The following is a 44,357-nucleotide window of genomic DNA, read 5'->3' as shown; positions in this document are numbered from 1 at the left end:
CTCGACGAACCGACCAACCACCTGGACATCAACACCATCCGCTGGCTGGAAAATATCCTGACCCAGCGTTCCAGCCTGATGATCATCATCTCCCACGACCGTCACTTCCTGAACAGCGTGTGCACCCACATGGCTGACCTGGATTACGGCGAACTGCGTCTGTTCCCGGGCAACTACGATGAGTACATGACCGTGGCGACCCAGTCCCGCGAGCAGCTGCTGTCGGATAACGCCAAGAAGAAAGCGCAGATTTCCGAACTGCAATCGTTCGTCAGCCGCTTCTCGGCCAACGCCTCGAAAGCCAAGCAGGCCACCTCCCGCGCCAAGGCGATCGACAAGATCCAGCTGGCCGAGGTCAAGCCTTCGAGTCGTGTGAGCCCGTTCATCCGCTTCGAACAAACCAAGAAGCTGCACCGTCAGGCGGTCATCGTCGAGCGCATGGCCAAAGGCTTTGACGGCAAGACGTTGTTCAAGGATTTCAGCTTCCAGGTTGAAGCTGGCGAGCGCGTGGCGATCATCGGTCCGAACGGTATCGGTAAAACCACCCTGCTGCGTACCCTGGTCAACGAACTGACTCCGGATGCCGGTACCGTCAAGTGGACCGACGCTGCGGAACTGGGTTATTACGCCCAAGACCACGCGCACGATTTCGAAGACGACTGCAACCTGTTCGACTGGATGGGCCAGTGGACCCAGGGTGGCGAACAAATCGTTCGCGGCACCTTGGGCCGCATGCTGTTCTCCAACGACGAGATTCTCAAATCGGTCAAGGTCATTTCCGGTGGTGAACAGGGTCGCATGCTGTTCGGCAAGCTGATCCTGCAAAAGCCGAACGTGCTGATCATGGACGAACCGACCAACCACCTGGACATGGAATCCATCGAAGCGCTGAACCTGGCGCTGGAAAACTACCCGGGCACGCTGATCTTCGTCAGCCACGACCGTGAATTCGTATCGTCCCTGGCCACCCGCATCATCGAGCTGAGCCCAAGCGGCGTGATTGACTTCAGCGGTACGTATGACGATTACCTGCGTAGCCAAGGGGTGGTGTTTTAAGGGCAGCGGTTAGTTTCAGGCTGCAAGCTGCAAGTTAAAGCCCTGTCGTGTGACGGGGCTTTTTATTGGCTGAAGATCAAGAGATCGCAGCCTTCGGCAGCTCCTGTAGGGTTACGCATTCCAGCGTAGGCGCTGCCGAAGGCTGCGATCTTTTGATTCTGATCGTTCCTACACTCTGCGTGGGGGCGATCTGTCTAACGGCTCACTCGGAGAAAGTAGTTAGGCTGCTTTCCTTTATCTCACACCCCAGCCATGATGCCGGTCTCCCACCGCCGCCCGCGAAAGAGCTCTCATGTCCGTGCAGCAACTGCCCCCGCAAAGCTCCATGGCGATCACTCTGCAGATCGTCTCCATCGTTTTCTACACCTTTATTGCCTTCATCTGCATCGGACTGCCGATTGCGGTATTGCCGGGCTATGTCCATGAACAACTGGGCTTCAGTGCAGTCGTTGCCGGATTGACCATTGGCTCGCAATACCTGGCCACCCTGTTGAGTCGGCCGATGGCCGGGCGTGTCTCGGACAGCATCGGCACCAAGCGAGCAATTGTTTACGGGTTGTCGGGAATTGTTCTGAGTGGCGTCTTGACCCTGGTGTCGGTGTTGTTGCAAAGCTTCCCGTTGCCGAGCCTGATGATTCTGATTGCCGGTCGATTGTTGCTGGGCGTCGCGCAAGGTTTGATCGGGGTCGGCACCATCAGTTGGTGCATGGGCCAGGTCGGCGTCGAACACACGGCGCGGTCGATTTCGTGGAACGGCATTGCCGCTTACGGTGCGATCGCCATCGGAGCGCCGCTGGGGGTACTGATGGTCGGGGAACTGGGGTTCATGAGCCTGGGGATTGCGCTATCACTGTTGGCCTTGCTCGCGCTGCTGCTGATCCGCAAGAAACCCTCGGTGCCGGTGGTCCGCGGCGAGCGGCTGCCCTTTTGGGCGGTGTTCGGGCGTATTGCTCCGTTTGGCGCGGGGTTGAGCCTGGCTTCGATCGGTTATGGCACGCTGACCACGTTTATTACTTTGTATTACGTCAGTCGCGGCTGGACAGGGGCAGCTTACTGCCTGACGGTGTTCGGCATCTGTTTCATTCTGGCGCGACTGCTGTTCATCTCGAGCATCAGCCGGTTCGGCGGCTTCACCACAGCGATTGCCTGCATGAGTATCGAAACGGTCGGCCTGCTGCTGCTGTGGCTGGCGCCGTCGACGGGTTTTGCGCTGATCGGCGCAGGCCTCGCCGGTTTTGGTTTATCGTTGGTGTACCCGGCGCTGGGGGTCGAGGCGATCAAGCAAGTGCCCACGTCCAGCCGAGGTGCGGGGCTGAGCGCCTACGCCGTTTTTTTTGATCTGGCGTTAGCGATTGCCGGGCCATTAATGGGTGCGATCGCCCTGAACATGGGATATTCGTGGATCTTCTTGAGCGCGGCATTATTGTCCACTACCGGACTTGGTCTGACGTTATTACTGTTATGGCAGGCAAAACGCACAATTTATTAAACTATATTTTTTCAATTATGTAACAAGACCGAACAATTCAAATTATAACAACCGCGCAATATTCCGAATTGATTGATCCAGCGTACAACCGTTGTTTTATTTTTTAACTTCGGCACTATGCGGTGCGCTGCACTTATATAAATCGAAACAGGAAGAAAACAAAAATGCGCATGTTATCGTTATCCCTTCTGTCCCCGATCCTGGCCTTTGGTCTTTACTCCACGGCGCAGGCGGAAACTACGGTTCAAGACCAGCTATGTCATAATGGCGTGTGTTGGGACATTGGCGGCCCGGGCGACATTGGCAATGAGTGTTGCCCATTCAGTGACGAGCAACTGAAAACCAATGTCCAGCGCCTGGAAAATCCAACTGAAAATCTTTTGAAGCTGCAGGGTGTTACTTTCAATTGGAAAAAGAATGACCGGTCGGATATAGGCCTGATCGCGCAGGAAGTACAGAAGGTTTACCCACAACTAGTGCGCACTGAAGGTGAGCTTCTGCAAGTGGATTATCAAAAACTGGTCGCGCCTCTTATTGAATCGGTTCGCGAGTTGAATACCAGAGTTCAAACACTGGAGGCTGCTCTGGCTAATAAGTAACTGACTGGAAAAACCGCCGACCATTCATTGATCGGCGGTTTGCAGACCGGCTCGGTCGTGATTGGCGAGTGCGTGGGCGAAGAACCGCCCGGCCTCAGTGATCATCGTCCGATGAATGTCTTTTCGATCAACGCCATCCGCGTCAGTGCACAACGCCGGCATCGCAACGATCTGCTCTTCATTGCACGGCGCCATAAACACGAAGTGCCCTGCCCCCGCCAGTAATTTGAAATCCGGAGCGATCGGCAGTTTGCGCGCCAGTGCTGCGGCGTTCTTGTCGAAGGCGACCAGCTTGTCGCCGTCGCCACTGTAAAGCAACACCGGCACGTGCACATCGGCCAAGGTATGCCGGCCGAACTTGAGGCTCAGTGGCGCCATTAGCAGCAAAGCCCTGACACGCGGATCTGCTACCGGCTGCAAATCATCGCGATCGGCAATCAGCTCGCCGTGGGTGTTGCAGGCATCGTGATCGTCCGGACGCTCCTGACAATACCGGCGCAAACGCTCCAGGTCGGGCGTCGCCCCAGACAGAATCAGGGCCGTCTCGCCGCCCGCCGAATAACCGATGACACCGACCTGGTCGGCATTTACAAATGGCGCCAGCAGGGTGTCGCCCAACGTTGCGGTGATCGCTTCAGAAATCTGCACAGGTCGCCCATACAGATTGCTTAGAGTGCCGAGTCGACTATGGTCCATGGAGTTGTCGCCCGGATGAATCACATCAACCACGACAAAACCCTTGCGCGCCAGCGAGGTAGCCAGGTCATGCAGCGCCAGGGGTGTTCCAGTGTTGCCATGGGACAGCATCAGCAGAGGAAAACGGCCGATGGCGACACGGGCGTCTTCGCCCGCCTCCACTTCGTATCCCTCAAGCGTGCTGACGTGTTTGCGGGCGCTGGACGGATAGAACGCGATGGCACGCATCGGTTGCAGATCCAGCGGATCGCGCATACTCATCTGGTGAAAACCGACGCTCCAGTGATGCCCGGCGGGTGCGGCGTGCACCGATTCAACGCTGCCGAGCAGGCACAAAAGCAGAACCGCACCAAGACGCACCATCGATGCAACACCCCGCTACCCGACTGAAGACCTTGGCTCCCGAGTGCACACTCCGAGCCAGGACCAGCAATAGCCAGAAACAAAAAACTCCGTATCTGCCACTTGCGTGATCAGAATACAGAGTTTTTTGGGTGTCGCTGGGTGTTTCAATGCCAGGCTCAGGCCTTAGGCAGCGGCGAACAGTTGCTCGCTGATTTGCGCCTGCGCATCGCTCATCGCCTTGCTGCGAACTTCGTCGCCATAAGCCAGGCCGTGAGCACGGACGAACTCGATGTCGGTAATACCCAGGAAGCCGAACATCACTTTCAGGTATTCCTCATGTGCCACGCCAGTCGCCTGACCGTGATGCAAACCACCAGAAGTCGAAACGATCACAACTTTCTTGTTGCCGCACAGGCCTTCAGGCCCGGCTTCGGAGTAGCGGAAGGTTTGACCGGCCACCGCGATGCGGTCGATCCACGCTTTGAGTTGGGTGGGAATGGTGAAGTTGTACATCGGCGCGGCGATCACTACAGCGTCGGCGGCGAGGAATTCAGCCAGGGTCGAAGCGCTGAGGTCCGCTTCATGCTGCTGGGCAGCGTCGCGCAATTCTGCAGCAGTGCCAGCGGCGACCAGTGTGTTAGCGGAGAAATGGCTGATGGCATCGGCGGCCAGATCGCGGTAAGTCACTGCAACGGCGGACTCAGCAGCCTGCCAGGCACTGACCACTTCGCGGCTCAAAAGACGGGAGGCCGAGTTGTCGCCAAGGATGCTCGAATCGATATGCAGCAGTTTCATGTGGGATCTCCAGGTGAGGACCGCCCGGGGCGATCTGATGAACTCATGCTACAGATGAAATCAATAACTGATTAGCCGGCAATAATGCGATAGTTTGTCCTACTGATAGAACAGTTGAGCCTCAGGATGCAAGATCTCAATGACCTGTATTACTTTGCGAAAGTGGTTGAAGCCGGGGGGTTCGCGGCGGCCGGGCGACTGATCGGCGTTCCCAAATCACGCTTGTCGCGCCGCATTGCCGAGCTGGAAGAACGCCTGGGCGCACGCCTGCTGCAACGCACCACTCGCCAACTCAAACTCACCGCCGTGGGTGAGCGCTATTTGCGGCACTGCCAGGCGATGCTGTTGGAAGCAGAGATGGCTGACGAAACGGTGGCCAGCATGTCCAGTGAACCGCGCGGACGCTTGCGGGTGTCTTGTCCAGTCGGCCTGGCGCACGAAATTTTGCCGCAGATCATCGCGCAATTTTTGCACAAATATCCGCTGGTACAACTGGAGGTGATGCTGTTGAATCGCCGCGTCGATCTGGTGACCGAAGGCGTCGACGTCGCCCTGCGGGTGCGCGAGCCTGGTGATGAGGACCCGTTGCTGGTGACCCGCCGCTTGCGTCAGGCGCAGATGCTCTTGATCGCCAGCCCGGCGCTTTTGCACGGGCAAGTGATCAATCATCCCGATGAGCTGAAAAAACTGCCAGTGCTCGGCGCCCTGGAAGCAGACCGCATGGTGCACATTCGCATGTTTGATCAGCACAACAAACGAGTCGACCTGAGCCTCGAAGCGCGGCTGGGTATTGATGATTTCATCGTTCGCAAGGCCTGCACGCTTGCCGGCCAAGGCTTTACGATGCTGCCGATGATGTATTGCGAAGAAGAATTGAAGGACGGCACGCTGCTGCAATTGTTGCCGGAATGGTCGTTGCCGGGTGGCTGGCTGCAAGCGGTTTACCCTCATCGGCGCGGGGTGATGCCGGCCGTGCGAGCGTGGATCGACCATATGGTGGAATCATTCGATGCCTGCGGGGAGCGATTGCTATGAAGGCGGGACGCATGAACGAAGCGGATGTTGCCGATTTCTGCCTGTCGTTGCCCGGTGCACGGGAGGATTACAAATGGGGTGGCGTGCGGGTGTTTTCGATTGCGGGGAACAAGATGTTCGCCTTGCAGAACCTGCGCGGTGATTCTCTCGCGTTCAAAGTCGACAAGGATGTGTTTGCGGGCCATTGCGACCGTCCGGGCATTCACCCAGCACCTTATCTGGCGCGGGCACAGTGGATCATCATGCAGACGCCCTACCCGCTCGCTGGCGCAGAGCTGAAAGACTTGCTGCAACGCTCGCATCAATTGGTGGTGAGCAGGTTGCCCAAGCGCACTCAGGTCAGTCTGCTGCTTTAGAACAATGCGAGCAGATTGGCACCGAGAAACAGTTGATCTATCCAGAACACCTGATGCAGCAGCACGATGGCCCAGAACAGTATCTGGAACGAAACCTTGCGGGTTTTGTGCCGAAATATTTGCTGAGCCAGCAACGCACCTGGCCAACCTCCGGCAAACTCGACAGCGTGCAAAACGTTTTCCGGGGTGCGCCAGCGGTCCGTGCGCGCCTTGCGCTTGTCGCTTCCATACAGAACAAACGCCAGCAGGCTGACGACGCCGTAGGCCACCAGGGGAACCAGCGAGATACCCCGCAGCCATAGCGTCACCGACCCCAACAACGGCAGCGCGCACACGATCGCAAACACCAGCAGCTTCAGGCGCAGACTCTGGATACCGGCCCTGGAGGGAGTACGCGCGCTGGCGTTATTCATGGCTGAGCGGCGCTCCAGTCGACCCAACCGAACTGCCACGTGGCCAGAATGACCAGACCGAATGCAATCCGGTACCAGGCAAATGCTGCATAACTATGGCTGGCGATAAACTTGAGCAAGCCACGCACGGCGATCATCGCGAAGATGAACGCGGTGACAAATCCGATGGCGAACACCGGGAAATCAGCCGGCACGAACAGATCGCGGTACTTGTAGCCCGAATACACCGCAGCGGCGACCATGGTCGGCATCGCCAGAAAGAACGAGAACTCAGTGGCGGTCTTGCGCGACAGGCCGAACAGCAGGCCACCAATGATCGTCGAGCCAGAGCGCGAGGTGCCTGGAATCATTGCCAGGCACTGGGCGAAGCCGACTTTCAGCGCGTCTTTCCAGGTAATCTCATCGACGGTTTCGGCATGCACTTCGTGCTGTCGCTGCTCAGCCCAGAGCATGATCACACCGCCCACCACCAACGCCGCCGCAACCGTAATCGGGTTGAACAGGTATTCGTGAATCAGATCGGAGAACAGCACGCCCAACACTACGGCGGGCATGAACGCGATCAACAGGTTCGCGGTGAAGCGTCGCGCCCCCGGTTGCGTTGGCAGGCCGGTGACCACATCAAGTATCTTGCGGCGAAACTCCCAGACCACCGCCAGGATGGCGCCGAGCTGAATGATGATGTTGAACGCAATGGCGCGCTCTCCGCCGAAGTTGAGCAAGTCGGCGACAATAATCTGGTGCCCGGTACTGGAAATCGGCAAAAACTCCGTCAGCCCTTCTACAACCCCAAGTATCAATGCCTGCACGGCGGTCCAAAGGTCCATCAATCCCCCAGGAGGCAATGCGCTGCGGCATGCCCCAATAATAATTTTCAAACGTTCACTGCAATCAACGCGCTCTGCCCCGCACTTCTTCCCTGGACGACAGCGAAAAGCATCGGCTGAAATATCGTTCGGTATTCAGGTTTTCCGGCGCGGGGCCGAAATCCTATCAGACAAGCCTGATTAACGCTGCCACGTTATAAGACTTGCGTCGGACACGTCCGGTGAGCAAAGCGTGCAGGGATGCTGGCGACCATTTATGACAAGAACAAGAAACAGGAGTGACAGCGGTATGAACAGCTTGCGAACCATGTCGATCAGCCGCCGTTTGTGGCTTATTCTGATCGTGGCGGTGGTGATGCTTTTAGCCTTGGGCGTGTTGATGCTCAAGCAGATCCATGAGGATCTGTATCACGCCAAAGTGCAGAAAACCCAACACGTGGTGCAGACGGCCAGCGGCATTCTGACCTATTTCCATGGCCTGGAAACCGCCGGCACCCTCACTCGCGACGCTGCGCAAAAACAAGCGCTGACTGCCGTTCGCGGCCTGCGCTATGACCAGAACGATTACTTCTGGATCAACGACCTGACCCCAGTCATGGTCATGCACCCCGCCAATCCTAAACTCGACGGGCAGAACCTCGCGGCAATCCGTGATCCCGACGGTTTTGCGGTCTTCAACGAAATGGTCGCGGTGGCCAAAAGCAAAGGTGCCGGCATCGTCGATTACCGCTGGCCAAAGCCGGGTGCCGAGGCGCCGGTGGAAAAAACCTCCTACGTGAAACTGTTCGAGCCCTGGGGCTGGATCATTGGCTCAGGCGTGTACATCGATGACATGCAGGCCGAATTCGCTGGCCAGGTCTGGAAGGCTACGTTCATTGGGCTGGTGATTGCCGCGATCATGGCGCTGCTGGTGATTCTGATTGCCCGCAGCATTGTTCGCCCGCTGCAGGAAACCGTGAACGCGATGGCCAACATCGCCAGTGGGGAAAGCGACCTGACGCGCAGCCTCGATACCCATGGCCACGATGAAGTCACGCAACTGGCGCAGCACTTCAATGCGTTCACCGCCAAGCTGCGGCTGGTGATTGGCGAGCTGCAAATTTCCGCCGGCGCACTGGGCCAGTCTTCCAGCGAGCTGGGCAACGATGCGGCTCAGGCACAACAACGCAGTCAACAGCAATCTGAGCAAATGGAGCTGGTGGCCACCGCGATCAACGAGGTGACTTACGGCGTGCAGGACGTGGCGAAAAACGCCGAGCATGCGGCGAGTGAAATGCGCGATGCCGAATCGCAGGCGCAGCAGGGCCAGGTAAACATTGACGGCAGCCTGCAGCAAATCGACAAGTTGTCTTCGACGATTGATCAGGCCGTGGAAGTGATTCGCACCCTCGCAGCCGAAAGCACGCAAATTGGCAGCGTATTGGAAGTGATCCGCTCCATCGCCGAACAGACCAACCTGCTGGCGCTCAACGCCGCGATCGAAGCTGCCCGGGCCGGCGAGCAAGGACGCGGATTTGCCGTGGTGGCCGACGAAGTCCGTTTGCTGGCGCAGCGCACGCAGAAGTCGACGGCCGAAATTCAATCGATGATCGAGCGTCTGCAAAATCATTCGGAAGCGGCGGTGAAGGTGATCGGCGACAGCAGCCGCGCCTCGCAACTGACCATCGAACAGGCTGGCCTGGCCGGCGCGAGCCTGAGTGCGATCGGCCAGGCATTGCGCAATCTCAACGGCTTGAACGCGTCCATTGCCAGCGCGACTCTGCAACAGGCTCAGGTGGTCGAGGACATCAACCAGAACGTCACCCAGGCGGCCGGTTTATCCCACAGCACCGCCTTGGCCGCTGAGCAATCGAGCGTGGCCAGCGTGCGGCTCAAGGACTTGAGTGAACAGCTGAACGGATTACTCAGGCAATTTCGCGTGTAACCGCCACGACGCACTCTTGTAGCAGCTGCCGAGCCTGCGAGGCTGCGTCGCTAAGTCGCTTTTGTAGCAGCTGCCGAGCCTGCGAGGCTGCGTCGCTAAGTCGCTTTTGTAGCAGCTGCCGAGCCTGCGAGGCTGCGTCGCCTTTGTACCAGCTGCCGAGCCTGCGAGGCTGCGTTCGGCTCGGGCCGCGATCGGCCGCAGCAATCGTAACCCCGCAATACACGGCTTTCCTGATGCACCGCACTGGCTGATTTTACGACTGCTACGCAGCCGGACGCAGCCTCGCAAGCTCGACAGCTGCTACAGCATCGCGTCGGTCTTGCAAGCTCGGCAGCTGCTATGGGTCGGGTTGGCTTTGGAGGTTCTCCTTGTCCCTTTCGTAGCAGCTGCCGAGCCTGCGAGGCTGCGTCGCTTTCGTAGCAGCTGCCGAGCCTGCGAGGCTGCGTTCGGCTCGGGCCGCGATCGGGCGCAGCAATCGTAACCCCGCAATACGCGGCGTTCCTGATGCACCGCACTGGCTGATTTTACGACTGCTACGCAGCCGGACGCAGCCTCGCAAGCTCGACAGCTGCTACAGCATCGCGTCGGTCTTGCAAGCCCGGCAGCTGCTATGGATCGGGTTGGCTTTGGAGGTTGTCCTTGTCCCTTTCGTAGCAGCTGCCGAGCCTGCGAGGCTGCGTCGCCTTTGTACCAGCTGCCGAGCCTGCGAGGCTGCGTTGCTTTTGTAGCAGCTGCCGAGCCTGCGAGGCTGCGTTCGGCTCGGGCCGCGATCGGGCGCAGCAATCGTAACCCCGCAATACACGGCTTTCCTGATGCACCGCACTGGCTGATTTTACGACTGCTACGCGGCCGGACGCAGCCTCGCAAGCTCGACAGCTGCTACAGCATCGCGTCGGTCTTGCAAGCTCGGCAGCTGCTATGGATCGGGTTGGCTTTGGATGTTCTCCTTGTCCTTTTTGTAGCAGCTGCCGAGCCTGCGAGGCTGCGTCGCTTTTGTAGCAGCTGCCGAGCCTGCGAGGCTGCGTTGCTTTTGTAGCAGCTGCCGAGCCTGCGAGGCTGCGTTCGGCTCGGGCCGCGATCGGGCGCAGCAATCGTAACCCCGCAATACGCGGCTTTCCTGATGCACCGCACTGGCTGATTTTACGACTGCTACGCAGCCGGACGCAGCCTCGCAAGCTCGGCAGCTGCTACAGCATCGCGTCGGTCTTGCAAGCTCGGCAGCTGCTACAGCATCGCGTTGGCCTCGCAAGCTCGGCAGCTGCTACAGCATCGCGTTGGCCTCGCAAGCTCGGCAGCTGCTACAGCATCGCGTTGGCCTCGCAAGCTCGGCAGCTGCTAAGGGATCGGGTTGGCTTTGGAGGTTCTCCTTTGCCTGCGCCTGCCGTTACAATCGCCACCCTTTGCGACTTCCCCAAGGAAACTCCATGTCCGGCCTCGAACTGTTTGCCGCCGCCCTCGGCGTGATTGCCGTCTGGCTGACGGTCAAACAGAATCCTTGGTGCTGGCCCATCGGGCTGGTCATGGTGCTGCTCTACAGCTGGATTTTTTTCGAAGTAAAACTCTATTCGGACATGTTGCTGCAAGTGATCTACGCCGCGTTGCAGGTCTACGGCTGGTGGCAGTGGACCCGCTCGGGCGACGCGCATCAAGGTCGGCAGGTCAGTCGTCTTGGTCAGCAAGCCGTGGTGTTCAGCCTGGCCATCGGGGCCGTCGGCAGCTTGCTGCTCGGCGCCGCGATGGCCCACTGGACGGACGCAGCGCAGCCGTGGCTGGATGCCGCGCTGACCGGTTTCAGCCTGGTGGCGCAACTATGGATGGCCCAAAAACGCGTGCAGTGCTGGCCACTGTGGATTGTCGTCGATGTGATTTTCGTCGGCCTGTTCATCTATAAAGGCCTGTACCTGACGGCGGCACTGTACGGGCTGTTTACACTGCTGGCAGTGCAGGGCTGGCGCGAATGGCGGGCCGATCTGGCCTTGCGCACATGAAAGTACTGGTACTCACCGGGCCCGAATCCAGCGGCAAAAGCTGGCTGGCCGCGCAATTGCAGGCGCAGTTCGGCGGCCTGTTGGTCGATGAATACGTGCGATGGTTCATCGAGCAAAATCCGCGAGACACGACGCTGGCAGATATACCCACCATCGCTCGCGGGCAATTGCAATGGGAAGACGCCGCTCGAGCACTGCAGCCGCCTTTGCTTATCCTTGATACGCACCTGCTCAGCAATATCCTCTGGAGCCAGACCCTGTTTGGCGACTGTCCGGCGTGGATCGAACCGGCCCTGCTCTCGCGCCAATACGATCTGCACCTGCTGCTGTCTCCCGAACAGGTCGAATGGACTGACGACGGTCAGCGCTGCCAACCTGAGCTCAGCGTACGTCAGGCATTTTTCGAACAGACCCTGGCCTGGCTGTTGGGCCACCAACAACCTGTCCAGGTATTACGCGGCGATTGGGCTGAACGCAGGCGCATGGCATTGGCAGCCGTTGCCCAACTGCTAGGCCTGTAACCCGGCATGTGGGGATTTGCCCTGGCGATTTCCCCGGGATCGGGGCAAATGTGTCCGTCCCTGAAACACTTCTCCCCCTCTGGACAGGCCGTTTCAACGCTCCCGTGCCGTTCCCCTGCCGACTGTCACACAGGCGATACAGACCACTGCAAAGCCCCATTCCAGAGCGATACGATGCTGGCGTGGGCTCGCAGGCATTGTCGCCCGTCTCATGGATGAAACAGTCCTGACCGGCCTCCCTTCCATTCGACGCCAACCTATTGAAATCACGCGCAATTGCAAATCGGGCACAGCTTTCGCTGACTCCGTCTCAACGCTGACCCGAGCCAGCGCACAGAGAAGGAATTGCCGCCGTGGGGATCTTCAAAAAAGGTATATCACTGCTGATTGGATGTGCTGCCGGCGCGGTGCTGAGTCTGCCGGCTCAGGCGCAAGGCAACGGTGTCATCGTCCTTGATCGCGATGTTCAGCCGCACCACTTTGGCCGCGATGGTGGCAAAGACCCCTACCCCACCACCGTCAACGCCAACCCTTCGGAGCGCGTCAACAACGAACTGAGCGATGGCGATTTCGCCAGCGTCGCCAGCGGCACTGCGTTTCGTGGCAATGCCAACCCGACCATGGGCGGCATGCAGGGCCTCAACGTCGTCACCAATCCCAACGGAATGCCAGGCATGAGCGCCGGACACCAGGGCGGCAGCGGCGGCGCGATTTCCGGCACGGTCAATCGCGCCATGAGCTCCGGCCTCGCGCCACTGAGCAGACTGGCAGGAGGCCAATGAGATGAATCGCTTGCTGCTATTCATTGCCCTTTTCGTCACCGCCAGCGCCATGGCCGAGTCGAGCGTCAGCGCGATCAGCTCCGCCCAACTACGAGACTCCGGCATGCAATACAAAGGTAACTTCAACGTCAATCAGGCGGCCGGCGACCAACAGCAACAAACCAATGTGCGGGCCATCTCCATCGGCACCGACGCCGGCGCGACCACACGCATAAATCAACGCATCACCACGCCCGCCGACCCGTCGATCAACGCGACGAGCACTATCGGCGGCAGAGCATTCAGCAATGGCAACGGTGTGCTGGGCGTCAACCAGAGCGCCGGGGCCAACAACCAGATGGCCAACGTTGTGCGGATCGACATCAGTGCCGGCCCGCAAAGCGTTGACGACAGCGCCCTTTCTCAACAGAACGTGGCGTTTTTACCAGGCTCGGGAGCAACTGGCACCCCAATCGGCAGTCGCCAGGTCGTCACCAGCGACCAGGCCTTCACCGGCAGCCGGGGCGTGATTCAGGTGAACCAGAGTGCCGGGGTGGGGAACCGCATGGCTAACACCCTGAGCATCCGGGTCGCTGACTGACCCGTACGCAGTGCGATTGGAACGTATCAACACTTAACCGACTAATAAGCACGGAGAGACACCATGAAACCTACAACGGCCTTGAAACCACTGGTTTTCGCTCTCGCAGCAGTGATGGCAATCGCAGCACAAGCCGCCGACCGTGGCAACGGTCATGGCAATGGCCACGGCAACGGTCATGGCAACAACGGTCCACAGGGCCCAACCCTTGATCAGATTCTGTCCATCTCTGCCGGTGCCGGGGCCACCGTCATGGATGTTCAGAACAACTCGGGCAATGCTGTGCTCAATCAGGGCACGCAGAATGGCGCCGCCATCGACAGTTCGCTGAACAACTCCAACGGCAACATGGGCGCGAACGTTGCAGCCGGCGATGGCAACCAGCAAGACAACGCCGCTGCACTGGCCACCGCCGATGAAGCCTTTATTTTCGGCAACGCCATCGCCGCGTCCAGCGCTACTCAGAACAATACCGGCAACACCGTCGCCAACTACTCCAATACCAATGCTTCTTCACTCAACAACGCAGGCAACAATGGTTCCGGCAACATCGGCATCAACGTGACGTCCGGCAACTTCAACCAACAGAAAAACAACCTGGCCATCGCCGTATCCGGCGGGCGCGTCGCTCAGGCGGCTGCCTCGGCCAACCAAAGCTCCTCTGGCTTGACGGTCACCAACAATGCCGACCAGGCCTACACCACGGAAACCATGACCGGCACTTTCAGCGGCGCAGGCGGATTTGTCGCTGCAGGCACTGCCACCACCGAAGGCAACAACAACGGCGGTTGGGGCAATAGGGGCGGCCACGGCGGTGGCAACGGCGACACCACGTCGGACTTCGTGGCGGTCGGCGTATTCGGCCTGGCAGGTGTGACCACTCAACAAGTGATGACACCCAACGGCTGGAAAAACCCTGTGACCAATGTGTCCACCATGACCAACTCGATGAACAGCTTCTCCGGCAACGGCGGCGCCAACGTATCGTCGGGTGTGGGCAACCAGCAAAGCAACTCGCTATCCATCGCTGCCGGCTGCAGAGCCTGCCTGTAATCGCGATCGCAATCAAAGCCCCGGCGACGGGGCTTTTCCACAGCACGTCAAGGCGTATTGACCATGCGAAAGACTGCCTTCCTCGCCCTGCTCTGCCTGTCTGGTCTGACACAGGCTGGACAGATGCCCGTCGCGGCCTTGCCCGGCGGCATGCTTGTCTACAAGGAAGTACAGAGTCTGCGTGAGCGCAAGTTCAGCGACATCGTCGAACAGAAAACCGATTTCAGTTGCGGCGCTGCTGCACTGGCAACGGTGTTACGCCAAGCTTACTGGCTCGACGTCGATGAGGAGCACATCATCAAAGGCATGCTGGTCAATGCTGACCATGACCTTGTCCGTACGCAAGGTTTCTCCATGCTGGACATGAAGCGCTACATAGAAAGCATCGGCATGCGCGCCCGGGGCTACAAGATCCCGCCGGAAAAGCTCGACGCGGTGACGATTCCGGTGGTGGTGCTGATGGACATTCGCGGCTACAAGCATTTCGTGGTGTTGCAGCGCTCCGACAAGAACTGGGTCTACATCGGCGACCCGGTGCTGGGGCACAAACGCTACTCCCACGATGACTTTGTGAAAGGCTGGAACGGCATTGTCTTCGCTATCGTCGGGCCCGGTTATGACAAAACCAATGCGTTACGCAGCCCACCGGAACCGCTCACGGCGAAGAACAAGCTCGATGGCTTCAACCCGGTCAAAGATGCTGAATTGATGGATTTCGGATTCATACAGAGCGACTTCTTTTAATCGCCAGGATGGTTTGTGGGGCAGGATGCCCCCGGGAGCAGCAAATGAAAACCTCATACTGGCTGGCCGCCGCCTGCCTGGCGGCGAGCGCGTCAGGTTATGCCAACGGATTCAAACCTGTCGAAATCAAGGACCAGGAGCTCGCCGAGCTGCGCGGTCGATATGTCATGCCGGGGCGGATCATCAGCTTTGGTGTGGTGATGAGTACCACCTGGCGCAATGCCAGCGGCGACATGATCGGGGCCAGCGGTTCGATGCAGATCCAGGCCGCCACGGTCAAACCGCAATTCTACGTCTCGACTTACACTCAGTCCGGCAACAGTCAAGCCAACAGCAACGCCGCCGTGCCGAGTCAGGGCACCGGCACCATTGTCGGCGGCGCGGGGCTCGCGACGGCGCAAGGCATTACGCAAAGTGTGCGCGCCGCAGGGGATGGCAACACCGCCGCCAACAATGTTTCCATCGACGTCAGCGAAAGCGCCGTGGCGCCGCCGGTTACCGCAGTGCCGCAAGGCCAGGTATTGGCGAGCGGGCAGACCATCACTGGCAGCAACTCTGCCGGCAGCATTGCCGTGTCGTCATCCGGCGGCGGCGTGCAGATGGCGATCGCCGCAAACAACAATCAGGGCACTGCGCTACAGCAGGTAGCCGCCGGCGGACTGCTGCAAAACACGCGTCTGCTAGGCAACAGCAACCTCGTCAGCAACCTCACGCAACTCAATGTTGTACTTAACAATAATGGACCGAGTGCCGGTGCGTTGGACTGCAATCTGTCCCAACTGACCGCACTACGCAGTGTGGGATATTGAACTACGCTGACTCTCGATCATTAGGCTAAAAGGGACGGCTTATTTCATGTATCGATCAGTATCACTGCGCGCAGTCGTCTGTTTGAGCACCCTGTTCCCGGCGGCTTTGCTGCAAGCAGCACCCGATGCGGACATTGAGGCGCTCAAGCAGGAGCTGCTGGAGCTGAAGCAACGATACGAAGTACAACAAAAAGCCCTGGCGGTACTGGAACAACGGGTTCGTCAAGTCGAAGATCAACCGGCAACCCCACAACCCAAGCGTTTGGCCAAATCGCCATCGGACATGAAAGGCAATCGCGTCGCCACCGGTACTGGCGCCGCAGCGGCATCGGGCGGTGCGGCCGGCGGCGGCAGTTCTTACGGACAATCGCTGGCGGACGACTCGCAACCGGCACAAAGCGTTTCCAACCTGTATGACGAGGCCAGCGGATTTTTCGGTGGCGGCAAGTTCAGCGTCGAAACCGGGATCACCTATTCGCGATACGACACACGTCAGTTGATCCTCAACGGCTTTCTCGCGCTGGACTCGATATTCCTCGGCAACATTAATCTCGACCGGATCAAGGCCGACACCTGGACGCTGGACCTTACCGGTCGTTACAACTTCGACAATCGCTGGCAGTTCGACCTCAACGTGCCGGTGCTCTACCGCGAATCGACCTATCAGTCCGGCGGCGGTAACCAAGGCTCTGCCGGCGTCACCACGGAAGACAGTGTCACCCGCGATCCGGACATCGGCGACGTCAACTTCGGCATTGCCTACAAGTTCATGGACGAATCGGTCAGTTCACCGGATGCCGTGCTTACTCTGCGGGTCAAGGCGCCAACCGGCAAGGACCCGTTCGGCATCAAGCTGCGCCAGACCGATGCCAATACCAACCTGTTCGTCCCCGATACCTTGCCCACCGGGAATGGCGTCTGGTCGATCAGCCCCGGTATCTCGCTGGTCAAGACGTTCGACCCGGCGGTGCTGTTCGGCAGCCTGTCTTATACGCACAACCTCGAAGAATCCTTCGACGACATCAGCTCCACGGTCAACCAGAAAACCCCGGGCAAAGTACGCATCGGGGACAGCTTCCAGATCGGCGCCGGCGTCGCGTTTGCGCTGAACGAGAAGATGAGTATGTCGTTCTCGGTGTCCGATCTGGTGCAACGCAAAAGCAAGATCAAGGAAGATGGCGGCGACTGGCAATCAGTCACCTCCAGCGACGCCAACGCCGGCTACTTCAACATCGGCATGACGGTCGCCGCGAGCGACAACCTGACCATCGTGCCCAACCTGTCGATCGGCCTGACCGATGACGCCCCGGACTTCACCTTCAGCCTGAAATTCCCGTACTACTTCTGACCGACATGGAAAAGGCCCGCTGCGATCCTCATCGCAGCGGGCCTTTTCGTTTCACCCGCCCTAGCGGATCTGGTGCTTGTGCAGCAAGCGGTAAAACGTAGGCCGCGACACGCCCAGCACGCGGGCAGCGACGCTGAGGTTGTCGCTGTGACGATTCAACACATCGCACAACGCCTGGCGTTCGGCGCGGGTCTTGTAATCCTCAAGGGTGCCCATCGGCGCAGCGATGGCGTGCTGACTGATCAAACCAAGGTCGCGTGCTTCGATCTGCCGTCCTTCTGCAAGCACCAAACCACGGCGCACGCGGTTGGCCAGTTCGCGAACGTTGCCCGGCCAGTCGTGTTTGCCCATGGCGATCAGCGCGTCTTCGCTGAAACTGCGTGGCCGACGTCCGGTTTCATGGCTGTAGAAGTGTGAAAAGTGGTTGGCCAGCATCGCCAGGTCGCCATGCCGCTCACGCAACGGTGCGGTGACAACCTGCAGCACATTGAGGCGGTAATACAGATCTTCGCGAAAGCGCTTCTTTTCGATGGCCGCTTCGAGGTCGACGTTTGTCGCCGCCAAAACCCGCACATCCACCGGAATCGGCTGACTGCCGCCTACACGCTCGATGTGTTTTTCCTGCAGGAAACGCAGCAGATTCGCTTGCAGTTCCAGAGGCAAGTCACCGATCTCATCGAGAAACAACGTGCCGCCGTTGGCCGCTTCGATGCGCCCGACCTTGCGTTGATGCGCACCGGTGAAAGCGCCCTTCTCGTGGCCAAACAATTCGGACTGGATCAAGTGCTCGGGGATGGCGCCGCAATTGATCGCAACGAAGGGTTTGCTGTGCCGTTGCGATTGCCGGTGCAACGTACGCGCGACCAGCTCCTTGCCGGTGCCGCTTTCGCCACGGATCAATACCGGGGACTCGGTCGGCGCCAGTTTGCTCAGCAGCTTGCGCAGTTCGCGAATCGGTTTGCTGTCGCCCAGCAGTTCGTGCTCGGGCTGATTGATGTGGACCGTGCCTTGCCCGCGCAGGCGTGCCATGCCGAAGGCACGGCCCAGGGTTACCTGAACCCGCGACACGTCGAACGGCAAGGTATGAAAATCAAAAAACCATTCACAGACAAAATCACCGACATTCTGTAGTCGCAGAACTTCCTGATTAAGCACGGCGATCCATTCCGTGCCACTGCGGCTGATCAGCTCCTTGACGGCATCCGGGCGTTCCAGATGAAAAGGTTGCAGGCGCAGCAGCCCGACATCGCAAGCGCGGTCGACAGCATCGTCGAGGGTGCAGCTATCGACGTCCCATCCGACTGAGCGCAAGCCTGGGAGAAGACGATGGCAATCATCACAGGGGTCCACCACTAACAATCGTCGTAGAGCAGGCGCTTCGGTCATGACTGTTCCTTGGCGCCAAAATATGGGAAATATTATTAAAAACAGTCGTTTGGCGGGCCTGGCTGTAACATTAGCAAGAAATTGACGGCGCCTTGTACCGATTGACTATAAGAACACTGAAAAAGCAGTTATAAGCTGAACACGTTGTTAGCTCCCTAACAAAGTTGCCCCTTTTATTATTCTTTCGTTATCTGGGCAAGCAATGATCAAACGAAAGAAAGTTGAAATTTGTTTGGTTCAAGTGTGACCCGAAGCTGGGGTACGGACATCAGTACAAGTAACCAGCCGCACGGTCAGCCCAACCGACGGCACATCACCTGACTGGGCATAAAGAGAGAATCCCATGACCGCCCCGCTCCGTATCAACGAAGCTCTTTTGATCGCCGACCGCGCTTTTAAACCTTTCCAATGTGTGGCCTGGGCCCTGCAGGATGGTAACGGTGAGCTCAACCTGACCGTTATTGACCGCACTAATACCCGCATCGGGAGCAAGCAAATACCCAGCAGCGCCTACACCGATCCAGCACAACTTGAGCATCTACTGGAACAAGCTCGTGAAGAACTGAGCCGTGAAGGTTATGCGCTGCAATCGTGGTCGATGCCACACTGATATCGGCGCGGATTACTGCACAGTAATCCGCGCTTTTCTGGCAATGCAGCTTTGTCCGGAGAGTTTTTAAAACGCGCGAATGGAAGTGCGGTTACTTGTCAGGCTTTGAAGTGAGTCGAAAGGCCAGTGTTCTGGCACACAACGACCCTTCATCTGGTTCTTCTGACAGTTGTGCACCGGGGTGTTCAGCGGTTGAATACCTATCCCATCCAGGTCGCCTGCCAATTTTGGCTAGAGACGACTCGCAAGGAGATGCGTGCATGTCCGTCCAGAACCTCTCCTCGCTGGCTCCGCGGCTTGATGACGCTGGAACACTCGACAAGACTTTCGCTGCCGCTGGCAAGACCCACGTCTACTTCCCGGGCAGCGTTTCAAGCATGACCAACGGCGTTGCTGTCGACGGGCAAGGCCGATTGTTGGTCGCGGCCAAGGTCGGCACCCCGGGCGGTAGCCGTTTTGGTCTGGCGCGACTGCTCGCAGATGGTTCGGCCGACCTGATGTTCGCTTATCAAGGCAGCGTGGTCAGCCAGTTCCAGCATGGTTTTGAGGCCATGGCCGAAGAGGTTCTTGTCCTGCCTGATGGCAATATCCTGGTCGCAGGCCTGCATTACGAAAACGCTCATTGCACCCTGCCCGCGCTCGCGCTCTTCGATGAGGATGGCAATGCCGTACGAGGGTTTGGCGACAACGGTCGCTGTGTCGTGCGTCTACCGGGCAATCTTTCTCTGGGCGTCCGCAATACGTGGCTGCCGGCCGGTGTTCCCGACGTCGAGGCTTGCGCAATCGCTGTGCAGGACGACGGCCGAATTGTGCTGGTGGCCAATCATCACTTCGAGATGGCGGACCAGGCTGCGATGCTGATTCGCCTCAACAGCGACGGATCGCTCGACGAATCCTTCAATGGCCGTGGCTTTGTTGTAGTTCGGCATCTGCTGATGAATTCCAGGCTCGGCAGTCTTCTGGTGCAGCGCGATGGCCGAATTATGGTCGGCGGGTCGATGAATTTCCCTGAACAAGGCTTGCTTGCGCGCTATCTTCCCGATGGTCGGCTGGACGAGTGTTTCGCCGTCGACGGGTTTATGAGCGTCAATGCCAAAGAGCGCAGCGTTCAGGTCTGTCAGCTAGTCCAACTAACCGACGCCGATGTGTTGTGCTTTGGCAGCAGCCGCGACCCGATGCATTGCATCGCGTTGAAGATTCACAGCAACGGTCGTCCGGACCAACATTGCAACGCAGGCCACGCACAATTGCTGGAGATCGGCGAGTACGGTTGTCATTGGACTGCCGCGCAGACGCAGGCGGATGGCAGTGTGGTGTGCGCGGGCGCTACGATGGGCGGTGTTGAAGCTGACTTTATTCTCGCCCGTTATCGGCCTGATGGTCAGCTTGATGATCGCTTCGGTCACGGCGCAGGCTGGGTTCGCACCCGCTTGGGACGCAGCCTGGATTGCGCCACGTCGTTGGTGGTGCAGGACGATGGCAAATTAATCGTCGGTGGTTACTCAATGGACGGCAAATGCCGGGCGGTCGTCGCACGCTACTTGGGATAGCCCTGCCAGGGCCCCTCAAAAAACCGGGGCGTACGCCAAAGTACGCCCCCGTCCGGCCCGCCAAATGGCCGAACCGCTGAAATCATTTCGCCGCCATCAGCCGATTGACTTCACTGCGCACCATGTTGGCGAACTCTGGCGGCGACATCCCGTCGAGCTCGGACCGGACCCACTCGGACCATTTACCCTTGCGCTTGGCACGCTCGGCGAACAACCGTGCGGCCTCGCCTTTGGCTTTGCCCAGGTTGCTTTGCCACAAATCGAACAGGCGGGATTTTTCATCTTCGAGGGCCGCACGTTCAGCATGGGATTTGTCGGCCAGGTTAAAGCTCATGGATGTTCTCCTGCTGCGTAAATAGGTGACATCTTACACCGTAGGGGGAAATGTCCGGCGCCGGATTTGTTCCAGGGTCAGCCGAATACGTTCACCCCGTGCAACTTTTCAGGCATCGGGGGACTCCATTGTTCACTGCTCATTTAATGCAAGGAGAAACCTCAATGGCTCGGAAAACTGCCGAACAAACCGCCGAAGAACAGATCAAGGATCAGGCTTTCAGCGAACTTCAGGCGCTGATCGAGGAATCGGAAAAGCTGCTTAAGAGCAGCGCTTCGCTGGTAGGCGAAGAAGCGGAAACCCTGCGTGGTCAGATCGCCCAGAAGCTCCAGCAGGCGCGGGATTCGGTCGGCAACGTGCGCGACCGTACAATGCCGGCAGTGCAGGCCACAGAAACCTACATTGGTGGGCATCCATGGCAAACCGTGGCGATTTCTGCCGGTTTTGGCCTGGTGGTCGGACTGCTGCTCGGTCGCCGCTAAACGCAAGTCATTGAGTAACGACCGACGAGAGTGAGCTCTCGTCGGTTAACCAGCACCGAACCTACGCTTCAAGCCCCGCCAGTACCCGCAAGTTCTCCAGCGTTGCCTTGTCCAGTCTGATCCCATCCTGCGCGGATTTCGCCCGTTGAGAATGACGCCGATCGCCCGGCAAGCGCTTCAGCCCTACCCCATGCATCTGCCGCACCAGTTCCTGGCTACGCTCTGCAAAGCCTTGCCCCGCTGCCTTGCCCGGATCAATCACAATCAGTAACTGACCGGTCCATGGTGTCTTCGCACCCGGGTGATCCGACCAGTTAAACTCGAACGAGAAATTGCCCCCCGTCAGTGCCGCAGCCAACAGCTCCACCATCATCGAGAGCGCCGAGCCCTTATGCCCGCCGAACGGCAGCAATGCACCACCCTCGAGAATCGCTTTCGGATCCTGCGTCGGCTGGCCCAGGCTGTTAACGCCCATGCCTTCAGGCAAACGTTCACCGTTGCGCGCAGCGATCTGCACGTCGCCGTGAGCAATCGCACTGGTCGCCAGGTCGAACACAATCGGCTCACCATCGGCACGCGGTGCGGCGAAGGCAATCGGGTTGGTACCGAACAACGGCCGGTCAGCCCCATGCGGCACCACGCAGGTCATGCTGTTGACCACGCTCAACGCTACCAGACCGTCGTAGGCAAACGGTTCGACATCCGGCCACAGCGCGGCGAAGTGATGAGAGTTACGAATCGCCAACACCGCGATCCCGGCGCTGCGTGCTTTTTCTACCAGTAACGAGCGAGCCGCCGCGAGAGCTGGCTGAGCGAAACCATTGCCGGCATCTACCCGGACAAACCCGGAGGCGACGTCTTCCACCACCGGTACGGCCTGTCCGTCTACCCAGCCGCTTTTCAAAGTCGACACATAGCCGGGGATGCGAAATACGCCATGGCTATGAGCGCCATCCCTTTCGGCACCGGCGCAATTGAGGGCGAGCGTCCTGGCGACATTGGCGGAGGTGCCGTGGCGTAAAAAAATCTGTTCCAGCAATACCACGAGCGCGTCGAATTCAAGTGTTTGCAGGGGTGCACTCAAGGCTGCTTCGGGCGTTACGGTCATCTGAAGCTCCAGTTTTATTATCGAGTACGGGCGACAGGGCAGGTCATGGAGGCGAGGCATCCCGGGACCAGGACTGATTAAGCGCTGCTCCACCCGTATGCTGTCAAGTCACGGCAACACAGTTGCCCCCAGCAATATGTACCGCACTCTCCCATCAGCCTCGCTCTAACTTGCTGCCTCGATTTATCGCTTTTGCGCTCAGCGTCGATCGCAAACTCCGAGGAGCACACCCATGACGACATCTTCATTGCCCTATTTTTTTGACGAGGCAGAAACCGCATCCCAGGCCAAGCAACCCGGCGATCGTGAAAAAGCCCTGCGCTTGAGTCTCGACGATCTCAAGTGGCTGCAAAATGTGTACCTGGCCACGCAGGCAGCGCGTACCGCGCACAAAGCGCCCATGATGGCGAACCGACTTGTGCTGACGCGACCCGGCACCGCGAACACGCCATTGGCAGGCGCATTTGCCTTGAGTCGTCCCGGCGGCACGGAAGTGACGCTCTACACGCCCTGGAAAGGCCTGATCAAGTTCGCGGACATGCACGACCTCAAAAGCAAACTTAAGGAATGGCTGGCGCTGGATGAAGGCAAGCGCGAGTTGTTGCGCTTTCTTTCTGTCCAGCAGCGCAGCGCCTGGACGGAAGACGCAGTGGCAGACATTACTGCCGAAGCGATTGAAGGTGCGGTTTTCGAGGACCAGGAGGCACTCCTTGAAATCAACCAGCGCGACAATCTTCAGTTGATGAGCAACGCGTTGCTGCAAACGCCCACCCTGCACGCGATGCTGGACGAATCCCTGAAGAATGCACTACTCAAGCCATTCCCCGGACTGGACCAGCGGTTGACCCGGTTAACCACCTACCTCAACACTCATTCTGCCATTGCCGGCAGTGACGACTTGCACACCCATTCATCCCTCTCGCTAAGCGATGCACTGTTGTATTTCTACTTGAACAATCAGTGGCCGCCGGGCATTACCAGGGTATTCACCAACCCCCGACATCGCACGAGCACCGACGCCGATAATCAAGCGTGGGAAAGCGCAGTCAAGGAAATTGCGCAAAGCTTTACACCGCACGTGCAAAGCTTGATCGAGACATTCTGGAACTCGCCGATGAGTGCCGGTAAATCACGTCTGGATTTTTTCAGCGAGAGCATTCGCGACGCCTACTACGCAAGAATCCTGCTGCTGCGGCAATCACGCGTCCTCAGCGCCGATGAGTACCTGCGCCTTCGAAGTGTCGGCGATCCGTTCGTAGTGGATCCCCTGCTCAGTATTGAAAAAGTGCGGGTGACGGCCCCCCTCAAACATTACGTGGAGCTGGCCTCGACCTTGAAGTTCGGAGGCGAAGGCATACTCGGTTTCCTCTACACCCAGTCCAGGGGACTCGAAGCGACCGATCACCTCGCAGCAGTAAAAACAGTCGTTCTGGACATGATGAAAAGCCAGGGTCATGAAGACACGCTGCTTAATTACATGTCGCTGGAAGAGCGTGGCACCTTCCTCGCATTGCCGGCGGATGAGCGCGAGATAAAAGGTGTTCCTGTCCACGGCGCAGTTTTTGAACAACTGATGGCCGACATCCTCGGCAAGCAGCGCGACAACCTGAACTATGCGCTGAACCGGTTTCGCGAAAGCGGCGGCGCGCTCGACCCCGGCGCCCTGTGCGACAGTGCGCTGGATGTACGCGGCCTGATTGATGACCGGCTGCTCACCACCGAAGCCAGTGGGCGCTGGAGCACACGCGTCGACCAACGCTGGAGTTCGCGACCAGCGACCGTCCGTGCCGAGTCAGCCAAAGAGCAGCTGACACTGCTGACCACCCTTGAACAGGCGCTGGAGAAACGTCTGCGAGAACGCTCTGCCATTGCGCCCACTGCCAGGACGGTGGCCGAGGTTGAGCTTTTGATCAATCCATTGCTGCCTGCTCTGCAGGCGGATGTCACACACGTGATGACGGCGGCACTGCGCAGTGAACGCAAGTTGCGCGGCATTGACCGCACGCTGGACGCCCCGGAACAGGCGATCATCAAAACGCTGCTCGACAGTCCGATCCGTTCGCAACGACCTGCATTGAACGGCTTTTTCCCCGACGTCTACGCCCTTGCGCTCAAGCCCGAGTCATCCGGCGACGCGCTTCAGCTTGCCAGCTGTTTTGTCGTCACCGAACGAGGCGGGCTGGACGTCAGACATTCTGGCAAGGCGGTGCTGTGGACACCGGCGCAAGGCTTTGAAACTTTTTCGGGCGTGCAGCCGTTGCTGGACGAGCTGGGTCGCCGCCTCGAAGACGAAGACCTTCGCACCTTCCTCCTGGAAAACCTTGCACCCAGTCAGCGATCGGCCCTCAAGACCTGTGTCCTGGCACCGCTACAGCGGATCGATGAGCATTTTATTGAATACCTGCAAAAGCCAAACGTTCATCTGAACACGGCCAGCGTCACCGACGCGTTGGCCACCACGCTGCCCGAAAAGACGAAAACGAACCTGCTGGAACTGGTCGCAGTGCGCCAGCCACGAACAGGACTGCACCGCGCCATCAGGATTGCCGATTACCTGGCAACGCCGGAGAAACTGCCGGCATGGCTGGGCAAAGCGACCATTGAAGACCAGGTATTGCACGCAGAACTGGCTCAGCAATACCTCGACAACGTCAGCAGTGACCAGGATTTCCTCAGTGGGATAGACACGCTGGCAAGCACGGCGCATCGGGAACTGCACAAACAGCTCAAGACTGACACCTTCGACCTGGATCCGGACAAGGTGCAAATCAGTCCGCGTCTGATGTCCGCCGCCAGCGAGCAAACTCTGACGCAGTTCGCCCTGACTCACGTGGACGATCTGGAACAGGCGCGCTTCACCGTCAAGTCCCTGAACGCCAGTAACATTCCCGACGGGATGAACGAGGGCTACATCAAAACCCTGATTAAAAATCTGAAACCAGGTGAACATCAGCAAAAAGCCTTAACCGCCGCGTTCGCCGATACAGACAAGGGCGTCACCGATCGCAGGAATCGTTTTGCTGCACAGTTGCCCTGGCAGCTGATGCTCTACGCCCATGCCGAAAAGCTCCAGGAGCGCTTGAGCCCGGCGGGTTTCGACCTTATCTGCCAGATCATGGACATGCCTGACGCCACGGCACGCAAAGCTGTGGCGGGCACCAATGCAATCATCCGCCGACTGGAGCTGGACGGCATCAAAAGCGCTGCCAGGATCACGGTGCCGGGCATGTGGCTGATTGGCCCCGAACAACCGGCCGCAGGACGCCTGATTCTCATCGCGCCCTATAGCCCGACGCACAGCGTGAAAGAATACGAGGACGAAAATCAGTTGCTGGCCGCGCTGAAAAACAAAGGGCCGCTGCAGGACTGGACGCTTAACCGTTTGCTCCCCGCCGAGCGCGCATTGTGCAAGGCGCACTGGGCACCGGAGGCCAACAAACCAACCGCGTCCCTTGCCTCCTCCCCGATCAAGGGCGGACTGTTCAAACATTTACTCGACGATAACGTTGCCTTGCTGGGTCGGCTGCTGGGCTGCCAGGCGGACAGCGATTCCCGGGATGAGTGGGCAGCGATCAAACATGTTTTCGGTGAAGACATTGCCGTGGCCAGCTCCTTTGTCATGGGCAAACTCGCCTACCCCATCACGGTCTGGCGTAGCTTCCGCGATGTCAAACAGTCTGCGGAAGATTTGCAGATGCACCAGTGGGGTGCAGCCTTCAAGGAATTCATCAGTGCAATAGCGCAGTTGGTGATGTTGCGAAAATCGATGGAAGGCCAGGCGGAGAACGTCTCGACTGCCGACCTGGCGGAGCCCGATGCAACCACTGCCGCGCCCTGGCCGGACGTTGACCTCACCGCCCCCGATCGCACGCACTTGCAGAAACTGGCGAGAGCCGATATTGATCTCAGCGCTTTGACACACGACGCGGTACTGGGGCTGTACACCGACAACGCCACGAAAAAAACGTATGCGCCAATTGCCGGGAAAGTGTTCCCCGTGCAGAAACACGGTAAGCAGTGGCGCATTGCCGGGGGCCAAGTGCGAGGCCCCAAAGTGCTGCAAAACCTGAAAAAAGACTGGTTGTTCAGTCGTGCAGCTTCGCCCGCCCGCTTCAGCCTGCGAAAACGGCTGGAAACCGCTGTCGTCGTTTATGCGGACATGAATGTGGAAGCCCGCGGCATGGAAGCCATCCGGCTGCTGTATCCGATCAAGGCGCGCCAGATCAATGAAGCGCTGGACCTGGCAACGAATTATGCATGGAACAGCCTTCGCAACTTGCAGTTACTCAAGGCCACTGACGGCAACATCACTGCGGTGCATCAATTGATCATGGATTTCACAGGCGTGGAGGCGGTACCGGACACCTTCGCGCAGAAGCTTGAGAAAGTCATCGGAGAGATCTTTGCCGCTTTGCTGGAGCCCACACTCAGACATCCGAAATCCAAACGCTTCGTGGTCGGCAGGCTTCTGGACGATGCAGAGCACACATTCGCCTTCACCGTGCCCACTGATGAAAAAAACAAAATTTACCTGGCTGAAAAATTCTTCAGGCCCAAGTACGATCATTACCGTCGATACCTGACAGACACTACGTTCCCGATCCGGACCCATGCGCGAGCCGCGACCCTGCTCCACGAGCTTTCGCACTTGGTCAGCGCAACCGAAGATATCTGTTATATCGACTCTTCCCGGCCTTTTGTCGATCTGATTGACGGGTCCACCGCAAAGGGCGACCAACTCAAGACAGCGCTGGCCGCTGTACAGAACCTTACGCTTTCGATCAAGACGCCCTACACGCAGTTGTTCATGCAGCAGGACCCTGATACTGGCAACTGGGAGGATTTTGGCGATACGGCGCAGGGCGACACCTCTCGAGCGAAAGACATTGTTCTGCGATTGACAGGCGAAGAGAACCTTGCGGGAGCCCGGACGAAATTCAAGAAAGATGGGCTAAGCAGGCTGACGGTGCAGCTTGCCAATGCTGACAGTGTCACTTGGCTGATCACTCAGTTGGGTCGCAAACTGCACGTCAGCACTCCATGACAGGAAAATTAACGGCGCATTTGATGGGTAATTGCCATGACGGTTGTTCTCCCGGCGTTGGTCTCAGGGTTAGAATGCGCTAAATCAGGATGAGTCAATGACCGACACACTTCCCTCGCAAGCCCAACATGACGCCATCACCGATGCCGCAGCGCACTGGTGCATGCGTCTGCACGCGGGCGACTGCACTGCGCAGGAACGGCTGGCATTCGAGCACTGGTTCAACGCCGACCCGCTGCATGCGATCGAGTACGAGGCCATGCTCGAGATCTGGGACGTTGCAGGGGATTTACCCGGCCTGGAGGGAGTTGCGCCAGCCACTCGCAGCAAACCGGCAACGCCTTGGCGCACCCTGGGCATCGCCGTTGTCATTTGCGCGGTGGCCTTGCCATTGGCGGCCTTTACCGGGTGGAATTTCGGGCTGCTGCCCAATTCCTGGGAGCGTTTCGAAGCAACCAATGCGGTGCGCCAGGTGACCCTCAGCGATGGCAGTCAGCTCGAGCTGAACCTGGGTACGCGCTTGACGTTCAGCAATTACAAGGATCAGCGCCGGCTGACCCTGGAAAAAGGCGAAGCATTTTTCAGGGTCAGCCATGACGCTACCCACCCGTTCATTGTCAAGGCTGCGGATGGCCGGATTCGGGTGACCGGCACCCAGTTCAATGTGTGGATGTACGAGGATCAGGTTCGCGTGAATCTCATCGAAGGTTCGGTACTGGTCAGCAGCAACGATGACCTGCCGGGCGATGGCCTGCGTCTGAGCCCGTCGATGCAGGCGCGCTATAAACGCGGCGACTACACGCCTCGCATCAGCCAGACAGACGCTGGCGACAACGCACTTGCCTGGCGTCAGGGCAAACTGGTGCTCGACAATCTGGCGCTGTCCGAAGCCTTGCCGTTAATCAATCGGTATCTGGGCAAGCCGGTGATGCTGGCTGACAGCGGGACGGGGGCAATTCGTCTCGGCGGCATCTACAACATCAAGGATCTGGACAGCCTGCTGGGCTCCCTGCCCAAGGTCCTGCCGGTGTATGTCACTCGAAACAAGCACGGCAATCCGGTGCTCAATTCCATTCCGCAGCAACCGCCAAAAAGCTGAAGGCCACAACCCCTCCGGGTGTGGCCTTCTTTTTCCCTAACGCGTATTTCAGTGCCTGGCCACCTTCGCGGCCTTTTCGTCCTGCTCGCTGATCGTCAACACCCGGTAGTGAGGGTCTGCGGTGATCTGCTGTTCGGTGAATGGCAACACGCTCAACTGTTTTTTGGAGAACGCCTGCGTCTGGTCGCTGGCGTGCTTCGACTGCGGGTCGCTGGACAGCGACATGGCCAGCACCCCGCGCGCCTGCGGCCCTTTGTCATCGAAGGTCACGACCTGCAGATAGCTGGTGCCACTGACAACTTCGCGCTTGCCGTCCGATCTCGGCACGCTCTGGATGGCGTTATACACCCCTAATGTGCCCGGCCCGCCGTGGATTGGTGTCTGCTGGCTACCACTGCTGACCACCTGGATATCGCCCCATTTCGTCACGGCATCGACTCCCGCCGTTTTGAGCATGTCCACGGAACTCAGCATCGCATCGCGGATTGCCTTGGCCACCTCTGGCCGATCTATCGCCAGGCCACGCGGTGTGTGCTGGGGATCTTTCGGATCGAACGCGACGCGCCACGCATCAGGCAAGTCCTCCAGTGCGTGCATCACATTCTGGAAATGCACCAGGCCCAGCCCGCTGTCCAGATTTGCACTGCGGTCCCAGGCTTTCAGGCTGGCACACAACGGCGCCAGGGTTGACGCATTGGAACCTGAGTTTGCGCACAACATGAGCAAATCGGGCATGACCAGTTCGGCCTGGTAGACCTGATCGTCCATTACCATCCTTTCCAGATCCTTCACTGAAACTTTGCCCGTCTTGTCCAGGCTTGCCAGGCGGTCAAGCGCAAACCTCGAACGAAGCCCCAGGGGCTGACCCTCCTGGCTGATCAAGGGCGAAAAACCGGTCAGCGGTTGCGCCGGGTTGGTCATCCACGCCGAATCGTTGGAATGCTGAACGAAATCCCGGCGGATCATTTGCGGCAATTTGTCGGCCGCGTAAATACCGGATTGCGCCGCGGCGGGGTCGTTGTCCCAGGCGCAGGCGCTAGTGGAACCGTCGAGGACGATTATGCGCAGCCCGCCACGCGGATCGCTGCAGCCAGCCAGTTTGGCGGCACTGACGTTGGGCACCACCGACAGGTTCATGTACAGCGTCTGGCCCTGATCGTCGGTAGCCAGAGTATTGACCCAGGGGATGCCCTGAATCTGCTGAACCGACGTTTGCAGCTCGGCAAGGCTGGCGGCGCGATTCATGGCGTACCACTGCTCAAGCACGCGATCGTTGTCCAGATTGGCGTCGCGCAGGCTGTAGGCGAACTGCTTGTCCCAATCGAGTTTTCCGGGCCATTGCACCACCGGCCCGAATGGCGAACTGTAGATCACTCGGGATACCGGCTTGAGCTGCCCGTCCGCCTGTTTGACCTTGATCGTCACGGTTTGCTGCGTCATGGGCATGGACTTGCCATCGAGCATGAAACGGGTCGGATCCTTGGGATCGAGCTGCAATCGGTACAAGGTGAAATGCTTGGACGAATCCACGGTGTGGGTCCACGCCAGGTGCTGGTTAAAACCGATGTTGATCATCGGCAAACCCGGCAGCGCGGCGCCCATTACATCGAGTTTGCCCGCAATGGTCAGGTGCATTTGATAAAAACGCATGCCGCCGACCCACGGGAAATGCGGATTGGCCAGAAGCATGCCGCGACCGTTGAACGAGCGTTCGCTACCCACCGCGACGGCATTGCTGCCGCGTTCCAGGGCGAAGCGCTGCAAACGCGAATCGGCTACTTGAAACGATGTTGCATCACGATTCGACGCCTCTGCCGCGGCGGGCGGCGTGGCACCGGCGAGCGCTTCGGCGAACTGCCCTACTCCGCCTTCGACCAGCAAACGACGGGTCAGCTTGACCATGTCCTGCACCGTGATATCGCGAACCCATTCGCCCTGGCATTGCTGCGGCAAACCTTGAGCCCGGCGTTCTGCCAATGCGCGGTTGTAGCCAGCCGCGTACCCGTCAACCAGGTCGCGAACCTCACGAGTCTGCGCCTTCCAGAAAGCATCGACCGCATCAGGCGTATTGAGCCAGGTGAAAAACAGGTCACTGGCCTGATTGGGGCGTTCCTCGACCGTCCGCTGATCAGGTCCGAAATAGCGAGAGCGCTCGCCATTGACCGTGGTGATTTCATTGGCCAGCAGGCACAGATTGTCCTGCGCGTAGGCATAGCCGATCCCGTAGCCAAGACCGCGCTCGTTGTCGGCGCGAATGTGCGGCACACCGAAAGTGGTGCGCCGGATGTCCGCTGTCGCTTGCTCCGGCTGGCTGCGTGCGCTGGCCGCAAGACTCAGGCCCAGCATCACACCTGCAAGGCTCAGCCTCGTTAATTGCCTGGAAATAATCACGCTTGCTCCTGATCGAAATCTAAGGTCACACCCTGCGCGTCGACACGCAATGAGCCTTATTCAGAAACGATTGTGACGATAAAAATTTAACGCGCTGAAGCGCACTTTTTGCGGGGTTTTACGGCTTTGCGACGTGATGGCGACGAATTTTCTACATCCGGGTCTTCATGATTTGGCTCGCTCGTACGTCTTATTCAATAAGAGCAGCCATTACATTTTCCGGTTCAGGCTCTGAAAAGGAGTTTTTGCATGTACAACTCGCAACTGCCAACGGACGGTAGCAAAGCGCCAGTGGGCACATCCATGGGCTCGAGCCTGTTCACTCAAACCAATGAACGTCGCGGCAACGAGCGGATTCGCGTGCTGCTCAAGAGCTTTGGCCTGCGCACCAGCCTGATCCGTCTCAAAGTCATCGACGCCCTGCTCTGTGCCGCCGCCAGCGATCGCAGTCTGGGCGTGCGAGGCGTGCACGGTCATTTGCTGGACCTCGACATTCCACTGTCGTTTCTCAGTGTGCGTGAGGTTTTGAAACGTTTGTGCAGTGAGGGCGTGATCATTTTGAACGCGGATAAAAGCTACAGCCTGCATCCGCAAGCTGCCGCTGTGCTGCATGGTGAATGATCGCGGGTGAAGGCGTCGTTCAGGGCTTGACCTTGCGGCGCATCACGCCATTGATCACCACCACGATCACCGCCACGCCAATGGCGATGTACTGAAACAGCTTCTCGCTGATCACGCCGGTGCTCTGCAGATACGACAGGCCAAACATGATTGCCAGTACCACCAGGGAAATCAGAATCGAGTACTTCAAACGTTGCGACTGGGTCATTGCCATTTCCTGAAGCGGGGGTTTGCGGTGTGTAGTCTGTTGCCTGCCCGGCCGCGTCGGTTTTCACCGTCGAGCCCGCTGGCCGGCGCTCATGTTAACGCCGCTGAAGCGATTTGGCTTCCCTGACGCTCATCGCTTTCGATTTCCGACTTCACACCGAATCAGAATCACCGGCTTCACGCTTTGGCGGAAAGATTCCTGTCGGTGGGGGCCGAGGTGCCGTTGCCCTTGCCATAGTTGGCCAGGTTCTGCAGAACATAAATCGCCTTCTTGTATTCGGGAATCAAGTAGTTGGCGTACTTGTTGCCTTTCAAATTGTTGTTCTGAATAGTGTCCAGTTGCGTGGCAAAGTATTCGAGCGCATTGAACGGTGCTTCTGAATCTTTCGGCACGCCGAAACGGTCAAACTTGTCCCCTGCATTGCTCAGCGTTACAGCCGTCACATCGCTAATCAGTCCTTGAGCTTTAAGAAACGCAGTCAAGTTGCCCAGTGACCTGGCCGACACGTTTTCCGGATCAAAGCCCTTTATTTGCTTGTGAACCTGCAGTTTGTCCATCTTCGCGGTGTCGAGGGCGTTGGGATCGTTGCCGACCAAGGCCAGCATCTGTTTGACTTTAACGCTTTGAGAAACGGGCTTGGCGCTACTGCCGGTATCTTGCACGAGCAATCCGGCTTTGGAGGTCCAGGCACCGGTATATCCAATCGTCATGGCCTAATTCCATGTAAGGCGATTATTGAATCTGGATGAATTTAAAAGACAGGTGCGGAAGTATCGGGGCAAGTATTCAGCCAGGCCATGAATATTTGATCTGTTTACACTTTCCGTACAATTAGTGCAGTTTTTAAGTCATTGGACTACAGGTTCTTCCTGATATTGGTCTCTTGTTATTCAGATTTTTGTATATGTTGACCAGTTTCCTGACCGGTATGACAAAGAAGTCTTTCACCGCCCGTCGCTGAACACGCAACGTGTGTACGTACACCTCAAGCTGGGCGCTGGCGAGCCGATAGCCAGATGACCGGCCCCACCCTGCCAATGACGCCGCTACACAAAAGGACCCGAATTCATGCCCGCATTCCGCACCATCCAGGCTCGCTACACGCTGTTTCTGGTCCTGTTCATCCTGTTGTTGTCGGTGTTGACAGTGGTAGGCATCAGTCAATTGGTCGCGCCCAAGTTGCGCCAGACCGAAGAGCAAGTGGCACTCAACCGGATTGCCGAAGTCGCCGAACAGATTCAAGGCGAGCTGAACAAGGTTCAGGCACAACAGCGCAGCATCACCCAGACCATTCCATTGCTCGACAGCGCGGCTATCGACAGGGTGCTGCCGGGCCTGGTCGATCAATACGGCGAGTTGAAAGTTTTTGGCGGCGGTATCTGGCCGCTGCCGGAAAAACGTGAGGCCGGACGCAACAAGTTCAGCACCTTCTGGCATCGCGATGGCTCCGGCAAACTGGCGGTGAACACGTTCTGGAACAGCGACGCAGCGCCCAATTATTACGACCAGGCATGGTACAAGGGCGGCATGCAAACTCCCCGCGGCCAATGTGCCTGGGCAGCGGCATACAAAGATGACGCAAGTGCCGAACCGCGCACCAACTGCGCCATGGCAATTGCAAAGAACGGCAGCGCCTGGGGCGTATCGACAATCGATGTGACCCTCGGGTTTTTCAACGAGCTGGTGGCGCGCAAGGAAAAAGACCTCGGCGCAGAAATGCTGATCGTCGAAGCCGACGGCAAGATCATCAGCAACAGCTCGCGCATCAGCGGGCCCATCGTGTTGAAGAACATCGATGAACTGGCCGGCACCTTGCCTTTCGCCAGTCAGGTCAAAGCGGGCCTGCAGGGCCGGGATCAAGCGCAGCGAGTCGAATTTGATAACAACGGCGAAGCCAGCACCTTCTTCATGCGCCCCATCGAAGGCTCGCCATGGTTCCTCGCCACCGCCTTGCCGACGCGTTTGATCACTGCTCAGCGTGACGATGTCCTCAATACCCTGAGCCTGTTGCAGATACCGATGGTGATCGTGCTGTTGCTCTTGCAGGTTTATGCCATCCGCAAGCTGATCCAGCGCATGAAAGCCCTCAAGGCCAACATCGACGCCCTGTCCGCTGGCGACGCCGACCTGACCAAACGCATTACTATTCGTGCTGAAGATGAACTTGGCGCCATCGGTCACTCGATCAATGCCTTCATTGCCTACTTGCAGAACATGATCGGCGAGGTCACCCAGGCCACCGGGGCCATGGCCTCCGGCCTGGACAACCTGCAACGCTCTTCCGCGCATACCAGTCAGATTCTGATACGCCACGCCTCGGAAACCGATCAGACCGTCACCGCGATCACCGAAATGAGTTCGACCGCCGAAAGCGTTGCGCAGAATGCCGCCGAAACCGCAGCGTTCACTCAGCGCGCCAACGAAAACGCCGATCGCTCGCGGGTAGTGGTGGGTGAAGCGTCCAACAGCGTAACGGCTCTGATTGATGAAGTGGCCAGCGCCACGCGCAAAGTCGAAAGCATGCAGCAGGACGCTCAGCGCATCACCGAGATTCTCGGTGTGATCGGCGCCATCGCCGGTCAGACCAACCTGCTGGCGCTCAACGCCGCCATCGAAGCGGCGCGGGCCGGTGAACAAGGACGCGGTTTCGCGGTGGTAGCCGATGAAGTCCGCGCACTGGCCGCCCGCACCCAGGCGAGCACCTCGGAAATCAATGAGATGCTGGCGCGCCTGACCCAAGGTGTCAGCTCATCGGTCAGCGCCATGGAAAACACTCAGGTCAGCTGCCAATCCGCCGCCGACGCAACCTCGCGGGTAAACACCGGACTGGACGAAATGGCGGGTTCGGTCAGCCATATCAACAGCCTCAGCACACAGATCGCGACCGCCGCCGAACAGCAAAGCGCCGTGACCGAAGAGATCAACCGCAGCATGGTGCAGATCCGTCACATGGTCGATGAACTGGTGAAAAGCGGTGAGGCGAGTGAACTCAATACCCGGCAATTGCTGGACGCCAATAGCCGCGTGAGTGCGATCATGGGCCGCTTCAAAGTCCGTTAATGGCAGCCCCTGTAGCAGCTGGCGCAGCCTGCGTCCGGTTCGCGTACGGTCTGCGTGCGGTCTGCGTACGGTTTGCGCCCAGTCTGTGTCCGGTTTGCGCCGGACGCAGCCTTCGGCAGCTGCTACAGGGGTTCAACGTACTCACCGTCTGCATCACTTCGAAACACTCTCTTGGCTCGTGCCTGGCTAAATTCGTCAGAATGCATTTTTCAGCCCGCACACCGAGACGAGATCCTTCATGCGAAATCACCTGCGTCTGGCCGCCCTGAGCGCCCTGTTTGTTTCCTCCCTCGCCCAGGCCGCCGACCTCATCCCGATTGAAGTTCACCGGGACGCCAACTGCGGCTGCTGCAAAAAATGGATCAGTCACCTGGAAGCGAACGGCTTCAAGGTCGCGGATCACGTCGAAAGCAACATGAGCGAATTCAAGAAACAGCACGGCGTGCCTCCCCGCCTGGGCTCCTGCCACACCGCTTTGATCAACGGCAAATTCGTCGAAGGCCATGTGCCGGCCGAGCAGGTGCTGGCGCTGCGCAAGCGCGACGATCTGCTGGGCGTCGCCGCGCCAGGCATGCCGATGGGCTCGCCGGGTATGGAAATGGACGGCATGAGCGACGCGTACCAGGTGATCGGCTTGAAAAAAGACGGCACTGATGGGGTGGTGGCGGATTACCCTGCCCATTGATCTTCGGTGCTTACATCGGGCTGTTTCTGGCGGCATTCGGCGCGGCAACGCTGCTGCCTTTGCAGTCCGAAGCGTTGCTGGTGGGGCTCTTGCTCAGCAACCAACACTGGCTGTGGTTGCTCCTGACGGTAGCAACGCTGGGCAATGTTCTTGGCTCGCTGGTCAACTGGTGGCTGGGCCGGCGCGTCGAGCGCTTTCGCGAGCGGCGCTGGTTTCCGGTCAGCCCTGCCAGCCTGGACAAGGCCCGCGATCATTATCAACGCTACGGTCACTGGTCGTTGCTGCTGAGCTGGCTGCCAATTATCGGCGATCCACTGACGCTGATCGCTGGCGTAATGCGCGAGCCGCTTGGCCGCTTCCTGCTGATTGTGACCCTTGCCAAAGGTGCCCGCTACGGCGTACTCGCGCTCATCACACTGGGCTGGATGGGATGAACCATCAGCCCGCTCGATTGCCTGTGTTTAATGTCACCCTAATCACGCCGATCCACGATCGGCGGATTTCCTACGGAGTTCTTCTATGTCGTTGACACTTTCCCGTTGGTTGCCCGGTCTGCTGTTGACCGCCGCCCTGCCCGCCCTGGCAGCTGAAGGTCCGGAATATGGTCCAGAGCTGCAAGGTTTCGAGTATCCGTATACGGTCAAGCATTTCGCCTTCGAGTCGCAGGGCAAATCCCTGCAGATGGGTTACATGGACGTCGCCGCCAACGGCAAGGCGAACGGGCGCAGCGTCGTGTTGATGCATGGCAAGAATTTTTGCGGTGCCACTTGGGACACCTCGATCAAGGCCTTGAGCGACGCCGGTTACCGCGTCATTGCACCGGATCAGATCGGCTTCTGCACCTCAAGCAAACCGGAACATTATCAGTACAGCTTCCAGCAGCTGGCGACCAATACCCAGCAACTGCTCAAGGCGCTCGGCATCCAGAAAGCCAGCCTCCTCGGGCATTCCACCGGCGGCATGCTCGCCACCCGCTATGCGCTGCAATACCCCGATCAGGTCGAACAACTGGCCTTGGTCAATCCTATCGGCCTTGAAGACTGGAAAGCTCTCGGCGTACCGTATCGCACCGTGGATCAATGGTATGAACGGGAGCTGAAGGTTACCGCCCAAGGCATTCGCGATTATGAGCGCACCACCTATTACGACGGCCGCTGGAAGCCTGAATTCGATCGTTGGGTGGACATGCTCGCCGGTTTGAGCAACGGCCCCGGCAAGAAGCAGGTCGCCTGGAACTCGGCGCTGATCTACGACATGATCTTCACACAGCCGGTCTACTACGAGTTCAAGGACCTGAAAGTCCCGACGCTGTTGCTGATCGGCACATCCGACACCACCGCCATCGGCAAGGACATTGCGCCGCCGGAAGTGAAGGCGAAAATCGGCCATTACGAGGTGCTCGGCAAGCAGGTGGCCAAGCTGATTGCGCAATCGACTCTGGTCGAATTCCCCGGCATGGGCCACGCACCGCAGATGGAAGAACCGGCGAAATTCCACGCCGCTTTGCTCGACTGGCTGAACAAAACCAATCCGGTAAATTGAGTCAATGAGACCAGGCCCATGACGGTGCAGATTGCAGTGATTGATGATTGGCAGAATGTCGCACGGGACGTTGTGGACTGGTCGGCGCTGGATGACGTGGGCGAGGTGCATTTCCTCCACGATTACCCTGCCGACAACGCCACCCTCATCTGTCGCTTGCGCGAGTTCGAGGTGATCTGCGTGATGCGCGAGCGCACGCGGTTCGACGAAGACCTGCTGCGCCAACTGCCAAAGCTGAAATTGCTGGTCACCGGTGGCATGCGTAACGCCGCACTGGACCTGGAGGCGGCTGCCGCACTGGGCATTCAGGTCTGCGGCACCGACAGCTACAAGCACGCCGCACCAGAACTGACCTGGGCGCTGATCATGGCCGCTACCCGCAACCTCGTTGCCGAAGCCAACGCCCTGCGCGCGGGTGAATGGCAACAGGGCCTGGGCGGCGACCTGCATGGCAAGACGCTGGCGATTCTCGGTCTGGGCAGCATCGGCCAGCGGGTCGCGCAGTTCGGTCAGGTGTTCGGCATGCGCGTGATTGCCTGGAGCGAGAACCTCACTGCCGTACGGGCTGCCGCCGCTGGCGTTACTTATGTCAGCAAGCAGGAGCTGTTTGAACAGGCCGACGTACTGTCGGTGCATCTGGTACTCAGCGAGCGCAGCCGGGGTTTGGTCGATGCACAGGCGCTGGCCTGGATGAAACCGTCGGCACTGCTGGTCAACACCGCCCGCGGGCCGATTGTCGATGAAGCGGCGCTGATCAAGGCGCTGCACAAGCAGCGTCTGGCCGGGGCGGCACTGGACGTGTTCGAGCAGGAACCCTTGCCGGCGCAGCACCCCTTTAGAACGTTGGAGAATGTATTGGCCACACCGCATGTCGGTTATGTCAGCCGGCAGAATTATCAGCAGTTCTATTCGCAAATGATCGAAAACATTCGAGCTTGGGCCGCCGGGGCTCCGGTTCGGCGGTTGGGCTGATAAGGCGTCACCTGACGGCCGCTACCTCTGTTTCGACCGATCGGTCACATCCGTTCGACTTTCCTGACCTTGGCGATGTCCCAACAGTAATCACCCCGATACGCTCATCAGCGCAATCGGGGCATGATTCGACTGTAATGCAACACTGTGTGGAGCATCCGTCATGAACATTCGTTTCGCTACCTTTGGCACGCCTCTTGTGCTGGCCGTTGCACTTTCAAGCTCTATGGCGCTCGCTACCAGCGACAAACAGAAAGAAGAACCGGAAAAAGCCAACTGCCCCAAAGGCCAGGTCTGGGACAGCAAATCCCAACGCTGCCTGATGCAAAACAGCAGTCTGGTCGCGCACCTGTATCGCACGGTATAGATTGAACCTCCGCCGATGTAGCAGCTGCCGAGCAGCGCGAGGCTGCGTCTGAATTTCGTGACTCTCCCGATTTACGGGGGAGTTCAACTTTTGGTACTGCAGTGCGGCTAGACGCAGCCTCGCGCTGCTCGGCAGCTGCTACGGGGATTGGCGTCAGGCTGATGTCGGTAGTCATAACGTCAGGTGGGCTTGGTAGCGAGAGACGTCAGGGGGGTGTTAGCCAGAGACGTCAGCTAGGGGTGGGTAGCCACAGGCGAAAGCGTGCGCCGCCCAGGGGGGACGGTTCGACGGTCAGCGTTCCGTTTTGCGCTTCGAGGGCGCGGCGGCTGATCGCAAGACCAAGACCGAATCCTCCCGTGGCGCGATCCCGGCTGCGATCCAGGCGATAAAACGGCTCGAAGATGCGTTCGCGCTCGTCATCCGGAATGCCGATGCCGTCGTCATCCACGCAAATCTCGCAGCCCTTGGCGCTGACCTGCACGCTGATCTGGATGCGCTTTTCGCAATAACGCATCGCGTTGCGCAGCAGGTTCTGGATGGCTCGCGCCGTTAGCCGTGGGTCAAGGCTGAACCGCGCCAGCTGACCGTTCAGCAGTACGTCAATAACGATGTCCGGAGAACTCAGTTCCTCGTCAACGCTGCCGAGAATGCTGTCGACAAACTCGTCCAGGGAAACTTCGACCTGTTCAGGCACACGCGCCGGGTTTTGCAAACGGCTGTACGACAGCAGTTCGAGCACGAGTTCGTCGAGTTCGCGGATATGCGCCACCAGCCCCTGCAGGCGTTCGCGGCTGGAAGCCGGCAAATCGTCCGATAGCGCGAGGGCCAGGCCGAAATCCAGGCGGGTCAGTGGTGTGCGCAACTCGTGGGAAACGGCATTGAGCAGGTCGCGCTGCTGATTGAGCAGGTGCTCGATGTCGCTGGCCATGGTGTCGAATACATGCGCCAGACTGCCAATATTGGAGCTCGCTGAAATATGGGTGCGTTCGCTCAAGTGGCCTTTGCCGAAGCGTTCCGCCGTGCCTTTGAGTCTCTCCAGGTCTCGCCAGTGCGGGCGCAGCCAGAGCAACAGACAGGCGAGCAAGGTCGCGCCGATCAGCACGTTGATGCTCCAGTACAACAGGCTCACGTCCATCGGATCCGGTGGGACCACCATCTGCACCACGGCCTGCTCGTTCAAGGGGGTGACTGCCAGGGTCCGCCAGCCCCAGTCACCGATTCGCACCACGTTTTCGCCGCGGCGCAAACGCTGCTGCTCGACAGGGGTAAATTCAGCATCGTCGGTACGCGCCAGAACGATGTGCAATGGCTGGAATTCTTTGTCCATTTCGGCGGCTAACGCCGGCCACTGCGCCTGCGGTACCGCGTGAAACTGCTTGACGATGAGGGTTTGCAGTCCTCGGGAGTAATCAAGGTTATAGGTGACGAAACGCTCGTGGAAGAGTTTGATCACGACCTCAGGCACCAGGTAAATCGCAGCGCTATAGGAAACGATCGTCACCAGGTACAGGCGAAACAGCAGTCTGAACATGGGCTCAGCATTCCCATTCGGAGCGGCTGAACAAATAACCTTTGCCCCACACCGTTTTGATCTTGCGCGCTTCGCCGGCGTGGTCGTCGAACTTGCGCCGCAGCTTGGAAATCGCCACGTCCACCGAGCGGTCTGTGCCGTTGAATTCGATACCGCGCAGGCGTTGCAGAATCTGGTCACGGCTGAGCACTTCGCCGGCGTGCCGGGCCAACACCACCAGCAGGTTGTACTCGCCACTGGACAGCTCAACCGGTTGCTGGCGCCAGGTGACGGTGCGCTCGGAAAGGTCGATGCACAGGTTGCCCATCAGAATGCGATCGTTGGCGCTCTGCGGTTCGCTGAGGCTGCTACGGCGCAGCAAGGTGCGCACTCGCGCCAGCAACACCCGCGGTTCGCAGGGTTTGCTCACATAGTCGTCGGCACCCATTTCCAGCCCCAGTACCTGATCGTGGCTATCGTCGCGGGCGGTAAGCATCAGGATCGGCAGCGCTGCCGAATCGGCGCGCAGCAAGCGGCACACTTGCAGACCATCCAGCCCCGGCAGCATCAGATCAAGGATCACCAGGTCCGGAGGATTGGCCCGCGCGCGCTCCCGCACCTGATCGCCACGGCTTATCACACTGACGCTATAGCCGTTGCGCTCCAGATAACTGGCAATCAGTTCGGAGAGTGCGGAGTCGTCTTCGACCAGGAGGATGTTGGGCATGGGGTGTTTCCAGAAGGTGCGGTGGCGTGTGTGCGGCCGCTTTCGCGGGCAAGCCCGCTCCCACATGGGATTGGCGATGTTCCGGAAATAGTTGACACACCGGAGATCAAATGTGGGAGCGGGCTTGCCCGCGAAGGCGGCCGGACAGGCGCAAAAATTTCAAGACCTGAAGGATATACGCCCTCCTGCCTTCCTGAGTAAAACCCTTACACAATTTCACACAGCAACTACAAAGCTTCACCACTACTCTCGTGGCCTCCCCGTAGGATGCCGGGGGTCATTATTGGGGTAATTCATGTCGAAGAATCTGCTCGCCAGGCTCAGCCTGATTGCATTGGCGTTGACGCTGGGCGCGTGTGACAAGGCCACGACCGCCGAGGAAGCGGCGCCATTGGCCAGCGTGCGCATCGAGACCTTGTCCGCCCGGCCACTGTCGATCAGCAGTGAGCTGAGCGGGCGGATTGCCGCGCCGCGCATTGCCGAGGTGCGCGCGCGGGTGGCGGGTGTGGTGTTGCAGCGCGTCTTCCAGGAAGGCACCGACGTGAAAAAAGGCGACGTCCTGTTCCGCATCGACCCCGCACCGTTCAAGGCTGACCTCGACAGCGCCGAGGCGGACCTGCGCAAAGCCGAGGCCAACGCGTTTCAGGCGCGCTTGCAAGAGCAGCGATACGCACAGCTGGTCGAAGGCAACGCCATCAGTGGCCAGGACTACGACAACGCCCGTGCCGCCGTTCGGCAAACGGCCGCTGACGTCGCCGCCAACAAGGCTGCCGTGGACCGGGCCAGACTCAACCTCGGCTATGCCACCGTCACCGCGCCGATTGCCGGACGCATCGGGCGTGCACTGGTTACCGAAGGGGCGCTGGTCGGGCAAAACGAAACTACGCCACTGGCCCTCATTCAGCAGCTCGACCCGATTCACGCCGACCTCACCCAATCGACCCGCGAACTCAACGACCTGCGCCGCGCGTTTCGCTCCGGGCAATTGAAAGAAATCGGTCAGGGCCAAGCCAAAGCGACGCTGATACAGGACGACGGCAGTCTCTATCCGCTGCCGGGCAAGCTGCTGTTCACCGACATAACAGTGGATCCCGGCACTGGTCAGATCATCCTGCGCAGCGAATTCCCCAATCCGGACCTCGATCTGTTGCCGGGCAGCTTTGTACGCGTGCGGCTGGAGCAAGCGGTCGATCAGCACGGCATCAGCGTGCCGCAACGGGCCATCCAGCGTGACAGCGCCGGCATCGCGCAAGTGCTGCTGCTGGATGCGGATCGGCGCGTTGGTCTGCAGCCCGTCGAACTGGGCGCCGTGCAGAACGATCGCTGGATCGTCACTGGCGGATTGAAACCCGGCGACCGCATCGTCACCGAAGGCCTGCAACACGCCAAACCCGGCGAGAAAGTGCAGATCGACGACACCCCTCTTCCACTTGCCCAGGCTTCTGGTCAGTAAGCAGGACGCTTTTTTATGCCGCAGTTCTTTATCGACCGCCCGGTATTTGCCTGGGTGGTTGCCCTGTTCATCCTGCTGGCCGGCGCGCTGGCCATTGTGCAGTTGCCGGTGGCGCAGTACCCCGATGTAGCGCCGCCGAAGATCGAAATCTATGCCGTGTACCCCGGAGCCTCGGCGCAGACTGTGGATGAGAGCGTGGTCAGCCTGATCGAGGAAGAGCTCAACGGCGCCGATCATCTGCTGTACTTCGAGTCACAGAGCAGCCTTGGCAGCGCCACGATCAAGGCCACGTTTCAACCAGGCACCAACCCTGAAATGGCTCAGGTCGATGTACAGAACCGCCTGAAAGTGGTCGAGTCTCGGTTGCCGCAAGCAGTGAACCAGCAAGGTTTGCAGGTGGAAAAAGTCTCCGCCGGATTTTTGCTGCTGATCACCTTGACGTCCAGCGACGGCAAGCTCGACAACGTTGCACTCAGTGATTATCTGGCGCGCAACGTGATGAACGAGATAAAGCGTCTGGACGGCGTCGGAAAGGCGCAGTTGTACGGCGCCGAACGGGCCATGCGCATCTGGATCGATCCGCAGAAGCTGCTCGGCTTCAGCCTGACCCCGGCCGATGTGAATGCCGCCATTGCCGCGCAGAACGCGCAGGTGTCGGCGGGCAGCATCGGTGATCTGCCGACGCGCAGCAGCCAGGAAATCACCGCGACCATCCTGGTCAAAGGACAGTTGTCGACCCCGGAAGAATTTGCCGACATCGTGCTCAAGGCCAATCCCGACGGCTCCACTGTGCGCATTCGCGACGTGGCGCGGGTCGAAATCGGCAGCCAGGATTATCAATTCGGCACGCGCCTGAACGGCAAGCCTTCGACCGCCGTCGGCGTGCAACTGTCACCGGGCGCCAATGCCCTGAGCACCGCCACGCTGGTGCGGGCAAAGATGGATGATCTGGCACGCTACTTCCCGGTCAACGTCGAATACAAGATTCCTTACGACACCTCGCCGTTCGTCAAAGTCTCGATCACCAAAGTGGTCTACACCCTGCTCGAAGCCATGGTGCTGGTGTTCGCGGTGATGTTTCTGTTTTTGCAAAACATCCGCTACACCCTGATTCCAACGCTGGTCGTGCCTGTGGCTCTGATGGGCACCTTCGCAACCATGCTGTCGCTGGGCTTTTCCGTGAACGTGCTGACCATGTTCGGCATGGTGCTGGCGATCGGCATTCTGGTGGACGACGCCATTGTGGTGGTGGAAAACGTCGAACGGATCATGGCCACCGAAGGCCTGTCGCCCAAGGACGCGACGCGCAAGGCCATGAAGCAGATCACCGGGGCGATCATCGGCATTACCCTGGTGCTGGTCGCGGTGTTTATCCCGATGGCGTTCATGCAGGGTTCGGTCGGCGTGATTTACCGGCAGTTCTCGTTGTCGATGGCGACGTCGATTCTGTTCTCGGCGTTTCTCGCCCTGACCCTGACCCCGGCGCTGTGTGCGACTTTGCTCAAGCCGGTTGCCAGAGGCGGGCATCACGCCAGGAGCGGCTTTTTCGGCTGGTTCAACCGGAGTTTCGAGCAACTGACCGAGCGTTATTCGGGCTGGGTAGCCTATGCGCTTAAACGCAGCGGTCGCTATCTGATGATCTATGGCGTGTTGTTGATCGCGCTGGGGTGGTGCTTCAGCCGCCTGCCATCTTCGTTTCTGCCGGTGGAGGATCAGGGTTACACGATCACTGACATTCAGCTGCCACCCGGTGCGAGCCAGAACCGCACGGTGCAGGTGGTCAAGCAGATCGAGGCGCACAACGCGACAGAACCGGGTGTCGGTGACAGTACTGTGATCCTTGGTTTC

The 44,357-nt window shown here is 58.9% G+C and carries 40 protein-coding genes (1 of these 40 cut by a window edge); 28 read left to right on the top strand and 12 right to left on the bottom strand.

From position 1 onward, the window contains the following. The 3 genes from F8N12_RS15800 to F8N12_RS15790 all read left to right on the top strand — a co-directional run. Nucleotides 1-1,056 (top strand): ATP-binding cassette domain-containing protein (locus F8N12_RS15800; RefSeq protein WP_150581265.1); only part of this gene is annotated, 1,056 nt, incomplete at its 5' end. 292 nt (nucleotides 1,057-1,348) lie between these two features. Beyond that, nucleotides 1,349-2,545, top strand: a complete 1,197-nt coding sequence (locus F8N12_RS15795) for an MFS transporter (protein WP_150581264.1) — start codon at nucleotides 1,349-1,351, stop codon at nucleotides 2,543-2,545. Nucleotides 2,546-2,709: 164 nt separating this feature from the next. Continuing rightward, nucleotides 2,710-3,144, top strand: coding sequence for a tail fiber domain-containing protein (locus tag F8N12_RS15790; protein ID WP_150581263.1), 435 nt, complete (start codon nucleotides 2,710-2,712; stop codon nucleotides 3,142-3,144). 24 nt (nucleotides 3,145-3,168) lie between these two features. Here the strand turns inward: F8N12_RS15790 and F8N12_RS15785 are convergent, their stop codons facing one another. Then, the gene (locus F8N12_RS15785; protein ID WP_150581262.1) at nucleotides 3,169-4,203 is read right to left on the bottom strand and encodes an alpha/beta hydrolase family protein; all 1,035 of its coding nucleotides are present in this window, start codon (nucleotides 4,201-4,203) and stop codon (nucleotides 3,169-3,171) included. Between the two features lie 165 nt (nucleotides 4,204-4,368). Continuing rightward, nucleotides 4,369-4,980, bottom strand: coding sequence for an FMN-dependent NADH-azoreductase (locus F8N12_RS15780; protein ID WP_150581261.1), 612 nt, complete (start codon nucleotides 4,978-4,980; stop codon nucleotides 4,369-4,371). 126 nt (nucleotides 4,981-5,106) lie between these two features. On the opposite strand from F8N12_RS15780, the gene F8N12_RS15775 reads away from it, so the two are divergent. Then, on the top strand, nucleotides 5,107-6,015 hold the full coding sequence (locus tag F8N12_RS15775) for a LysR substrate-binding domain-containing protein (protein WP_150581260.1): 909 nt from the start codon (nucleotides 5,107-5,109) through the stop codon (nucleotides 6,013-6,015). Then, nucleotides 6,012-6,371, top strand: a complete 360-nt coding sequence (locus F8N12_RS15770; protein WP_150581259.1) for an MmcQ/YjbR family DNA-binding protein — start codon at nucleotides 6,012-6,014, stop codon at nucleotides 6,369-6,371. The genes F8N12_RS15775 and F8N12_RS15770 overlap by 4 nt, the downstream gene beginning before the upstream one ends. On the opposite strand, the gene F8N12_RS15765 is transcribed toward F8N12_RS15770, so the two are convergent. Further along, nucleotides 6,368-6,784: a DUF1294 domain-containing protein gene (locus tag F8N12_RS15765; RefSeq protein WP_150581258.1), complete on the bottom strand. Its 417-nt coding sequence runs from the start codon at nucleotides 6,782-6,784 to the stop codon at nucleotides 6,368-6,370. The genes F8N12_RS15770 and F8N12_RS15765 overlap by 4 nt on opposite strands. Continuing rightward, nucleotides 6,781-7,611 (bottom strand): undecaprenyl-diphosphate phosphatase, encoded by an 831-nt coding sequence (locus tag F8N12_RS15760; protein WP_150581257.1) that lies wholly within the window; start codon nucleotides 7,609-7,611, stop codon nucleotides 6,781-6,783. The genes F8N12_RS15765 and F8N12_RS15760 overlap by 4 nt, the downstream gene beginning before the upstream one ends. A gap of 289 nt (nucleotides 7,612-7,900) precedes the next feature. On the opposite strand from F8N12_RS15760, the gene F8N12_RS15755 reads away from it, so the two are divergent. From F8N12_RS15755 to F8N12_RS15705, 9 genes are all read left to right on the top strand, one after another. Then, nucleotides 7,901-9,535, top strand: a complete 1,635-nt coding sequence (locus F8N12_RS15755; protein ID WP_150581256.1) for a methyl-accepting chemotaxis protein — start codon at nucleotides 7,901-7,903, stop codon at nucleotides 9,533-9,535. 1,424 nt (nucleotides 9,536-10,959) lie between these two features. After that, nucleotides 10,960-11,523: a nicotinamide riboside transporter PnuC gene (gene pnuC, locus F8N12_RS15740; RefSeq protein ID WP_150581253.1), complete on the top strand. Its 564-nt coding sequence runs from the start codon at nucleotides 10,960-10,962 to the stop codon at nucleotides 11,521-11,523. Next, a complete protein-coding gene (locus tag F8N12_RS15735; RefSeq protein WP_150581252.1) occupies nucleotides 11,520-12,044 on the top strand; it encodes an AAA family ATPase in 525 nt (174 codons plus the stop codon). Before pnuC ends, F8N12_RS15735 begins: the two co-directional genes overlap by 4 nt. A gap of 353 nt (nucleotides 12,045-12,397) precedes the next feature. Beyond that, the gene (locus F8N12_RS15730) at nucleotides 12,398-12,826 is read left to right on the top strand and encodes a hypothetical protein (protein WP_150581251.1); all 429 of its coding nucleotides are present in this window, start codon (nucleotides 12,398-12,400) and stop codon (nucleotides 12,824-12,826) included. A 1-nt stretch (nucleotide 12,827) separates the two neighbouring features. Next, on the top strand, nucleotides 12,828-13,406 hold the full coding sequence (locus tag F8N12_RS15725; RefSeq protein ID WP_150581250.1) for an adhesin: 579 nt from the start codon (nucleotides 12,828-12,830) through the stop codon (nucleotides 13,404-13,406). A 63-nt stretch (nucleotides 13,407-13,469) separates the two neighbouring features. Then, the gene (locus tag F8N12_RS15720) at nucleotides 13,470-14,459 is read left to right on the top strand and encodes a heme utilization protein (RefSeq protein WP_150581249.1); all 990 of its coding nucleotides are present in this window, start codon (nucleotides 13,470-13,472) and stop codon (nucleotides 14,457-14,459) included. A 63-nt stretch (nucleotides 14,460-14,522) separates the two neighbouring features. Beyond that, a complete protein-coding gene (locus F8N12_RS15715; RefSeq protein ID WP_150581248.1) occupies nucleotides 14,523-15,203 on the top strand; it encodes a C39 family peptidase in 681 nt (226 codons plus the stop codon). Between the two features lie 44 nt (nucleotides 15,204-15,247). Next, entirely contained in the window at nucleotides 15,248-16,012 is a 765-nt protein-coding gene (locus F8N12_RS15710; RefSeq protein WP_150581247.1) for a hypothetical protein, read from the top strand. A gap of 46 nt (nucleotides 16,013-16,058) precedes the next feature. After that, complete coding sequence (locus tag F8N12_RS15705; protein ID WP_150581246.1) at nucleotides 16,059-17,360, top strand: transporter; 1,302 nt, start codon at nucleotides 16,059-16,061, stop codon at nucleotides 17,358-17,360. Nucleotides 17,361-17,420: 60 nt separating this feature from the next. Here F8N12_RS15705 and F8N12_RS15700 read toward each other — a convergent pair whose 3' ends face one another. Then, nucleotides 17,421-18,746 (bottom strand): sigma-54 dependent transcriptional regulator, encoded by a 1,326-nt coding sequence (locus F8N12_RS15700; protein ID WP_150581245.1) that lies wholly within the window; start codon nucleotides 18,744-18,746, stop codon nucleotides 17,421-17,423. A 343-nt stretch (nucleotides 18,747-19,089) separates the two neighbouring features. On the opposite strand from F8N12_RS15700, the gene F8N12_RS15695 reads away from it, so the two are divergent. Next, a complete protein-coding gene (locus F8N12_RS15695) occupies nucleotides 19,090-19,356 on the top strand; it encodes a hypothetical protein (RefSeq protein WP_150581244.1) in 267 nt (88 codons plus the stop codon). A 260-nt stretch (nucleotides 19,357-19,616) separates the two neighbouring features. After that, a complete protein-coding gene (locus F8N12_RS15690; RefSeq protein WP_150581243.1) occupies nucleotides 19,617-20,906 on the top strand; it encodes a hypothetical protein in 1,290 nt (429 codons plus the stop codon). Nucleotides 20,907-20,988: 82 nt separating this feature from the next. Here F8N12_RS15690 and F8N12_RS15685 read toward each other — a convergent pair whose 3' ends face one another. Further along, nucleotides 20,989-21,240: a hypothetical protein gene (locus tag F8N12_RS15685; RefSeq protein ID WP_150581242.1), complete on the bottom strand. Its 252-nt coding sequence runs from the start codon at nucleotides 21,238-21,240 to the stop codon at nucleotides 20,989-20,991. Between the two features lie 164 nt (nucleotides 21,241-21,404). Between F8N12_RS15685 and F8N12_RS15680 the strand changes: the two genes are divergently transcribed. Beyond that, a complete protein-coding gene (locus tag F8N12_RS15680) occupies nucleotides 21,405-21,722 on the top strand; it encodes a DUF883 family protein (protein WP_150581241.1) in 318 nt (105 codons plus the stop codon). A 61-nt stretch (nucleotides 21,723-21,783) separates the two neighbouring features. On the opposite strand, the gene F8N12_RS15675 is transcribed toward F8N12_RS15680, so the two are convergent. After that, nucleotides 21,784-22,830, bottom strand: coding sequence for an Ldh family oxidoreductase (locus F8N12_RS15675; protein ID WP_150581240.1), 1,047 nt, complete (start codon nucleotides 22,828-22,830; stop codon nucleotides 21,784-21,786). Nucleotides 22,831-23,062: 232 nt separating this feature from the next. Between F8N12_RS15675 and F8N12_RS15670 the strand changes: the two genes are divergently transcribed. Next, nucleotides 23,063-27,874, top strand: a complete 4,812-nt coding sequence (locus tag F8N12_RS15670; RefSeq protein WP_150581239.1) for a dermonecrotic toxin domain-containing protein — start codon at nucleotides 23,063-23,065, stop codon at nucleotides 27,872-27,874. 97 nt (nucleotides 27,875-27,971) lie between these two features. After that, nucleotides 27,972-28,973: a FecR family protein gene (locus F8N12_RS15665; RefSeq protein ID WP_150581238.1), complete on the top strand. Its 1,002-nt coding sequence runs from the start codon at nucleotides 27,972-27,974 to the stop codon at nucleotides 28,971-28,973. Nucleotides 28,974-29,021: 48 nt separating this feature from the next. On the opposite strand, the gene F8N12_RS15660 is transcribed toward F8N12_RS15665, so the two are convergent. Then, nucleotides 29,022-31,364 (bottom strand): acylase, encoded by a 2,343-nt coding sequence (locus F8N12_RS15660; RefSeq protein WP_150581237.1) that lies wholly within the window; start codon nucleotides 31,362-31,364, stop codon nucleotides 29,022-29,024. 249 nt (nucleotides 31,365-31,613) lie between these two features. Here F8N12_RS15660 and F8N12_RS15655 point away from each other — a divergent pair, with 249 nt between their 5' ends. Further along, complete coding sequence (locus F8N12_RS15655) at nucleotides 31,614-31,985, top strand: fe2+ zn2+ uptake regulation protein (RefSeq protein ID WP_150581236.1); 372 nt, start codon at nucleotides 31,614-31,616, stop codon at nucleotides 31,983-31,985. A gap of 19 nt (nucleotides 31,986-32,004) precedes the next feature. Here F8N12_RS15655 and F8N12_RS15650 read toward each other — a convergent pair whose 3' ends face one another. Together F8N12_RS15650 and F8N12_RS15645 are read right to left on the bottom strand one after the other, a co-directional pair. Continuing rightward, nucleotides 32,005-32,193 carry a hypothetical protein gene (locus F8N12_RS15650; protein WP_150581235.1) on the bottom strand — a complete coding sequence of 63 codons (189 nt, stop codon included), beginning with the start codon at nucleotides 32,191-32,193 and terminating at the stop codon, nucleotides 32,005-32,007. A 176-nt stretch (nucleotides 32,194-32,369) separates the two neighbouring features. Next, a complete protein-coding gene (locus F8N12_RS15645; protein WP_150581234.1) occupies nucleotides 32,370-32,903 on the bottom strand; it encodes a hypothetical protein in 534 nt (177 codons plus the stop codon). 358 nt (nucleotides 32,904-33,261) lie between these two features. Between F8N12_RS15645 and F8N12_RS15640 the strand changes: the two genes are divergently transcribed. The 6 genes from F8N12_RS15640 to F8N12_RS15615 all read left to right on the top strand — a co-directional run bounded on the left by F8N12_RS15640 (nucleotide 33,262) and on the right by F8N12_RS15615 (nucleotide 38,819). Continuing rightward, entirely contained in the window at nucleotides 33,262-35,253 is a 1,992-nt protein-coding gene (locus tag F8N12_RS15640; RefSeq protein ID WP_150581233.1) for a methyl-accepting chemotaxis protein, read from the top strand. A gap of 238 nt (nucleotides 35,254-35,491) precedes the next feature. Beyond that, a complete protein-coding gene (locus tag F8N12_RS15635; protein WP_150581232.1) occupies nucleotides 35,492-35,938 on the top strand; it encodes a DUF411 domain-containing protein in 447 nt (148 codons plus the stop codon). After that, nucleotides 35,938-36,372, top strand: a complete 435-nt coding sequence (locus tag F8N12_RS15630; protein ID WP_150581267.1) for a YqaA family protein — start codon at nucleotides 35,938-35,940, stop codon at nucleotides 36,370-36,372. Before F8N12_RS15635 ends, F8N12_RS15630 begins: the two co-directional genes overlap by 1 nt. A gap of 85 nt (nucleotides 36,373-36,457) precedes the next feature. Then, a complete protein-coding gene (locus F8N12_RS15625; RefSeq protein WP_150581231.1) occupies nucleotides 36,458-37,480 on the top strand; it encodes an alpha/beta fold hydrolase in 1,023 nt (340 codons plus the stop codon). 18 nt (nucleotides 37,481-37,498) lie between these two features. Then, nucleotides 37,499-38,452, top strand: a complete 954-nt coding sequence (locus tag F8N12_RS15620; RefSeq protein ID WP_150581230.1) for a D-2-hydroxyacid dehydrogenase family protein — start codon at nucleotides 37,499-37,501, stop codon at nucleotides 38,450-38,452. Nucleotides 38,453-38,615: 163 nt separating this feature from the next. Continuing rightward, nucleotides 38,616-38,819, top strand: a complete 204-nt coding sequence (locus tag F8N12_RS15615) for a hypothetical protein (protein ID WP_191623172.1) — start codon at nucleotides 38,616-38,618, stop codon at nucleotides 38,817-38,819. Nucleotides 38,820-39,048: 229 nt separating this feature from the next. Here the strand turns inward: F8N12_RS15615 and F8N12_RS15610 are convergent, their stop codons facing one another. Both F8N12_RS15610 and F8N12_RS15605 read right to left on the bottom strand, forming a co-directional pair. Continuing rightward, nucleotides 39,049-40,350, bottom strand: a complete 1,302-nt coding sequence (locus F8N12_RS15610; RefSeq protein ID WP_150581229.1) for an ATP-binding protein — start codon at nucleotides 40,348-40,350, stop codon at nucleotides 39,049-39,051. Between the two features lie 4 nt (nucleotides 40,351-40,354). Beyond that, nucleotides 40,355-41,056, bottom strand: a complete 702-nt coding sequence (locus F8N12_RS15605; RefSeq protein ID WP_028620066.1) for a response regulator transcription factor — start codon at nucleotides 41,054-41,056, stop codon at nucleotides 40,355-40,357. A gap of 295 nt (nucleotides 41,057-41,351) precedes the next feature. Here F8N12_RS15605 and F8N12_RS15600 point away from each other — a divergent pair, with 295 nt between their 5' ends. After that, a complete protein-coding gene (locus F8N12_RS15600) occupies nucleotides 41,352-42,509 on the top strand; it encodes an efflux RND transporter periplasmic adaptor subunit (protein ID WP_150581228.1) in 1,158 nt (385 codons plus the stop codon). A gap of 15 nt (nucleotides 42,510-42,524) precedes the next feature. Continuing rightward, nucleotides 42,525-44,357, top strand: partial view of an efflux RND transporter permease subunit gene (locus F8N12_RS15595; protein ID WP_150581227.1) — the 5' portion only. The gene runs 1,284 nt beyond the window's last position; only the first 1,833 of its 3,117 coding nucleotides appear in the window; it begins with the start codon at nucleotides 42,525-42,527; its stop codon lies beyond the right edge, outside the window.

This window comes from Pseudomonas fluorescens (assembly GCF_902497625.1).
GTDB lineage: Bacteria > Pseudomonadota > Gammaproteobacteria > Pseudomonadales > Pseudomonadaceae > Aquipseudomonas > Aquipseudomonas fluorescens_BQ.
This window is presented reverse-complemented; position numbering and strand designations above follow the sequence as displayed.

Excerpts from the sequence above, each read along its gene's own strand:
- F8N12_RS15670 (WP_150581239.1), top strand. The coding sequence starts at position 23,063 with ATGACGACATCTTCATTGCCCTATTTTTTTGACGAGGCAGAAACCGCA.
- F8N12_RS15650 (WP_150581235.1), bottom strand. The coding sequence starts at position 32,193 with ATGACCCAGTCGCAACGTTTGAAGTACTCGATTCTGATTTCCCTGGTG.
- F8N12_RS15715 (WP_150581248.1), top strand. The coding sequence starts at position 14,523 with ATGCGAAAGACTGCCTTCCTCGCCCTGCTCTGCCTGTCTGGTCTGACA.
- F8N12_RS15655 (WP_150581236.1), top strand. The coding sequence starts at position 31,614 with ATGTACAACTCGCAACTGCCAACGGACGGTAGCAAAGCGCCAGTGGGC.
- F8N12_RS15695 (WP_150581244.1), top strand. The coding sequence starts at position 19,090 with ATGACCGCCCCGCTCCGTATCAACGAAGCTCTTTTGATCGCCGACCGC.
- F8N12_RS15615 (WP_191623172.1), top strand. The coding sequence starts at position 38,616 with ATGAACATTCGTTTCGCTACCTTTGGCACGCCTCTTGTGCTGGCCGTT.
- F8N12_RS15770 (WP_150581259.1), top strand. The coding sequence starts at position 6,012 with ATGAAGGCGGGACGCATGAACGAAGCGGATGTTGCCGATTTCTGCCTG.
- F8N12_RS15700 (WP_150581245.1), bottom strand. The coding sequence starts at position 18,746 with ATGACCGAAGCGCCTGCTCTACGACGATTGTTAGTGGTGGACCCCTGT.
- F8N12_RS15775 (WP_150581260.1), top strand. The coding sequence starts at position 5,107 with ATGCAAGATCTCAATGACCTGTATTACTTTGCGAAAGTGGTTGAAGCC.
- F8N12_RS15720 (WP_150581249.1), top strand. The coding sequence starts at position 13,470 with ATGAAACCTACAACGGCCTTGAAACCACTGGTTTTCGCTCTCGCAGCA.
- F8N12_RS15735 (WP_150581252.1), top strand. The coding sequence starts at position 11,520 with ATGAAAGTACTGGTACTCACCGGGCCCGAATCCAGCGGCAAAAGCTGG.
- F8N12_RS15765 (WP_150581258.1), bottom strand. The coding sequence starts at position 6,784 with ATGAATAACGCCAGCGCGCGTACTCCCTCCAGGGCCGGTATCCAGAGT.
- F8N12_RS15635 (WP_150581232.1), top strand. The coding sequence starts at position 35,492 with ATGCGAAATCACCTGCGTCTGGCCGCCCTGAGCGCCCTGTTTGTTTCC.
- pnuC (WP_150581253.1), top strand. The coding sequence starts at position 10,960 with ATGTCCGGCCTCGAACTGTTTGCCGCCGCCCTCGGCGTGATTGCCGTC.
- F8N12_RS15710 (WP_150581247.1), top strand. The coding sequence starts at position 15,248 with ATGAAAACCTCATACTGGCTGGCCGCCGCCTGCCTGGCGGCGAGCGCG.
- F8N12_RS15625 (WP_150581231.1), top strand. The coding sequence starts at position 36,458 with ATGTCGTTGACACTTTCCCGTTGGTTGCCCGGTCTGCTGTTGACCGCC.
- F8N12_RS15795 (WP_150581264.1), top strand. The coding sequence starts at position 1,349 with ATGTCCGTGCAGCAACTGCCCCCGCAAAGCTCCATGGCGATCACTCTG.
- F8N12_RS15760 (WP_150581257.1), bottom strand. The coding sequence starts at position 7,611 with ATGGACCTTTGGACCGCCGTGCAGGCATTGATACTTGGGGTTGTAGAA.
- F8N12_RS15605 (WP_028620066.1), bottom strand. The coding sequence starts at position 41,056 with ATGCCCAACATCCTCCTGGTCGAAGACGACTCCGCACTCTCCGAACTG.
- F8N12_RS15755 (WP_150581256.1), top strand. The coding sequence starts at position 7,901 with ATGAACAGCTTGCGAACCATGTCGATCAGCCGCCGTTTGTGGCTTATT.
- F8N12_RS15640 (WP_150581233.1), top strand. The coding sequence starts at position 33,262 with ATGCCCGCATTCCGCACCATCCAGGCTCGCTACACGCTGTTTCTGGTC.
- F8N12_RS15790 (WP_150581263.1), top strand. The coding sequence starts at position 2,710 with ATGCGCATGTTATCGTTATCCCTTCTGTCCCCGATCCTGGCCTTTGGT.
- F8N12_RS15675 (WP_150581240.1), bottom strand. The coding sequence starts at position 22,830 with ATGACCGTAACGCCCGAAGCAGCCTTGAGTGCACCCCTGCAAACACTT.
- F8N12_RS15705 (WP_150581246.1), top strand. The coding sequence starts at position 16,059 with ATGTATCGATCAGTATCACTGCGCGCAGTCGTCTGTTTGAGCACCCTG.
- F8N12_RS15680 (WP_150581241.1), top strand. The coding sequence starts at position 21,405 with ATGGCTCGGAAAACTGCCGAACAAACCGCCGAAGAACAGATCAAGGAT.
- F8N12_RS15785 (WP_150581262.1), bottom strand. The coding sequence starts at position 4,203 with ATGGTGCGTCTTGGTGCGGTTCTGCTTTTGTGCCTGCTCGGCAGCGTT.
- F8N12_RS15620 (WP_150581230.1), top strand. The coding sequence starts at position 37,499 with ATGACGGTGCAGATTGCAGTGATTGATGATTGGCAGAATGTCGCACGG.
- F8N12_RS15685 (WP_150581242.1), bottom strand. The coding sequence starts at position 21,240 with ATGAGCTTTAACCTGGCCGACAAATCCCATGCTGAACGTGCGGCCCTC.
- F8N12_RS15690 (WP_150581243.1), top strand. The coding sequence starts at position 19,617 with ATGTCCGTCCAGAACCTCTCCTCGCTGGCTCCGCGGCTTGATGACGCT.
- F8N12_RS15665 (WP_150581238.1), top strand. The coding sequence starts at position 27,972 with ATGACCGACACACTTCCCTCGCAAGCCCAACATGACGCCATCACCGAT.
- F8N12_RS15780 (WP_150581261.1), bottom strand. The coding sequence starts at position 4,980 with ATGAAACTGCTGCATATCGATTCGAGCATCCTTGGCGACAACTCGGCC.
- F8N12_RS15645 (WP_150581234.1), bottom strand. The coding sequence starts at position 32,903 with ATGACGATTGGATATACCGGTGCCTGGACCTCCAAAGCCGGATTGCTC.
- F8N12_RS15600 (WP_150581228.1), top strand. The coding sequence starts at position 41,352 with ATGTCGAAGAATCTGCTCGCCAGGCTCAGCCTGATTGCATTGGCGTTG.
- F8N12_RS15610 (WP_150581229.1), bottom strand. The coding sequence starts at position 40,350 with ATGTTCAGACTGCTGTTTCGCCTGTACCTGGTGACGATCGTTTCCTAT.
- F8N12_RS15725 (WP_150581250.1), top strand. The coding sequence starts at position 12,828 with ATGAATCGCTTGCTGCTATTCATTGCCCTTTTCGTCACCGCCAGCGCC.